Source organism: Pseudoalteromonas sp. T1lg65 (genome assembly GCF_051930985.1).
Lineage (GTDB): Bacteria > Pseudomonadota > Gammaproteobacteria > Enterobacterales > Alteromonadaceae > Pseudoalteromonas.
Genome location: NZ_CP196837.1, coordinates 227843 through 272500, shown reverse-complemented (window position 1 = coordinate 272500; position 44658 = coordinate 227843). Strand labels below are relative to the sequence as shown.

The following is a 44658-nucleotide window of genomic DNA, read 5'->3' as shown; positions in this document are numbered from 1 at the left end:
CAAGCTAGAAATGTTACCGCTCGACTTGCATGTGTTAGGCCTGCCGCCAGCGTTCAATCTGAGCCATGATCAAACTCTTCAATTAAAAGTTTTTTTGTTCTCACTCTATAAAGAGTAAAGAACGGCGCTCATTGAATTCTGATTTTGATACCTTTCGGTATCGAATTGACTGTGCGTTATTATTTTCACTTTTAAAAAAGTGAAATCAAAACAGCTCAAGGCTGAATCTTTTAATAACTTATGGTCACTCAGTTCAATTGAGACTCTAAATTTGTTTGCGTCATCTAGCGAACTAGAATCTGCTGTTAGAACTCAATCTGTACGAGTGCCCACACAGATGATTGCTTCATATTGTTAAAGAACGGTTCCGGTCACCCGGTTTCGAAACACTTTCTTGCTTCGAGGGATGTGCATTTTAAACATTCCCAATTTGTTGTCAATGCTTGTTTTGAATTTCTTTTTCGAAGCTCAACTTCAAGTCTTATTTGACTTAACCAACTCGTTGCTCACTTGCTTTTCAGCGTGCTGCCCCGTGTCAGTGGAAGCGCATTATAGGGAGATTCGATTTCAGTGCAAGCGTTTTTTTAAGAAAAGTTGTAAAAACGGAGCGTTCGAGCAAAAAGCACACAAAACACTGTCTAAGTAACAAATAAATGTCGGAAAATGATCTTATTAGCTACATATGATTGCTGCACACGTCAAGAAACCTGACTTATAAGTAGTTTTATACACCCGAATAAGTATATTTCTATTTGCTAACTATTTGCGTTTAGGTCTGAATGCAGGAATGACAGTTAAAAGGCTATTAAAACAACTTTCCGAAGCTGGTTTTAGTAAAGTGCCAGTCTACACTTTCCTATTGTTGCGAATAAATTGAATCGTAATGCGAGAAAGTATAATGAAAAAAGTCTGGTCGTAGATAAAGAAAAAGCCGAGCTGTTGCTCGGCTTTTTTGTGTCTTTATATAAAGACTAATTACTCTGCAGACTGTGCGTCTTCTTGAACTTCTTCGTTCGCAACAGGGCGATCTAGTAGTTCAATGTAAGCCATTGGCGCGTTGTCACCTGTACGGAAGCCACACTTAAGAATACGAGTGTAACCACCTGGACGATCCGCAAAACGAGGACCAATCTCAGTGAACAATTTACCAACTACTTCTTTATCACGCGTGCGAGCAAACGCTAAACGGCGATTTGCTACGCTGTCAGTCTTAGCCAGTGTGATTAAAGGTTCAATTACACGGCGCAGCTCTTTTGCTTTAGGCAAAGTAGTTTTGATGATTTCGTGCTTCACCAAAGAACCAGCCATGTTGCTAAACATCGCTTTGCGATGGCTGCTGTTACGGTTTAATTGACGACCACTCTTACGATGGCGCATGACCCTATCCTTCTAACTAAACTAATATAGTAACTTAGCTTATTCAGCTAAGCTTGCAGGTGGCCAGTTCTCTAGACGCATGCCTAGAGATAAACCACGAGAAGCTAGTACATCTTTGATCTCAGTTAGAGACTTCTTACCAAGGTTTGGTGTTTTCAGAAGCTCAACTTCGGTACGCTGAACTAAGTCACCGATATATTGAATTTGCTCGGCTTTCAGACAGTTTGCTGAACGTACTGTTAGCTCTAAGTCATCGACTGGACGAAGTAGAATCGGATCAAATTCCGGCTTCTCTTCTTTCTCTTCTGGCTCTGAAACATCTCGTAAATCTACGAATGCATCTAATTGCTCAGCAAGGATTGTTGACGCACGGCGGATAGCCTCTTCAGGATCTAAAGTGCCGTTCGTTTCCATATCAATGATTAGTTTATCTAAGTCTGTACGTTGCTCAACACGAGCTGACTCAACCGAGTACGCAATACGCTCAACTGGGCTGAAAGATGCGTCAAGCATCAAACGACCAATTGGACGCTCATCGTCATCAGAGGATAAACGACTAGACGCCGGTACATAACCGCGACCACGCTCAACACGGATGCGCATGCTGATTTCGCTATTGTCAGCCGTTAGGTGACAAATAACATGCTCAGGGTTGGCGATAGTCACATCTCCGTCGTGCTGGATATCAGCCGCAGTCACAGGGCCTACACCAGACTTAGCCAGGGTAAGGAAAACTTCATCTTTACCTTCTAGGGATACCGCCAGACCTTTCAGGTTTAACAGTATTTCAATGATGTCTTCTTGTACGCCTTCTTTCGCGCTGTACTCGTGCAAAACGCCGTCAATTTCAACTTCTGTCACAGCACAACCAGGCATAGATGAAAGAAGTATACGACGTAGAGCGTTACCTAGTGTGTGGCCGAAACCACGCTCTAGAGGCTCTAAAACAACTTTAGAACGCGTTGAGCTTACAGCGTCGATATCGACTAATCTTGGTTTTAGGAATTCGGTTACAGAACCCTGCATTTTATCCTCTCTTAACTCTTAACTTTACTTCGAGTAAAGTTCGACGATTAGTTGTTCGTTAATGTCCGCAGACAGATCAGAACGCTCAGGTAGACGCTTGAAAGTGCCTTCCATTTTCTTACCGTCAACTTCAATCCAAGTTGGCTTTTCACGTTGCTCAGCCAACTCTAGAGCAGCGATGATACGCGCTTGCTTTTTAGACTTCTCACGAATTACTACTACATCTTCAGGAGTAATTACAAAAGAAGGGATATTAACAACACGACCATTAACCATAATCGCTTTGTGGCTTACTAGCTGACGCGCTTCAGCACGCGTGCTTGCAAAACCCATGCGATATACAACATTGTCTAAACGTTGCTCTAGAAGCTGTAACAAGTTTTCACCTGTGTTACCTTTAAGGCGAGCAGCTTCTTTGTAGTAGTTACGGAATTGCTTTTCTAGTACACCGTAGATACGACGAACTTTTTGCTTTTCACGTAGCTGTAAACCGTAATCAGATAGACGACCTTTACGTGCGCCATGCTGACCAGGTGCTGTTTCTAGTTTACACTTAGAGTCAATTGCTCTTACGCCGCTTTTAAGGAACAGGTCAGTACCTTCACGACGACTCAGCTTGAGCTTAGGGCCCAAATATCTTGCCATGTTCTTTCTCCTAACCTATTGTTATACGCGACGTTTCTTCGGTGGACGACAACCATTATGTGGAATTGGCGTCACGTCAGTGATGTTAGTGATACGGAAACCAGCAGCATTCAATGCACGAACAGCAGACTCACGGCCTGGACCTGGACCTTTAATGAATACTTCTAGGTTCTTAAGACCGTACTCTTGTGCAGCAACACCTGCACGCTCCGCAGCAACCTGTGCAGCGAATGGAGTAGATTTACGAGAACCACGGAAACCTGAACCACCCGCAGTCGCCCAAGAAAGAGCATTACCTTGACGGTCAGTGATGGTCACAATAGTGTTGTTGAATGACGCATGAACGTGAGCCATACCATCAACAACTTGCTTTTTGACCTTTTTACGACGAATTGGTGCTTTAGCCATAACTTACCCCACCTTATTTCTTGATAGGCTTGCGAGGACCCTTACGAGTACGCGCGTTAGTCTTTGTACGCTGACCACGTAGTGGAAGCGAACGACGGTGACGTAAGCCACGGAAACAGCCAAGGTCCATAAGACGCTTGATGTTTAGTGTAACTTCACGACGAAGATCACCTTCAACAGTGTACTTGCCAACTTCTTCACGAAGGATGTCAAGAACTTCGTCATTTAAATCGCCGATTTTAGTAGTTTCAGCGATACCAGTCGCAGCTAAGATCGCCTTAGCGCGAGTTTTACCTACACCATAGATGCTTGTTAAACCGATAACAGCATGCTTATGATCAGGAACGTTAATGCCTGCGATACGGGCCACTAACATATCTCCTATTATATAAACTTGATTATCATCTTGCTGGAAAGCCCGTATAGGATACCCAACCGACATTCAAGTTTTACCAAAGAAACAGGCTAAGTATAGTTACTCAGCCTGCACGACTTAATTTGCTTAGCCTTGCCTTTGCTTGTGCTTTGGCTCACTGCAGATCACACGTACAACACCTGCACGCTTGATTACTTTGCAGTTACGGCAAATTTTCTTAACGGAAGCACGTACTTTCATTACTCAACTCCGTAAACTGACCTTATCGGCCGTAGCCTTTAAGGTTCGCTTTTTTCAGCACAGAATCATATTGATGTGACATCATATGAGTCTGTACTTGTGCCATAAAGTCCATGATCACAACAACGATAATCAAGATTGATGTACCGCCGAAGTAGAATGGCGTTTGCCATGCCATGGTCATAAACTCGGGCACCAGACAGATAAAGGTTATATACAAAGCGCCTGCTAATGTCAGACGTGTCATCACTTTATCAATGTATTTAGATGTCTGCTCACCTGGACGAATGCCTGGAATAAAAGCGCCAGATTTTTTCAGGTTATCTGCTGTCTCACGCGGGTTAAATACCAACGCAGTGTAGAAGAAGCAGAAGAAAATAATCGCTGCTGACAACACCATCGCATATAGCGGTTGACCTGGAGTCAACACAGCTGAGATAGCTTGTAATACGTCAGCGACTGGACCTTCACCTTGGCCGAACCAGCTTGCAATTGTACCAGGGAACAAAATGATACTGCTAGCAAAGATTGGTGGAATAACACCCGCCATGTTCACTTTCAGTGGTAAGTGCGTGCTTTGAGCTGCAAATACCTGTCTACCTTGCTGGCGCTTTGCGTAGTTTACGACGATACGTCGCTGACCACGTTCAAAGAAAACAACAAGATAAGTGACAGCGAATACAATCACTGCAATCAATACTAAAACAAGAACATTCAAGTCACCTTGGCGCGCCATTTCTGCTGTCGAACCGATTGCAGACGGCAAGTTAGCTACAATACCAACAAAAATCAGAACCGAGATACCGTTACCGATACCACGTTCTGTGATTTGTTCGCCCAGCCACATTAGGAACATTGTACCAGTTACCAAACTCACAACAGCGGTGAAATAGAAACCAATACCAGGATTAACAACCAATCCGTCCATCATATTCGGTAAGCCTGAAGCAATACCAAATGACTGGAAAGTAGCTAGCACAAGCGTACCATAACGCGTGTACTGACTGATTTTCTTACGCCCTTGCTCACCTTCTTTCTTAAGCTCTATCATCGCAGGATGTATGTGCGTTAATAGTTGCATAATAATCGAAGCAGAGATATAAGGCATAATCCCCAGTGCGAGTACTGAGGCACGCTCAAGCGCACCACCACTGAACATGTTAAACATTTCAACGATGGTGCCCTTTTGTTGCTCGAAGAATTCGGCAAGTACAGCGGCGTCAATCCCAGGGATCGGCACAAATGAACCTAAACGGTATATTATGATAGCGCCCAATACGAATAGTAAACGACGCTTCAGCTCCGCAAGTCCACTCTGTGCACTTTGCATATCTTGACCTGGTTTAGCCATAGTGTACTTCCTTAGTCTTCTACCTTGCCTCCGGCGGCTTCGATAGCTTCGCGAGCACCTTTAGACACTTTAATGCCTTTAACGGTAACAGCGCGTGAAACTTCGCCAGATTTAACAACTTTTACGAACTGGATGTTCTTTTTAACGATACCAGCTGCCTGTAACGCGTTTAGATCTACCACATCGCCTTCAACTTTAGCGATTTCGAATAGATTTACTTCTTTAGACACAAGAGACTTGCGTGAAGTAAAACCAAACTTTGGTAGACGACGTTGCATAGGCATTTGACCGCCTTCGAAACCAACGCGTACTTTACCACCAGAGCGTGACTTTTGACCTTTGTGACCACGGCCACCAGTCTTACCAAGACCAGAACCGATACCACGGCCAAGACGCTTACCAGCGGTTTTTGAACCTGCAGCAGGTGAAAGTGTATTCAAGTTCATCGAATTACCCCTCAACCTTAACCATGTAAGAAACTTGGTTGATCATACCACGTACTGCTGGAGTATCTTCCAACTCTACAGTGTGGTTGATACGACGTAAACCAAGGCCACGTAATGTAGCTTTATGCTTCGGTAAACGACCGATCGAGCTACGTACTTGAGTTACTTTTACTGTATTTGCCATGGTGTCTTACCCCAAGATTTCGTCAACGCTAAGACCACGCTTTGCAGCAATTTTCTCTGGAGAGTTCATGTTCTCTAGAGCTGCAATTGTTGCGCGAACGATGTTGATCGGGTTAGTTGAACCGTATGCTTTTGATAGTACGTTCTGTACGCCAGTTACTTCTAGTACTGCACGCATCGCACCACCGGCGATGATACCTGTACCTTCAGAAGCTGGTTGCATATAAACTTTTGAACCCGCGTGGCGACCCTTGATTGGGTGCTGTAGCGTGTTACCGTTTAGATCAACTGTAATCATGTTACGACGTGCTTTTTCCATTGCTTTTTGAATAGCAGCAGGAACTTCACGTGCTTTACCGTAACCAAAACCTACTTTACCAGCGCCATCACCAACTACTGTTAGTGCAGTGAAACTAAAGATACGACCACCTTTAACCACTTTAGACACACGGTTCACCGCGATTAGCTTTTCAGCCAAATCAGGCTGTGCTTGCTTTGCTTCTACGTTAGCCATTGTCTACTCCTAGAATTGCAGACCGGCTTCACGCGCAGCATCAGCTAGCGCCTTCACTCGGCCGTGATATTTAAAGCCACTGCGATCAAAAGCAATCTTTTCGATGCCTTTGTCAGCTACGCGCTCAGCGATTGCTTTACCAACTGCTTGAGCCGCTTCGACGTTGCCTGTGCCTTTAACTGTTTCAGCAATTGCTTTTTCAACAGTAGAAGCAGCAGCCAGTACATTACCCTCAGCATTTACTACTTGAGCGTAGATGTGACGTGGCGTGCGGTGGATAACAAGACGCGTTGTGCCTTGTTCGATAATATTTCTACGAGTGCGCTTAGCACGACGTAGACGAGCTGTTTTCTTATCCATCGTCTTACCTTACTTCTTCTTAGCCTCTTTACGACGCACGTGCTCATCAGCGTAACGTACACCTTTACCTTTATAAGGCTCTGGTTCACGGTATGAGCGGATGTTAGCAGCTGTTTGACCAACTAACTGCTTGTCTGCGCCTTTAACAACAATTTCAGTCTGGCTTGGAGCTTCGATAGTGATACCCTCAGGGATCTCGAAGTTCACAGGGTGAGAGAAGCCAAGAGTTAAGTCTAATACTTTACCCTTAACTGCCGCACGGTAACCAACACCAACTAGTTGTAGTTTCTTCTCGTAACCATCGTTAACACCAACAATCATGTTGTTGATTAGCGCACGTGCAGTACCAGCTTGAGCCCAAGCATTAGCAACTTCACGAGGAGCTGTAGTGATAACGTTGTCGTTTAGTGAAACTTCAACCGCATCGTTGATTGTGCGAGTTAATTCACCGTTTTTGCCTTTAACTTTGATGTCCTGGCCGTTAATTGTAACTTCAACACCGGCAGGAACATTGATTGGAGCCTTCGCTATACGAGACATAGTTCCCCTCCGATTAAGCTACAAAGCCAATGATTTCACCACCAACGCCAGCGGTACGCGCAGCGCGGTCTGTCATCAGGCCTTTAGAAGTTGATACGATAGCGATACCAAGACCACCCATTACTTTTGGTAATTCGTCACGTTTCTTATAGATACGTAGACCTGGGCGGCTAACACGCTGGATGTTTTCGATTACAGCTTTGCCTTCGAAGTACTTTAACTCGATAGTCAATTCTGCCTTAACGTCGCCAGATACTGCAAAGTCAGAGATATAACCTTCGTCTTTTAGTACCTTAGCAATAGCTACTTTCAGCTTTGAAGTTGGCATTGAAACAGATACCTTCTTCGCAGACTGACCGTTACGGATACGTGTGAACAAATCCGCAATTGGATCTTGCAAGCTCATTGTCTTACTCCCGTGATTCTATTACCAACTAGCCTTTTTAAGGCCAGGAATTTCACCGCGCATTGCAGCTTCGCGAACTTTGATACGGCTGAAGCCGAATTTGCGAAGGTAACCATGTGGGCGGCCCGTAATGTTACAACGATTACGTTGACGAGAAGGGCTAGAATCGCGAGGTAAAGACTGAAGCTTTAACACTGCATCCCAACGCTCATCATCTGATGCGTTAACATCGCTGATGATAGCTTTTAGCGCAGCACGCTTTTCAGCATACTGAGCTACTAATTTAGCACGTTTTACATCACGCGCTTTCATTGAATTCTTTGCCATAACCCTACCCTTACTTTTTAAATGGGAAGTTGAACGCTTCTAACAACGCACGGCCTTCATCATCTGTTTTCGCAGAAGTAGTGATTGTGATATCCATACCGCGAACACGGTCTACTTTATCATAATCAATTTCTGGGAAGATGATTTGCTCACGTACGCCCATAGAGTAGTTACCGCGACCGTCAAAAGACTTAGCGCTAACACCGCGGAAGTCACGAATACGTGGCATCGCGATAGAGACTAGACGCTCTAGGAAATCCCACATACGCTCGCCGCGTAGGGTTACTTTACAGCCAATTGGGTAACCTTCACGGATCTTAAAGCCAGCAACTGATTTACGAGCTTTAGTCACAAGAGGTTTCTGACCAGAGATAGCTTCTAGGTCTGCTACTGCATTCTCTAGAATCTTCTTGTCAGCTAGGGCTTCGCCCACACCCATGTTAAGTGTGATCTTTTCGATCTGAGGGACTTGCATGACAGAGCTGTAAGCAAACTTCTCTTGAAGTTCTTTTACCACTTTGTCTTTGTACACTTCATGCAGTTTCGCCATCGTCTACTCCAACTATTAGATAGTTTTACCGGTAGACTTGAAGAAACGGACTTTTTTACCGTCTTCAAATCTAAAACCAACACGATCTGCTTTGCCAGTTTCGGCATTGAAAATCGCGATATTAGATACGTCGATAGACGCTTCTTTTTCAACAACACCGCCAGCTTGCTGTAACTGAGGTACAGGCTTCTGGTGTTTCTTGATAATGTTTACGCCTTCAACAAATACTCGGCCAGCTTCAGAAACAACTGAAAGCACTTTACCGCGCTTACCTTTGTCTTTACCGGCTAGTACGATTACTTCGTCATCACGACGGATTTTTGCTGCCATGATCGACTCCTTATAGTACTTCTGGTGCTAGTGAAACGATCTTCATGAACTTTTCAGTACGAAGTTCACGAGTCACAGGGCCGAAGATACGAGTTCCGATCGGCTGATGGTTATCGTTTAGAATAACTGCAGCATTGCTATCGAAACGGATCAAAGAACCGTCTGGACGACGAACGCCTTTTTTGGTGCGCACAACTACCGCGTTTTTAACATCACCTTTCTTCACTTTACCGCGAGGAATCGCTTCTTTAACAGAAACTTTAATGATGTCGCCAACTGACGCGTAGCGACGGTGCGAACCACCTAAGACTTTTATACACTGCACTTTGCGAGCGCCGCTGTTATCAGCAACGTCCAGCTGAGTTTGCATTTGGATCATCTTAATGAGCTCCGGTGTAGTTACAACTCGCCGAGATCTTGTTTAAAATCAAGGCATTTAGGTTAAATTCCGCTCAAAAAACTAGGTTTTAGTCTTTCAAGGGCGGGCAATTGTATCAGCAAAGGCGCGTTAAAGATAGTTCAATTTTTAATTAATTTAGTACGTTAACGTGACGTTCCCATTACAGTTAGAGGATGTTTGGGCAAGCAGTTATGATTTCAACCACTTGCATAAATATTATACAAATTTAATGTCGCAATAGATGGTTACTTATTTCGTTGTTTTCGGATGTAATCACCCACGTTACTCACCGTATCAAGCCAAAAACCGTTTTTTGGGTCTTTTAAATACTCGATAAGCTGCTCGAGCATCTTTTGATCCACCGTATATAAGCCTTTCTCGCCCACATTGTGACCAGCAAGAATGATCCAGCTGTGATTGTGCCGCAACTGCTCTAAGACCGGTTTAAGTTCGTCAAAGCTTATACCATCCATACGAATACTGGTAAGCTGAGCAAAGTCGGTGTATGTAGGGTGATTGCCCGTTTCATCTAACCAAGTACGGCCGCTTGTGAAGTGCTTTGCAATTAAGGGCACATAGCTCTTAACATTTTCTCCGCGTCCAACAAATGTGTTGCCACACGGGTATGCGAAACTTTTTGCCTGTACGCGTAATTTTTCTTTAATATAGTCGTTGGTTTTTAAGATATCTTGCTCTACGTAATCTAAGTCTACTTGCTCTAGCCCTTTGTTCATCTCTCTTAACCAAGCAAAGTTACCGGTACAGAGATGTTCATTAGTATGGTTGCCAATTTCATGGCCTTGAGATACCGCTTTTCTCCAAAGTTCGAGCTTTTCTTCAACTCGAAAAGGCATCACATAAAAAGTACCTTTGACTTGGTATTTGTTTAATAATGGCACCCCGACCTCGACCTGACTCGGCCAAGCATCATCAAAGCTAAGGCTTACAGCGTTGCTAGCCTGGTTCGGATATGTGAAGTTTTCACTGATTTCTGTCGCTAAAATGGTACAAGGCTTGCTTAACAAGCATAAACTGGCCGTTATAATACAAAGTCGGTGATATAATTTTGACATGCTATTTTCCTTAATTTGATTTGCCCCTATAAGCTACTCAAAGCGATGGGCAACACAAAGTGGAAAAATTTCATGTTGTTATTTGCAATGAATAATGTCGCAATAAGTTCTAATCGAAAACGAATAGCGATAGACTGGACAGAACAATCAAAGAGAATGGCTGCTTAGTGTTGAAGTTAGAAGAATACTACCAAGACGTGGTTTTGCTTGCCGAGGGTGGAATGAGCAAAGTCTACCTAGCCACCGACAAAAAACTTGGCCGCCGCGTAGCTGTCAAGATGCTATCCCTTTCTTCACCACAGAACCAGCAAGATGCCTTACATGAAGCTCGATTACTTGCCCGCTTCAATCACCCTCATATCGTGCAGATATATGATGTATTAGAAAGCGACGGGCAAGTTTGCCTAGAGATGGAATATGTTCAGGGTGCAACGCTTCAGCACTATACCAAAACTCACATACTCAGTATTGAGCAAAAGATTGAGTTATTGAGCCATATTGCTGATGGACTTGCCGCCGCCCATCAGCAAAACATTCTCCATTTAGATCTCAAACCCGGCAACATCCTAGTTAATGACCAAGGTGTCGCAAAAATCGCCGACTTTGGCATCTCACAATTAGAAGACACTTCATCATCAGCCGCCAATTGTAGCTATGGCAGTTTAACCGCAATGTCACCAGAGCAGTTAAGAAGCGAGCCACTAGATACGCGGAGTGATTTGTTCTCTTTTGGCTTAATTGCTTATCAATTGCTTGCCGGCACCCATCCATATTCGGGACAAGCTGAAGATCAGTCTGACAAATCTATTGCAGAGCAAATTAAGTACCAACCATTGCAAGCTAGTGCAAAGCGTATTTTGGGTATCCCCGCCACCCTTGCTCAGCTTATAGACCTGCTTTTGCAATTTGATAAAAGTACCAGACCTGCAACTGCGGTAGAAGTTAGCCAACAACTTAAACAGATATTACAGTCTGTGAGTTATGAAAATAGTGAAGCCACTGTTTCATTAGAGGAAATGGAGTTACTAAATAAAGCTCACGAAAAGGCCAAAGCACGCAAAAAATGGTTAAGCGTCTCAGCACTCGTAGCTGTGGCATTTTGCATTATCACTGTGGGATATTGGTATTGGCTTGAGAATAAGCCCAAGATTTATATCGCGGCCTTACCAATAGAGCTAAGAGAGCCGAACACACTCACAGCAGCACAGAAGGAAGTGTTGAGTCTCGCAGTAAATGATGCAATCAAGCAAGTGTTTTATGAAAAGAACAATTACGTGCTGATCTCAGACTCAGAAGTGCGACAAACCAAACTACTTTTGGGAGAAAATTTTTCAGTAAAGGAAATTGCGACAGCCTTAAATGCAGATGAATTAGTCTCAGCTTCATTGAGTTGCAATTTAACGACCTGTGACTTGCATTTTGAGTCCATAGATGGAAAAAGCGCTGCTTTATTGGGAAATGCAAGAAGCGCCAGCTCTAACGAAAATTACTCAGAAATTTTCAATGCTTCTATTTCGTCTCTAACAGCCATCTTTTCGAAAGGGCAAAGAAGAGTAAGTCTACTCGATGATTCAAAGCGCTTCTTGCAGGAGTATGCCGTCATATACGAGCGCTCCGAGTCCGGAGTCGATAGCCCAGAAGAGTTAGTTGACCAAATAGAGAAACTAATTGCTGTTCACGCTGATTTTATCCCTCTGTACACTTTATACCGAAAAGCTGCTACCCGGCATTTTTCCCAATATAAAGACCCTAGAGTATTACTTAGATTAAAAAGCACGCTACTCAATGCGCCTGAAAGCTATAAAACTAGCTCTGCGTATTTAATCGATCTGTTACAAGTATATGGATTGCTAGACGATAGAAAAAACGCCAAATTACTGCTGAATAAGATTGAAGCTTCCAACTTAGATACATACGAAAAGTTGGCATTGGCCGGAACCTATTACAAGAATATAGGACTGAAAGATAAATCCCTTGAATACACTAAACAAGCATATGATTTAAGACCGACATTGGCTAATACACGAAATTTAGCTATTGGTTTGACGCTACAAGGAAAGTACTCAGAAGCAATTCCATTTCTGGAACAGGCACTAAAGCTTGCCCCGAATAACTTCGTGGTGAATAAAACGCTTGCAGACGTATATCTTCTGGAGGGGCTTATTGATCAAGCAATCAAGCTCTACAAAATCCTAATCTCAAATCAATCAAAGTCTGTGACGACATTATCTAATTTGTCTATTGCCCTGTCACTTCAAGGTGAATTAGCTGAAGCCTTACGGTACGCCGAAAAAGCAAGCGCCTTATCGCAAGAAAATGATAAGTTACTACTAAATTATGCTGACTTACTTTATCTAAACGGCAAAACCAACGCCGCAAAAGAAACATACGAAAAAATAGTCTCGAACAATAGAGAAAATACTCCGTCTCTGCATTTTTCTCAGGCACTTGTTCATATTAATGAAGGACAACGAGCGTTAAGCATTATTGAGCAACTCATTCGACAAGAGCCCTCTAATGCTGAAGCTTATTTTGTTAAAACGCTAATCTTAACGAGGCTAGGCGAAAATATGTCTGCCATTTCTGCTTTAGAGCAAAGTCTAGAAAGAGGATGGAAACCTGACTTTTACAGGCTTCCTTGGTTTGTGCCGCTCTGCAAAGAACCCAAACTAAGCGCTTTGCTTGGGAAGCATAATTTTAACTTCATTTGCAATAACGAAGTCACATTACCTTAGCCTGGGCCTGGATCCTCAATGATAACAACCGGATCTTGAGAGAAATAACGTACAGCTGTCGCTACTGGACAGTCATTATCGTTGGCAAGTTTAGCAACGAGTCGAAAACCTACTGTCGCTTGTCCACGAGACACAAGCGTGCATGACTTCGCTGCCTGCGTAGTCACCAAAGTATGTAAGTCTTCCTTTGTTAAAGTATGTTCTGTATTTACCGCTGTGATGGTAACCGTAACGGCGTTATTGTCTGCGGCAATAGCACTGTTCAAATTGTAGTTAAAGTTATCTTCGGCTTTAGTAAACATGGTGCCATCTTCTGCAAGCTTCCACTGATCACGACTATCTGGCGATAAAGAATAAATCAGCACTGCCTGTTCACCATTTTTAAGCTTTAATACTACAACATCTCCGTTGCCGTTTTGCTCAGGAGTAATTTGCCAATCACCCGTTTCGCTTGGAATGACGTTGTAACGGAGAGTATATTTTGGAGGTTGAGGCTCTGGATGCTGATGCGTTAAAGGTTGACTCATTTCTGTTTCCTTCATTTTATTTTTAAGGACCCCCTCATCTAAACACATTGGCGATACCAAGGCGATTACATGGGATTACACTTACATTAATGTATTTAAAACAATAAAAGAACTACTATTTTTCTGTTTTCGCGCCTTCTGAAAATCTGCCCTCACACATAAAAAAGGGCGAATGTTTTACGCCCTCTCCTATCGATCACCCACAGCTAAAGTCTGTTAATAAGCGCTAGCCACCAAACAACCCTTTGAGTTTGTCTTTAACTTTGTCTTTAATCTTATCCTTGGCTTTGTCTTTAGCCGCACCTTTTAGATCGAGACTGGTTTCAACCTTGTGAAATGGGCCTTTGATACGGACAGGCACTTTGAAGCCGGTACTGTCATCTTGGCTCGCTTGCCCTTCAATAGTGTCAACAATGCCAGTGACAACACGATAATCAACCAATGCTTTAGGCAAATCGACAGTGCCATTACCCGATACTCTTAATAACGGGCTTGCCAAAGAGAAGTCATTGTTGGTCCCAACGCCATTGTTGAACACAAAGTTACCACGCATGGCTGAAAAGTCGGTTTTTTGTTCCGGATCGAAATTGGCATTTAACCCTTCAGAGACAGAAGTAAAATCACCTTTAAGCATTTCTTTTCCCTTGCGGACCATTTCAGCGAGATTAGCACCTTTAACGCCGCCATCTTTAAATTCAAATCCTAACTTACCGTTTAATGCACTCACAAAGTGTTTTTGACTCATACCTTGAGTATTCAGTGCCCAACTCAAACTCCCTTTTCCTAGCACTCTGTCAAAACCAATCGCGTCTGTCAGCAGCGGCTCTGCATTGATAGCGGAAAGGGCAAACTCGGTATTAATTGCATAGGGCTTCGCTGCCGCATTCACAACGATATTGCCTTTACCCTGACCTTCATAAGCTTGAAATTTATCCAGTCCCAAAGTTGCTTTACCAGATTTAAGCTTGAGGCTGATTTGGTTTTCACCTAGCTTAATTTCTCTTGCACGTAGGCCTGTTGAATTAATTTTAATATCCGCATTAAGGGTATTTAACACGGACAGATCTATTTCACTATCATCCCAAACAATAGGCTGAGCAGCCTGTTTTTCGTCTGCTGTTTTAGGTTCAGCAACTACAGGGTCTGGTAGGTACGGGTTAAGATCAAGCATGCCCAAATCGACTTTGGCGGTAATATTAGGTTTACTCGCCAATACCACTTTGCTTTGTCCGTTTATAGCCAACTCATCCAACTTTGCCTGCAGCGACTCAAGGTTAAAGGTTTGTCCTTGCAATGTCATCTTGGCGTTAAGGCTAAATGCGTTGAACGCGTTGTCTTTCGCGTTAAGCGCCACGCCTTGCCATTTGGCAAGCTGCTTTATTGAATCACCCGATAACGCTAATTGACCACGTATAGTTTTACCCTGTTCTGCAATTTCCCCTTTGTAGTCAAGCTCAAACAGCGCAGACTTAATAGCCTGCTCTACATTGAAAGTATTCCCTTCAATGGCTTTTGCTGGATTATCTAGTTTCGTTTGTAAGGTGAAAGACTGCTCTTGATACACTAGCTCGCCTTCGATAACCAATGGCTGATATAACGAAGTTAATATTACGCGGATATCCAAGTCACTAAGGGTGTGTTTTGCGTCGGTTTGTCCATCTAAGTAGGTGATTGTGCCTCCATACAACGCCACCTCGCCAAGGCTAATATCTACACCCGTAGGCAAAGTCGTTTTTTCTTCGCTTGGTGTTTCAGGTTCAGAAGTTGCTTCCTTAGTTGTAATCAACTGCCAATTAGCGCGCCCCTGTTTATCGGTTTCGAGCAGTATTTCTGGCCCATTGATCACAAAACGCTCAACCTTGGCATCGCCAAACAAGGCACTCATTAAAGGAATATGCACCTGTAGCTGTTTCATTTTCAGCATCTCAGGCTGACTACCCGATTTCATGTTAGAGAAGCGAACATCATTTAGCTCAATATGTACGCTCGGCAAAATACCGATGGACGAGCCGCCATCTATTGCCAGAGTTCTACCCGTCTTACTTTGTACCTCGGTGATCACCTCATCAATAATGGCTTGTTTGGGAATAATAAATGGCAGTGCAATAACTAAAATAACAAGTAACGCGATAAGCGCACCAAAAATTTTCAATAACCGACTCATAATTATCCTTAGTTATAAATAACCTGTGCTCTTTATCATATACCTTGCAGGTCAATACTTCATGAATAAACACAGAAATATACTGAATTCCATTGCAAGCTCATTGCTAATCGGTATGATCCACGCCCTTGCCAGATTTTAGTGCTGTTAACTATATTTTACTGGTTGGTTTTTAATCGCAATTTGGAGTATCACACCCGCATGAAAAAACTGCTCATCTCACCGTCGAAAATGGCCTTGGGCGAACAAGAAAGTCAGATCTACCAAAACATTCTTAAGCAAGCCACGGAGATCAGCCTGAACCTAATGGCGGTTAAAGTGGAAAATCATCCAGAAGACTTTCTTGGCTGGTGTTATGAACTCCTTGATGTCGCTAAAAATCGTATCAACTTTGACTTATTAGACGACCACCAACTTCCTACGGTCAAAAAGTTACAAGACTTACTGATTTCAGCAATTAGCTTTTTACAGTTAAAAACGCTTCGCATTGCACCTTGGCCGATGATTTGCGCCTTTATTGAAGACAAAGCCGCTTTACTTGCTTTAGATGAGCAATTAGCACTGATCAACTACCTTAAACCTTTGCGTGGCACGCCACTAAAAGAGATGATAAAAGAAGATCGCTTGGCATTTACGGGGAAGCACGCGGCCAGTCTAGACACCAGTGTCTATCGGTTTGATGTAGAGTGGTTTGCCGCCACAAAAAGCGCCAAAGCGTTTCACCAGCTATTAGAAGACTTGCCAGGGGCATTTGACGAAGCGCTCAGCGCTATCCCTCTTGAAGGCGAAGTTTCAGAAGCCGACTATCAGCAGTTTGTGCTGTATTATTTAACCGCGTTTACTGCAAGCCAAGACAAACCAACATTAGCACCGGCTACCCGTTTATTAGCGATGCGCAGACCTGATGTATTTACCCCCATAACGTCAAGCAAGTTAGAACCACTTTGCCAGGCTATGGGGATTGCAAAACTCAATAACCGTGATTTTGAGCGTTATTGGCAAGATATTGTCGAGCCCATTCGTAACATGCCTTGGTACGTTAACGCAACACCTAACAGCGAATTGGAAGAGCAGCTGAGTGAGATAAAGGCATTACTGCCTTGCTTGTTTTATCATGTTGATAAAGACACAGCTGAAAACTCAAATTACTTCAAGCTGTTACACAAGCCAAAGCGTTCAGTATCGAGCTCAGGCTCAAAAAGAACGGTTAGACGCGGCAAAGAATCCGCTGAAACTCTAGTTGATAGAGCACTACAAGATGATGATATCCCGGAGCATATTCGCGCCAAACGCGATTCAATCGTAGCAGAAGTTGAAAAAGGCCGCAGTGTAGACGAAACCATCTCACTTATGCGGACCATTTTCGGTTAAAGTTATTGATATAAATACATCCAGCGAGTTGCGTTATTAATGTGCAACTCGCCTCAATTTGCACCATCAACGTGCATTTTTTATTCCCTTAAGATCATAACACCACTCATTAGAGACTTTTAAATTCCATAAAAAAGATAAACATAGAATAAATAATCCAACTCATTTCAAATTTGGCCTAGCCCTTGCTGACATAACCGCTAACTGCACCTCGCAGCACAACAATGACAACAACTCAGCGATTTATGGGGAAACCGGATGAAGAACAAATGTTTAGCTTTTGTATTAAGTGGCCTATCCGCGTGCTTTTGTATCTCTGCACAAGCAGAAGTCACTGCCAATATTGCCGCCAGTTCTAACTATTTTTGGCGAGGCGTGACCCAAAGCGCCGACGGTGCGGCGGTGTCTGGTGGGCTTGATTACTCAAACGAGTCCGGTTTTTACGCTGGCACTTGGATCTCGAATATCGACTTTGGCGAGGCTACTAGTGCCAGTTATGAACTGGATTTATATGCGGGGTTCGCTACAACGTTTAACGAAGTAGACTTGGACGTTGGATACATCTACTACGCTTATCCAGATGCCACTGGCAACATTGATTTTGGTGAAATCTACGCAGCTGTTGGTTGGAAAAACCTAAGTTTTAAATTAAGCCACTTAACGACTGCACAAAGCGACGCCAGCAGCGAAGAAGACATGCTTTATGCTGAACTTTCCGCCAGCTTTGCTGTTTTTAAAGATGCAGAGCTTGGTTTACACCTCGGTCACTCTAGTGGTGACACCGTGATGGAGTGGATGGGTGAAGACGACAATTACATCGATTATGGCGTGAGTTTATCGACCCAAGGCTTCACCTTTGGTCTGGTAAAAACCGATTTAGACGCTGACGACGATTTAAAGGTCTACGTCAGCTACGGACTGGACTTTTCTTTGTAACAAACAGGAAAGAGGCGACAACTCTTTCGACTTACTTGCTGCAACAACCAAGGGCCGAGAGGCCCTTTTTTGCTTCTCTACAAAACGGTTTCAACACAACTTACTACCCGCTTGGCCTTTGCAACAGCTTCTTCGACAGAGCTTGATCTCGCCAGTGCTACGCCCATTCTGCGTTTACCCACGACTTCTGGTTTGCCAAACAGACGAATATCTGTTTGTGGCTCTGCCAATGCCTTTGCCACGTGATTAAATTGCAGCTGCGTTGACTTACCTTCTACCAAAATAACGCTCGAAGCAGACGGTCCATACAATTCAATGTTGGGGATCGGTAAACCTAAAATAGCCCGAGCATGTAATGCAAACTCGCTCAGTGATTGTGAGATCAAGGTCACCATCCCAGTATCGTGTGGGCGTGGTGACACTTCGCTAAAGTACACCTCATCCCCTTTGATAAATAGCTCAACCCCAAATAGGCCACGTCCACCGAGTGCTTCGGTCACTTGTGCCGCCATTTGTTGGCTGCGCTGTAAAGCGAGTTCAGACATCGCTTGTGGTTGCCAACTTTGTTGATAATCACCGTCTTTTTGTACGTGACCAATAGGCTCACAGAAGCTGGTTCCAGCAACATGACGAACCGTCAGTAAGGTGATTTCGTAGTCAAAATCAACAAAGCCTTCCACAATGACTCGGCCTTGTCCTGCTCGTCCACCTTCTTGGGCGTAGTGCCATGCGCGTTCAATATCTTGCTCTGTTTTGATCACGCTTTGACCCTTGCCCGACGAACTCATAATCGGCTTAACCACACATGGCATGCCGATTTCGGCTACCGCAGCTTGAAAATCTTGGTAACTATCCACAAAACGATAGGGAGAGGTGGCTAAACCTAGTTCTTCAGCTGCCAAACGCCTGATACCTTCACGGTTCATGGTTAACTGGGTTGCTTTTGCCGTCGGTACCACAGTGTAGCCCTGAGATTCCAGCTCCACCAGCTTATCGGTGGCGATGGCTTCAATTTCCGGCACGATATAGTCTGGCTGCTCCTGCTCAATAATTTGCTTTAACTTGTCACCGTCCAGCATAGATAACACATGGCTACGATCGGCCACTTGCATCGCAGGGGCATTTTCATATCTATCAAGTACAATGACTTCGGCGCCAAGTCGTTTAAACTCTATCACCACTTCTTTACCTAACTCTCCGCCACCACAAAGCAGTACTTTGCACGCGGTTGGCGAAAAAGGCGTACCTAACGGCTTAATTTTCATCATAGTTCCTTGGTTTAGGGTTTTTCTCATTTTATTTTATCGCGACTTGCGCGGTGAGCACGTTATTTTCGCCATATTGTAACTGTAATAAATCCTGATCTTGTAATGCCCCCACGCCAGCAGGTGTGCCAGTGAGCACTACATCACCGGGAAGTAAGGTGAAAAACGCGGTGATCTCACGAAGTAGTTGCTCAACAGGAAAAATCATTTGTTCTGGCTGACCATGCTGTTTTAATTCACCATTAAGCCAAAAGCGATATGCTTCAAGCTGAAGCTCATCGCTTTGTACTAATCGATAAAACCCTGTGATTGGGCAACTCCCATCGTAGGCTTTTGCTCGCTCCCAAGGATGTCCCTTGGCTTTTAGTTCCGATTGCAGATCTCTTAGCGTTAAATCAATCGCCACCCCTACCCCACAAAGATGGTGCGTTGGATTAGGCGTGTTGGCTGTAATTGTCTCACCAACCAATAACGCAAGCTCCGCTTCATAATGATGTGTGCCAAGATGCGCTGGGAGTGTGAGGGTGTCAGAAAAAGGCTGCAAACTGGTGTTCGGCTTGATAAAAAGTAAAGGCGTATCAGGTACAGGATTATTTAGCTCTTTTGCGTGCGCCACATAGTTGCGGCCAATACAAACGATTTTGCCTACTGGTAAGCTTATTATTTCACCATTATGCCATTGATGTTGATACATTTACTTTCCTTCACGAGAGTGACTTTAGCAAGACAATATCATAAAAAAGGCCTCTTGCGAGGCCTTAGGAAAGGAGTGTGTTACAGTGACTTGATGTTGTCACCGGTTTCTTTATCTATAAGCTTAATGAAGGGATCTACACCTGCGAATTTAGGTAGTTTATCTACTTCAATTCGAATGATGTTTTCACCAGTTTTGATTTCATGCTTCTGTAAGTAAATCACTGGGTTTTCTTCATGAACTTCATCAGGGTCAGCATTGAACAAACCAATATCGATAAGCTGCGCGAGTGGTTTTTCTTCTTCGTTGCCTAGGCCGTCTGCATATTTTTTAGCAGCTTCGACCGTTAAGGTGACAACATGTTTAGCACCTTCCGCTTGAGCTTTTTCTATCGCTACGTCTTTCAACTTCAGCTCGTATAGCGTGATTGAGTTAAGCTGATCTTCAATAAACACCTGCTCTTGCTCTGTTGCACCTTGTTTTAAATGTGCAATAAAGTCTTGCGTGGTCGGGAAGACATCTGTTCTAAAGCGATATTCGTCCATAAACCTTCTCAAGGCTGCATTAAGGCGTTCTTCACCTAGCATGTCATGTAAAGCCATCATCACAACTGAGCCTTTGCGGTAATGGATATAACTTTGATTTACCGTTGTTGCCAATGGTCTTTCTTCATAAGACTCAGTACCACGACCACGCAGATATCTGTCAAGTTCATACTTTAAGAACTTACGCAGGTTGTTTTCGCCGTAACGCTCTTTAAGCACCATTATCGCCGCATACTGAGACAACATTTCAGACATGATATTCGACCCTTCAACATTTGCACCAATTAACTGATGAGCCCACCATTGGTGTGCAAGTTCATGAGCTGTAACGTAATAAGGCACGTTTACATTATCAGGATCTCGGGTATCAATGATAAAGCCAATATCTTCCGAGTAAGGCACAGTATTAGCAAAGCTTTGTGCAAAACCTTCATAGCGAGGGAATTCAATGATACGCATTTGCTTATGTTGATATGGTCCAAAAGCCTTGGTGAAGTAATCCAGAGAGTCTTTAGTAGACTGCATCATGGTATCCACATTCCATGCGTGGTCTTTGTGATAATACACTTCTAGAGAAACACCTTTATATTGCACCTTCTTCACTTCTAATTCCATGGATAGAATATTGTAGAAGTGCAGCATCGGCGCATCCATTTCGTATACGTAGGTAGTACGACCATTTTTTGTCGTTTTCGATTGAAGATATCCCGGTGTCATCGCAACTTGTGATTCATCAGTCGTCACGGTTGCTGAGAAAGTCACAAAGTTTTCAGCAAATAACGGCTCATGATAGTGCTCTGTTTCATCCAGCTTATTCGCTAGTTTAAGCGGTTCAAGATCACGCTTACGACGCTCTACTTTGTCTCGTATTTGCTTACCTTCGCTATAACCAAGCGATGGGAATAAACTAAAGTTATCAACAAAAGTACCGTTATGAACTAAACGCGTGTCACTACCTCTATCGACAAAACCTAAGGTTTGACGAACTACCGACATAGTTAACTCTCTGCGCTCTCCCGGTAGCATTGGCTCAGACAGTTCAAACCAAGCATGTCGATAGTCTCGGTTTTCTGCTCCTAACTGACCACCAGTCATTTCGACATTCCATTGTTGAGCGTAGTCGGGCTTATTCACTAAGAACTTTTCGATAGGTTGCTGAGTTTTGTTTTCTACTAGCAATACAACTTGCGCTTCAATTTTGCGTTGTTTGGGATAGATTTCAGCGTTCAACTTTACATCTAATGTCGTCGGGATTGGCGCTTCTTTATATCGAGCAAACTCTCTTTCGTATTGCTCAGCTAGGTCGTTACGCTGATCTTCCGTTTGAAAAGTGTTTACAACATTGGTGTTGTAATAGATGTTGCTACCTGCGCCAACAAATAATATTGTGCCCAGCGCAATGACAGCCTTACCTGACAATCCTAGGTTGTAATTCAATAATCCTAAACGCGCTTTTAACGTTTGCCCAGAACCGCGAGGCCATAGTGCATAACTAAGCGCCGCTAATACTAAACTAAAGCCCAACCAATAGACGTTGTACCAATGCGCAGCTGTTAGGAAGTGACCATAGCCATTGATGTCAGAGTATGGCGTTGCTGGTATGCTACCAACTCTAAACATATTATGTTCAAAGCCAAAGTTGGTCATAACCAGTGAAATAATAAAATACAGAACAAATAATCCCATACCCGCATATTTAGTTGGGCTCACCACCTGTAGTAAGAAAGCAAGTGTGCCTTGGAATACGAAGCCCAATACAAACAAATAGGCTAAACGGTAAACATATTGGGATAGTTCAATGCTTGCAACACCTGATATCAACTGATACGAAATGGTAATCAACGAGCCAAATAGACAAAGCAACAGTAGGATGGCAATAAACGCAACGTATTTTGAACCCCAAAATACCCAGTTTTGGACTGGATATGCATCGATGATATCACCCATGCGATTATCTCTGTCATGCCAAACTAACTCTGCACAATAGTAAACCAGTACAATCAGGATCATTAAATCAAAGTTTTCCATGATCCGCTCGACCATAAGAAAGGTCACCGGCCATGTATCTGTGCCATACATATTAAATGAGCCGACCAGACTGGGGATTAATGAAGATACGGATAAAACCAGTAAGACAAGAAATGAGTAACTTTTGACAACATTTTTTACTTCTAGTGTTGTTCTAGCAACAAAGTGAGACCAAGTGTTGATTTGACCTGGCTTTACATCGACTTTGTAACCCAAGGCTTGCTGCTGACTGCCTTTACCTTTCGCTTTACTTTTGGCCTTTTGTTTTTGTGGTAAGTAGTGACTGCGATTAAATGCCACAGCAATGATGCCTAAAGCAGCAACACCAAGCCACAATAAGCGGTTATAAAGCAGCTCGCCATACAGCGAAATCGTCATCGTATTGCGATCAGCAATGGTCCAGTATTCAGATTGTGCTGAAATCGCCGACAATGCGAACATATCTAAATAACTCGCTATATCACGATATTCGACGTCTGAAAACATATTGCGAGAGACAATGTAGCCAACTAGTAACGCCACAGCAACCAAATACATGGCAACCATAGAGCGAAAACGCTGTGCAACCACAGCAAATAAACTGGCCAAGCAAAACAACGAAGGAGCAGCTAGATAAAATAGTGGCGCAAAATAATACTCAAACTTATTTGGGCCTATTTGCTCACTGTCTAGCCACCCCATTAGACCACCGAGTCCTGTACCTATCCAAATACCCAATAGGCAAGTAGAAAAAACCATGAGAGTAACTAAATATGCCCCTAAAAATCCACCGAGCTTATACTGAGCAAGATTTATGGGTTTAGATAAAACTAGTTCGTTAAACTTGGTTTGTTCATCTCGAATAGAGGAGCTACCAACAAAGTTAACAACCAAAAATATGGAAAACACACTCAAGATAGCAACAAACTGCTGAATTTGATGAGGGGAGTTGACGTTCACATTACTGCTTCCGCCAATTTGCACAAAATCTGATACTGAAGCAATGAAGGTGAGCAAAAACATTATCAGTGTTGTCACATAAAAAGACGGCTGTCGCAAATAATAGCGCAGCTCAAAAAGCATCATTTTTAATAACATAGCAACTTCTCCTTACGCTGCTTGCGCACTATTTCTGTGCTGGTGTAAGGTCGAGAAGTAAACGTCTTCTAAGTCCGCTGGAACCGTTATAAATCCTTCCGGCGCGGCATCCGCATACACGTTCAATAACGTTTGGCCCGCAAATAAACGTTTCGAAATAACCGGTAAGCTTTGCTCTAATTCTTGTGCTTCTTCAACGCTCGCCACCGTCTTGCGCCAAATCTTACCTTGTAGTTGTTGCGTTAACTCAATCGGATTACCTTCTAACAAGATTTGACCACTGGCCAGTACCGCCATGTTCGGACATAGCTCCGACACATCCTCTACAATGTGGGTCGACAAAATCACCACTTTGCTTTCGCCTAAGCCCACCAACAAGTTGTGGAAACGATTGCGCTCTTCAGGGTCAAGGCCCGCTGTCGGTTCATCCACAATCAATAAATCTGGGTCGCCTAACAACGCTTGTGCAATACCAAAGCGCTGACGCATACCACCAGAAAAACCACTCACTGCGTTTTTGCGGTGGTCATATAAATTGGTTTGCGCAAGTAATCCTTCTACCACTTCTTTACGTTCTTTTTTATTGTTTAAACCTTTTAAAATGGCCATGTGGTCAAGCAAATCAAATGCACTCACTCGTGGATACACTCCAAAGTCTTGCGGCAAGTAGCCTAAACGCTGACGCAAAGTCTTTGGGTCGCTAAACACGTCTATACCATCAAATTCAATTTTGCCTGCATCTGCTGATTGTAAGGTCGCGATAGTGCGCATTAAGGAAGATTTACCCGCACCATTTGGTCCTAATAAACCAAACATGCCCTTGGGAATGGATAAGTTCACTCCACGCAGCGCGTGAACCCCGTTGTCGTATGTTTTTGAAAGCCCTGTTATTGTCAACATTATTTGTTCCTTTTTATTATCAGTTTGTTCGTTATAGCATCTGAATAAAAGCTGAACAAACTAAGCTGAAAGAGAATTGCAAACAAACGTGAATACTGAAACATTTTGATAAATTTTCATGAATTTACGCAAAATAACTAAAAAGGCCCTGTGCGATTGTTCGCATAGGGCCTTTCGAAACCATCACCTTCTAAATTACAACGATTTAATATTATCTGATGATTTCTTATCGACTAGCTTCACAAATGGATCAACCCCAGCAAAGTTAGGTCGTTCCGATGTGGTTATTTCGATAGTATTTTCTCCATTTTCCAGCTGGTGCTTTTGTAGATAAATGACATTATCTTGCTCATTGAGCTCGCTCGGATCATTGAAGAACAAACCAATATCAATTTGCTGCTGCAATGCTGCTTGTATTTCTGCACCATCTTCACTGGCATACAGTTTATCGGCATAGACCTTTAAGGTAACAAGATAATTACCTTGTTCATCAGGTTCGTTACTGACTTCGAACTCAGTTAAACGCAGATCATAGAAGGTGATCTTCTCAAACTGATCACGAATAAAGGCGACTTTCTGCTCATTGAGCCCTACAGTGAGCCTAGCTACTAGATCACGTGTCGTTGGATAAATGCTTTCACCATCAAAATCCACAATGAAATTTCTAAGCACATCATTGATGTGCTTTTCACCTAGCATGTCATGTAATGCCATCATCACCACAGAACCCTTGCTGTAAAAGGCATACTGTTGATCTCTCAATACAATACCTAAAGGGCGCTCTCCATCACTGTCTTGTGTTCTCCCCTGCAAATACGTATCTAATTCATGCTTCAAGAATTTACGTAGGTTTTGTTCCCCACACTTTTTCTTCAACACCATAATTGCTGCATATTGAGAAAGTGTCTCCGAGATAACTGCAGCCCCTTCGACATCCGCCCCATCAACTTGATGCCCAAACCATTGATGTGCAACTTCATGTGCCGTTACATAGTAAGGATAATTAACATCTGCTTCATCACGCGTGTCGGTGATAAAGCCCATACTTTCTGAATAAGGTACGGTGTTGGCAAAACTCTGCGCAAACGGGTGATAACGGGGAACTTCAACAATACGTAGTTGGCGATATTGATAAGGACCAAATGCCTCAGAGTAGTAATCTATTGAATCCTTTACCGATTCGACCATATGCTCAATATTCCAATGGTGATTCGGGTGATAGTAAACTTCAATATTGATGTTTTTGTAGCGCTCTCTATGCACTTCCAACTCAAATGACAAAATACTGTAGTAGTGCTTCATCGGTGACTGCAATTGATATTCGAATGTTCGGCGCTCTCCCTCCACTGATTCATTAATTAAGTAGCCAGGCACCATAGCAATTTGGTCAGCATCGGTGGTCACTTTAGCACTGAACATGATCTCAGATTCACCAATAGCACTTTTGCGAAGATACAGCGTATCGTCAATTTTGTTTGCTGGTTCCAGTTCCGGCAGTTGACGTTTTCTACGCTCTGACTTGTCGCGTAGTTGGGCTGCGCTAGAATATCCAAATTGAGGAAACAGCGCTAAATTATCAATAAACAAGCCATTTCCCACGATATTTTTATCGTAACCTCTGGCAACAAACCCAGTTATTCCGCGTTTAACCTCGATCGTTGCTTGGCGTGTCTCGCCCACCGCCATCGGCTGCTCAAACTCAAACCAAGCCATGTTAAACCGGGAATCTATCTGTCCCAATTTGCCTCCAGGGATATTGACCGATACCAACTCAGTTTCATAGCTCGCTTTGACTAGAAATCTTTCTATGGCTCTATCACTGGTATTTTTAACTGTCATGGTAAGAGATGCTTCGATCCGCCTTTCTTTTGGATATAAATCGGCATCTAGATGCACGCGAACGGGAGTCGGTACAGGATCTCGCTTATATTGAACGTATTCACGCTCGTATTGTTCAGCAATATCCTGCCAACCATCAACATTCATATACTTGTTGTCGATGGTTGTGACTTTGTAAATAAACGCTCCGGAGCCGACAAAAAGACTCAAACCAACGACAATGGACACAATGCCATTTCGACCTAAATTATGTGGTAATAGCTTAAATCTAGCTCTGAGTGGTATACCGGCACCTCTTGGGAGTAAACCATACGCTAACGTTGCAAAACAAATTGATAGTCCAGCCCAGTAAACTAAAAACCAATATGATCGAGTTAGAAAACTTCCATACAGATTAATATCTGAATATTGCACACTCGGTATATCCGAGAAACGCCAAAGTGGATGATCAAAACCAAAATTCGTCATTACCAAAGAAACGATATAGAAAAGTACAAATAACCCCATTCCCATAAATTTATTAGGGCAAATCGTCTGCAATAAAAAAGCCAAAGCAAGCAAGAAAAGCATTGGGAAAACATAAAAATATGTCAATGTAATGAAATAGACTTTCAATTCAATGTGCTCAATGCCTTTGACAAATTGAAAGCCTATCGTTAGTAAGCTTCCAGCCACGCAGAGTAAAACTAAGACCACTGCGGCTGCAGAATATTTTGCACTCCAAAAAACCCAGTTAGGTGTTGGGTAAGCATCGATAATATCGCTCATCCGAGTGTCGCGATCACGCCAGACCAGTTCTCCGCTGTAATAAACCACGATCAGAATCGCCAATAACGATAAGCTTCCTTGGACCAACTCTACCATGGCATAAGTCAAAGGCCAGCTCGTTGTATCATACGCTCCGCTTGAGCTGAATAAGCTGGTTACTAACAGTGTGAGACTTAAAAAAACGAGAATGACAAAAGAATAAGATTTTAATACTTGGGATACTTCAAATCGTGTACGTGACATGTACTGAGCAAAGGTATTTAAGCCTTGGCTGCGAACCGCAAAATTGAAAGTTAATGCATTTGCTTTATCTAAATCAGCATCCGGCACTTTGGCTTTTTTAGTTCTTTGTATGACTTCTCTAGATGCGGTAAGTAACGTATAAGTTAGAACAGCAAGTGCAACTAACAACCAAAAGATTCTGTTATACAGCAGGCTACCAGTTAACTCTATGACCATTGAGTTCTTCTCTAACGCACTCCAATACTGTGTTTGTAATCCAGCTGTTCTGCTCGCGAATACATCCAGTAAACCAGCAACTTCTCTTGAGCTTAATTGCTTAATCAAATTGCCGGAAATTAAATACGTGATTAGACTGACCACCGCAACAACATAACACGCCATCATGCTGCGCAGCTTTTGCCCTACGGCAAACATAATCGCCGAAAGTGTGAATAAAGTAGGCATAGCCAATAGCAAAAATGGAGTCAAGTAGTAGCTGAGTTTATGTTCTCCAACCATGTCAGCTGGAATTAAATTCAACAACTGACCGATTGAGCTTCCAAGCCAGATCCCAAGCAACAACGTCGAAAAAACGATCACCGTCACCATGTAGCTGCCCAAAAAACTACCTAGGTAATAAGATGGCAGGGAAATTGGGCGACTTAGCACTAGCTCACTCATCTTCGCTAGATCATTTTTCAGTGCTGAGTTTGCGACAAAGTTCACCACTATAAATAATGAAAACAGTGACATAATAGACATCAGCAGCATAATAGAATACGGTGAGTTTATATTGGTGTTATTACCTCCTAAGCTAATGTTATCTGTGACAGATGCCATAAAAGCAATCGTGAATAACAACAAACTCACGATATAGAATGACGGTTGGCGTAAGTAATAACGCAACTCAAAAAACATCATTTTTAATAGCATAGTCTTTTCCTCTACACCGCGACCGCACTGTTTCTATGCTGATGTAATGTCGAGAAATAAACGTCTTCGAGATCTGCGGGTACTGTAACGAAGCCTTCAGGTGCGACATCGGCGTAAACATTTAATAACGTCTGGCCTGCAAACAAACGCTTGGAAATTACCGGTAAGTTTGATTCTAACTCCTGCGCTTCTTCTAAATTGACTACGGTTTTGCGCCAGATTTTTCCCTGCAGTTGCTGAGTTAACTCTACTGGATTGCCTTCTAGTAATATTTGACCACTCGCTAGCACCGCCATGTTAGGACAGAGTTCTGACACATCTTCTACAATGTGGGTCGATAGAATCACCACTTTGCTTTCTCCTAAGCCAACTAACAGGTTGTGGAAGCGGTTTCGCTCTTCAGGGTCTAAGCCTGCTGTTGGCTCATCTACGATGAGCAAATCCGGATCGCCCAACAACGCCTGTGCAATGCCAAAACGCTGACGCATACCACCAGAAAAGCCACTAACGGCATTTCTTCGGTGATCATATAAATTGGTTTGCGCAAGTAATCCTTCTACCACTTCTTTACGTTCTTTTTTATTATTTAAACCTTTTAAAATGGCCATGTGGTCAAGCAAGTCAAATGCACTTACGCGTGGATACACACCAAAGTCTTGTGGTAAGTAGCCTAAGCGTTGACGCAACGCTTTAGGGTCGTTAAATACGTCTATACCATCAAATTCAATTTTGCCCGCATCTGCTGATTGTAAAGTCGCGATGGTACGCATTAAGGAAGATTTACCCGCACCATTTGGTCCTAATAAACCAAACATGCCTTTGGGAATCGATAAGTTCACTCCACGCAGCGCGTGAACCCCGTTGTCGTATGTTTTTGAAAGCCCTGTTATTGTTAACATTATGCGTTCCTTTTATTACCACTAGACACCTTTATAACATTTACAAAAAATTCAAACAATTAAATCCTAAATAGCAATTGCAAACAAACGTAATTGTTGAAACACTTTAGAAAACAAAAATAGGGAAGATACGTATGCAAAAACATGCCAATGTACCGTTATCCGACTTCGTCGAATACTCACAACAAGAAATGCTCACTCGAGCAGAAGATTTTTTAGCGCATTGCAAAAGACGACACAGTATTCGCTCATTTAGCGACAGAGCGGTTCCAAAGGAAATTATTGAAGCTTGCATTAAAGCAGCAGCCAGTGCCCCAAGTGGTGCTAACCACCAGCCATGGTATTTTGTAGCGATAAACAGTGCAGATAAGAAAAAACAAATCCGTGAAGCCGCAGAGCAACTTGAAAACTCGTTTTACGAGGGCAGAGCAGGTGATGAATGGCTAGATGCATTAAAACCTCTCGGTACCGATGCTCAAAAGCCCTACCTTGAACACGCTCCATGGCTAATCGCTGTTTTCAGCCAAAAGCGCGGTGGGATCCATAGTGAAGATAAAAATACCAACTACTACATTCAAGAATCTGTCGGTATCGCGACCGGCTTTTTGATCCAAGCTCTGCACACTGCGGGGCTAGCAACATTGACTCATACACCCAAGCCGATGAGCTTTCTAACCGAACTGTGTGGTCGAGACAAAGACAATGAGCGTCCTTTTATGTTGATTGTAGCTGGTTATCCCGGTGAAGATGCCACCGTGCCTGAACATGCTTTGGTGAAAAAGCCACTTGAAGATATTGCTACGTTTATCTAAGTTGTTTTTAAGCAGCGCGTATGATGACGCGCTGTACTTTTTACTTTCTACACAATTGCATTTATCCAATTAAGTTACTTCATCGCCAACACTTCATCGGCTTGAAGACCTGATAGTACCTGTACCCGATTACCTCTCACTTCTCCCAATCGAATATAGCGTCGCACCAGCTGCCCAGTTTCAACCACTTCTACCATGGTTAATTGACCGTGGCGTTTGACCAAGTTTTCAGGGATCTCTATTTGTGCCTGTGTTGCCATAGGGATTTCAACCACAGCGTACATACCCGGAATAACATCCGAATGAAAGTGCATATCAAGCTTGATAATAAAACTGCGTGCTAGCTGATCGGCCACAGGCACCATTTCCGTCACGACAGCCTGCTGCGTCACGTTCAACGAGGGAATACGAACCATCAACTCGCTACCAATACTGATATGTTTGATTTGCCCCTCGCGTATTGCAGCTTCAACTTGTAATTGCAACGGATTCACCAGTGAGACTATAGGCATTCCGGGGCTCATGGTGCTTCCCGGCTCTTTCAATCGTTCAACCACTTTGCCTGAAATAGGTGCTTTCACTTGGGTATAACCTATCGCTACCTCAGCGCTGCGTAGTGCTTCATCTAGCGCTCTTGCCTGTGCAGTTAACTCATCAACCCTAGCCTGCCACTCGTCGACTTGGTTTATAGCAACCAAGCCTTTTTCATTTAACGCCTGACTGCGCTGCAATTGTTTTTGAGCTTGTACTAACTTGGCATCATTGGCTTTACGCTGTGCATCGACTCGCTGTAGCTCTGCTCGTAATTCGGCAGCATCTAACGTCGCTATAAGTTGCCCGGCCTTTACCGTATCTCCAGCCCGCACAGTAAGCGTTTTCAGCTCTGCCAATATTCGGCTCGACACCATAGTGTTTTCTTTGGCTACAACACTAGCAGGTACGGATTCAGATATTTTTACTGATACCGGCCTTACAATATAGGTTTCCCCGTTATACGGTGCTGATACACTTTTTTCTCCCGGCGCTAACGTGCTGCTAAACACACCTGCAAGCCAAGCAACCATCAGCAATAAACAGATAATTGCCACACTGGAAATGAGTAGACGATTACGAAACATGATTAGACGCCTCCTTAGCGCTTTGGGAGGTGAGCAGCGAATTTTCTGGCTCATCTTTAAATACTAAAAAATAAACAATTGGCACAACAAGCAAAGAAAATAACGTCGAGGCGATAATCCCAAAAATAATAGCAAGTGCGAGGCCACTAAACACGGGATCTAAAATGATCACTAGGTTCCCAAGCAAAGTCGTACCAGCTGTAAGCAATACCGGTCGCATCCTCACTTGCCCAGCCGCCAATAAAGCATCGATAAGCGCCTCACCCTGTGCCCGTGCTTGATTAATAAACTCCACTAGGATCAATGAGTTTCTCACCACAATCCCAGCCAGTGCGATCATGCCAATCATCGCGGTTGCAGTGAACAAGACTGGTTCCGGTGCTCCCGCAATCATCCGCTCGCCAAGCTGATTAAGCAGCCAAAATCCCGGCATGATCCCAACCATGGTTAACGGAATTGCAGACATAATAATCAGAGATAAACTACTTGAAGCGGTTTGAAAGCGTAAAATGATGAATATCGCTGTTAAGGCGAAAGCAAACGCTAAGCCCATATCCCGAAAAACATCTACGGTAATGCGCCACTCCCCCTCTCCTTTAAAGGTATAGAATGTCCCTTCTGGCATTTGCCATGCTGTACCACCACCGTTACTTAAATATGTGCGGTGCATCCATTGAGTTGATCCGTTTTGCGCTCCTTCATCAGCGACGACGTCGGCAATCACTTCAGCAGGGGTCCGTCCATTAAGCTCTGCAAACACGTATATCACTTCTTGTAAGTCTTTGCGGAAAATGGGTCTAGCAACTGTACCGCTTTCTAATGTACCTAGTTCAGCAAGCGGAACTAGTGGTCTAGCCGCCTGATCTAAACCATAATTTTGCGTTGTTTTGGCAAGATCTTGATGACCTCGCACTTGCAGCAAAAGTAGACTTTGCCAATCATTCCTATCTTTATATGACAAGCCCAATGTAATCGGCACCGGCTCTGCTTCTTGTTCTGCGTAGAAGTAACTGGCCCGAGCACTACCATTGGCAATATCTAAAGTTCGGTTTATATCATCCGTTGCAATACCCGATAACGCAGCCTTATGTTTATCAACAACAAACCGCTTAAGCGCTGTTGGCATCACCAGTGAAGTGTCTACTTCAACTACGTGAGCTTCCTTACTTAGCCTTGAAGCTAAAGCCAATGCCGCCTGCTCGTGCTGAGCAACATCAATAAATGGCTTTGCATACACTTCTGCGACCAATGTGCTAAGTACTGGTGGCCCAGGCGGCACTTCCACGACTTTCACTCGTGTTATTGGCACATTCAAGAGCTGAAGTTTTTCACGTAGCCTCAGGACTAAAGCGTGAGATTGATGTTCTCGTTTTGATTTATCCACAAGTAACACTCGCAGCTCCGCAAGGTGACTTGCATGACGGCGGTAGTATCCACGCACCATGCCATTAAAGTCCATGCTAGAAGGTTGACCAACAAATGCGGCAATATCGGTGACTTCGTTCAAAGACCAGACTATTTGTTGCACTTGCCGAGTAAATTTTGCCGTTTGCTCCAAGCTGGTACCTTCAGGCATATCGATAAGCACTTGGATCTCACTTTTGTTATCAAATGGGAGTAACTTGAGGGGAACTACTCTAAATAACGGTAAGCTGATACTGGCGACAAATAGTCCTAACACACCCCAAAGGACCCATTTAGCTTTTCTAGGGTTGGTAAGTAAAGGCAACATTATATGACCATACAAGCCTTGCTGCGGTGTAACTGGTTGTTCTTCTACTTGCCCTTTGAGCAGTTTTTTTGCCAACCAAGGTGTAACAAAAAAAGCAACTAGGGTTGACGCTACGACGCTGACTGGCACATTAAACGCCATCGGCGCCATATAAGGGCCCATCATGCCGGTAATAAATGCCAGCGGGATAAACGCCATAATGATAGTGACCGTTGACATCAGTAATGCCGATTTAATTTCCACCATAGCAGCCACGATATTGCCGTTTTTGTCTTTGCTACGATTGATAAAGCGACTGATGTTATCTATCCCTGTGATAGGGTCATCTACCAATAAGCCCAATGATAAAATTAGCGCAAACAACGTTACCCTGTTGATGGTATAACCAAAGGCGAAATCAAGCGCTAACGTAATGCCGTAACAAATTGGCACGGCAAGCCCAACAACCAACGCTGGACGCCAACCAAGAAAGACCCCAACAAATACCACTACAGTGAATATCGCAAAGGCTAGACTGGAAGTGAGATTATTAACTTTTTCATCCGCAGTTTGGCCGTAATCACGTAATACTTTTATTGAGACTTCTTCTGGCAGCAGCTTTTGCTCGAGCTCAGCCAGCATAGCGAGACTCTGCTGTGCCACGGTTACTGCATTACTGCCTTTTTGTTTTGCAACTCCCAAAGTGACAAGCGGTGCTGCTTGTTGGGTGTCGCTGGTTGCCAGCCATTGGTAATGCTGCGGCTCTTGAGGACCATCAAAAACGTCAGCAACATCTTGCAATCTCACGCTGCGACCATTGATCACATTAACAACCAGCTGCGCTAACTGTGTCTTGCTACGCAGTACATCTCCTGACTCCAACGTAATGGCTTTCGCACCAGCGACTACTTCACCGACCTGTAAAAGCTGATTCGATATTTGAATAGCATTAAGAACATCCATAGGTGTAGTTTGGTGCGCAGCTAGTGCTACGGCATCTAGCTCAACTCTAAGTTCACGCTTTCTGCCTGGAATTATTGTTACTTCACTGGTATTTGGAATGGTTTGCAGTTGAATCGCTAGTTCTTGCGCAAAACGTGTCAACTCATAGTCACCGTAGCGTTTAGCATCTGAACTATACAAACCGAACATCAATATTGGAACGTCGTCTACTTCGACAGGACGGATCTGCCAGTTACTGACAATTCCAGGCATATTATGCTGATTTGCATTAAGTTTGGTGTAAGTATTCACAATGGCTTTTTCTCGATCTTCACCGACATGAAAGCGCAATGTGACAACCGCGCTACCCGTTTGCGAAGTCGAGTAAACATGCTCCACACCAGGAATTTGCATGAGTAGCTTTTCCAATGGCGTGGTAACCAATCTAGCAACTTCTGGCGCTGCCGTGTTTGGCACCTCAACGTAAATATCCAACATGGGCACGACTATCTGCGGCTCTTCTTCACGAGCCGTAAAGTGCAATGCCAATAGGCCGAGTATGACGGAAAACAAAAAAACAAAAACCGGAGTCTTGCTTGTTAAGCTGCTCCGAATAGCTGAGTCTAGATAACGCATTATTTTTGTCACTCACCACAAAAAATACTGTATAGACTTGCCAACAACTTAGCTACACGCTCATCAGATACTCGGTAGTAAATAACGGCTCCTTCTCTTCTGGTTGTAACTATTTCAGCAGAACGAAGACTCGCAAGGTGTTGAGATAAAGCTGATTGCGTCAACGGTATTCTCTCATTTAGCTCTGACACACTGAGCTCTTCCTGTTGTAACGTACATAAAATCATCAAGCGATTTTTGTTTGCCATTAACTTTAGCAGCGCTTCAGCGTGCTGCGCGTTGCTTGCCATTTGCTCTAAATCCATGCGTCCTCCAACAGCATTAATTTGCACAAAGTATAGACAAACACATTAGCAATGTCTAATATTAGAAAAGCCTAATATTGTTGAGAATAAGATTATGACGCTTCACCCTATGCTCAGGCTGATCGCTGGTGTTATGCTGACTTTATCACTGGTGTTAACCTACTACATTCACCCTAACTGGGTTTGGTTTAGCGTTTTTATTGCTGCTAACCTAATACAGTCGGCGTTTACCAATTGGTGCCCGATGATCACCCTACTTAATAAGTTAGGCATAAAAGAATAGTTTTCTAATAGCGACTAACACTCAAAGGAGCAGTCATGCTAATTCCTGTGCAAGATTTACTTAAAACGGTTTCACCCAATCAGCGCTGTATCTCTGCCACACAAGCAAAATTAGAAATTGATCAAAATCATGGGTTGCTGATTGATGTAAGAGAACCAAGTGAGCATGCTCAAGGCTGCGCAACAGGTGCGTATAATGTGCCTAGAGGGTTACTGGAGTTTAAAATGCCTGAGCTTGAAAAAGATCCAGAGCGCCCGCTCTATTTACATTGCGCTGCAGGCGGCAGAGCGTTATTCGCCGCTGAGCAACTAACTCGTTTAGGCTATGTCAATGTGAATGTCATCACCTGTAAAGTTGATGAAGTGTGTAAGGTTTTTTAATCTATCCGTAATGACTCTCGAGATCATCGTCACGACGTGATTCAGAATTGACGGTTATGTGTGCTTATCTCTAAGTACCATTACCGTTACTTTTCTGCGAGATATAGAATCATGCATAGCTCCTTTTTTTACTCCCGTAGAGTCCCTTTTCTTTCATAAACGTGATGCTCTGGTGTCCGATATTTATAAAGGTTTTACCGCAGTCTAAAAACATTTGCGAAGCTGGCCAGCTATATTCGACGATTTTCGACTACTGTTAAACCCTACTTATAAAAAATAAAAGCATTACAATCAACCTATTATAAATTTAAACTGTGTAATGTCATATGACAGTTTGCATACTGACGCAAAGCTGTCGACGCATTACGTTATACTTACAGGCAAGCTGTATGACATTGAACAACAAGAGATAATTAAAATGTCTAAGTCAAATAAAATAGCCAATGCTTCTTACAGAGTGTTCTTCCAAGACGGAGACGACCAAATCGCATGTTATGCAAATATACTCACTGGTAAAGAGTATGTGTGTATTAATGATGAGTGCCTGTCAGAAAAGCGAAACTTGGGCTTTAAGAGCCGCCATGTTTTTACTCATAACGAGCAACAATATGATGTCACTTTCGATGTCATCAACGGCTTTACCTGCGAAACTGAATGCTTGGTGGTAAAAGACAAGTTGATTATTGGCAGAAAGACCAGCTCCCCATTTAATAGCAGACAAGCTTTAACTAAAGTTTTACTAACCTTTTTGGCTGGTGGCTTAGTTGCGGGTGTAGCAATCTTTTTCCTCGGATATTATCTGGGCCGTATGTATGTCAAATACGCGCTTTAATTGGTGAGTTAACGATGCAACTTAATAATTTAACCGTCAAAAAGCTGCGCTCCGAGAAAGGCTGGACTCAACAGCACTTAGCTGATGCATGCGGCCTCAGCCTTAGAACAATTCAACGGGTAGAAAGTGAAGGACAAGCCAGTAAAGAAACCATGATGAGTCTATGCGCCGTCTTTGAAATACGCCAACGCGTGCTGATCAACTTGGAAGGCATGGAGGTAAAACCCAACTTTACTGAAAAACCTATCAGTAAACATATTCTGGTCTTGACTGCCGTTGTATCTGCTGTTTTTGGTGCAACACTCAGCGCTATTTTTATTTATTTAATTATTGGAGGTTAGCTATGTTTGAACAATCTGAATTTAAAAACTGGTGGTCTTCGCTCAAGCAACATGAACGTTCAGCGTTGAAGGTACTGGGGGGATTTTGCTTAGCGGCTGTTACTATCGCCAGTTTATTGAAAATATACAGCGTATTGTGATGCAAGATGAGGAGTATCTCAGACTGAAAGCCAATAAGTTTCAGCCTGAGAAGTAGCTGGCAGCGAACTTATGAAGCGCGATTTGGGATGATTTTAATTTCTACTCGGCGATTTTGCGCCTTGCCTTGCTCAGTATCGTTACTAGCTATAGGCTGAGATTCTCCCATCCCTTCAGCATACAAACGTGCGGGTAAAATTTGCTGTGATAATAAGTATTGCTTAACACTATTTGCACGTTGCTCTGACAAGGTTTGATTGTAGGTAGCAGAGCCTGTTGAGTCCGTATGGCCAACGATACTCAGGTAAGTCCTATCATAGTCTTTCATGACTTTAGCAATCCCTTGTAATGTCGAGTAAAAACTTGGATTGAGAGATGATTTGGCAGAAGCAAAAGTGATATTGGACGGAAGGATTAAACGCATTTCGTCACCTTCACGAATCACTTCAACGCCAGAACCTGCAAGTTCCTCATTCATTGCAGCTTCTTGCTTATCCATATAGTCACCAATTGCAGCGCCTGCAATTGCACCTACCGCTGCACCAATCACCGCACGTTTGTCCTTGTGATTGCCAGTTGCTTTACCCAATACCGCACCTGCTGCAGCGCCGATCGCAGCGCCTTGCTGTGTCTTCGTCATCTCGCAGCCGCTTAATGCTAATAATACCATCGCAGATACTGCTAGTTTGTAGTTGTTCATAACGGGCCTCAATTATTGCAATTTATTATACTGATATTGTTACTATCATGCCTTAACTGCAGCTGAAAATAGCCCAACCTACTAAGAATGCAAGCTTATGCAGCACTAACCCGCATTATTAGCGTCTATTTGTTTTGAAGTAAAAGTTCTAGGGGTGAATTGAGGCGGGCTCAGGGTTTCCAGAAATAGGCGGTAATTGATAACGGCCTAGTAGCGCGTCCAGCTGATGGCTGTCGCCCAGCGATTTCATTCTCTCTTTTAGTATGTTACCTAACTCTGTTTTTGCAAAACTGCGACTAAAAGCCATATAACCATAGATAACCTTGGTATGACGATATTCGACTTTCTTTAATTGGCTGAGTGGTTGTTTCAGAACATTCATTGCCACCTCAGCAGTATCTTCAACAGCCAAAACCAAATCTACACGACTTTTCAGCAGTAAGTCGAATGCTACGCGTTCACTGGGCACTAAGACTTTGTTTAACTCTCGGTCATCATCAAACTGTGGATAAAACGCGGCGCCTCGCATTACAGCAATACGTTTACCGTACAGATCGGTGAAATCTGAGATTTCTATATCACTGTCCTTTCTGGCGTAAAAAACAAAAGATGACGTAAGTGCCATATACGGAGGATTTATATAATCAATTACTTTTTCTCTATGCTCAGTCCTAATCAATCCTCCCATCACATCGACTTCACCTCGGCTGAGCAACCTGACGCATCGAGAAAAAGGACAAGGTACTGGATTAATCACAAATTGCTGCTGAGTTGCACGCAATGCTTGTAGAATATCAAGGATCAACCCTTGGGCATCACCATTATCATCTATGGTACTGTATGGAGGAGCATGATCCACAGCCACATTGATGGTTGTTTTCGCGTCACTGAATGAGCTCAAACAAACACTAATTAAAACAAACCAAAAAACTTTAGACATGCTGCGCTCATCAAAACTATGCGACTCAAAAATTGGTCACAAAAATGAAATAAAAAAATGTCATCATGTAATGTTAACAATAACATAAGGCACGCTATGTTTCTGAGTATTTTTTATCAGTTTTTTTTATTAGGCTGTACAAGCTTTGGCGGACCTGCTGCACACTTAGGCTTTTTTAAAAAACACTTTGTCGATAATCTCAACTGGGTCAGTGCATCCAGATATGCAAACATGATCAGTTTATCCCAGATTTTACCGGGACCGGGGTCAAGCCAAGTTGGGTTTGCCATTGGTCTTGAAAAAGGCGGTATTTTAGGCGGTGTTGCTGCTTTTCTCGGCTTTACACTACCCTCTTTTCTTATCATGGTATTGCTGGCAATGAGTACCGAGCACCTTTCGGGTTCAGCCCTCGGTATTATCTCAGGTCTTAAGTTATTCGCTGTCGTCGTCGTGGCCGATGCAGTGCTTACTATGGCAAAAAGCTTTTGTAAGACAACACCACTAAAAGTTCTCGCCTTTCTAACTACCTTATCGCTATTGGTTGTACCAGCGCTGCAAATGCAGTTACTGGTATTGCTTACTAGTGCTGCTGTCGCGTGTGTATATTCGTTTAGTTCAATACCTGATAATGCAGAAAAGCCCCAAGGTGGCACTGTAAAATGGGGGGTGTTTTTACTTTTCTTAGCACTGTTTGTGATGAGCCTATTTGCATTACCTCATGATTTGTTTGCCAATTACTTTCAAGCTGGTGCATTGGTGTTTGGGGGCGGTCACGTTGTTTTACCTTTATTACAATCCAGCGTTGCAGAAATGGATCAAGAGACATTCTTAACCGCCTATGCCGCAGCACAGGCTATACCAGGTCCGATGTTTACCATTGCCAGCTTCTTAGGCGCTGTGCAAAGCACGCTCCCCTTGCTTGGTGCTGCGGTCGCAACCTTAGGTATTTTTCTTCCCGGACTGTTATTGATGTGGGCGTTCAATCAACATTGGCAGCAACTATTGGCGTTGCCTCGATTTGCTAGCATTAGCGCAGCGTTAAACGCGGCGGTAGTGGGCATATTAGCCGCAGCATTTTATCAACCGATATGGCTTTCTGCTGTGGCATCTTGGTTGGACATTGTGGCTGTTGGGTGTGGATTCATCGTGTTGAAGTGGCTTAAACCCGCGATTTGGCAACTGCTGATCGCCTTCGCCACATTCGGTGTAATCGCAAGTTAGTCAATAAAATGAGTAGTCTCAGGTTTGGACTAACTTTCTTGTCCACACCTGAGATTGATTACTTCAGCGCTGCGACTTTGACTTTATTGGCGCCAAAATAATCACTGACACTCTGATAAGGCCTCAGGCCAAAGTCGGGCATCACGCTTAACATATAATCCATCAAATCCGCTTGTAGATGCTCATAAGCGACCCAGCGCTTATCACGGCTAAAGCAGTAGAACTCAACTGGAATACCATAATGGCTTGGAGCAAGCTCTCTAACCATACAAATGCACTCTTGATTCACACCTTCGTGCTGCGTTAAATAGGCTTCGGCATAACGCCTGAATAGTCCTAAATTCGTGAGATCAGCAGGTAGTGATTGTAACTGCGCAATTAGCGGATAACGTTCCTTAAGCAATAGCAGCCGTCTGTCCTGAAGGCATTCAACACTGGTAAAATCGATATTAATTGCCCTTTTGATACGTCTACCAGCAGACTCCTGCATGGCGCGCCAGTTTTTGAAAGAGTCAGAAATCAGCATGTAAGTGGGTATGGTCGTTACGGTATTATCCCAGTTGCGTACTCGCACCGTATTTAATCCCAGATCAATGACTTCGCCATCGGCACCAAAAGTATCAACTTGGATCCAATCACCCAATGCCACTAGCCGGTTGGCAGCAATTTGAATACTCGCGACTAACCCCAAAATAGTATCTTTGAACACCAAGATAACGACCGCTGCGATAGCACCAAAACCAGACAATATATAGGTCGGGGATTTATCTACCACAATGCTAACAATCAAGATGCTGCTCACAATAAAGATTAGCAGTTTAGATACTTGCACAATTCCTTGTATTGGTACCTCTTTCGCAAATGGCAGCAGGCTATAAATACCGTTGCCAATATTGATAATACTGCTCAGTAAAAAGCCGCCAGTGATAATTAGCAACACATAAGCCATGGTTTCAAGCATGGTAAAGGCCCAAACCGGAGCGATAAATAAGTTTTGCTTGTAAGAGGTAAAAATGAGCAAACACAGCACCAATGCAAAACGACCGCTAAATTTACTCATTTGCGGTGCTAAATGGGCAATACGTCTGGGTGATATTTTAGCTAAAAACTGCTCAACATTGGGTAAAACTAGCTTTCTAATGATCCAATAAAGCAGCAGTAAAAATAGCAGCGATACCCCATTGGTGATCAACGTATTGAGTAGCGCTCCTTGCGGTAGTTCTTGCACTAAAGGCAAAATTACCTCACTCAAGTGACCATATTTCATAGCTGCTCTAGTTCCTTTGTCAATGCTTCTGGCTGCTGTTGTTGATTGCTCCAATATGCGCTTAATTGCTGATCTTTGTTCTGCCAAAGCACATTCATGTAGTTTTGAAACTGTATGCGATATTCCTTGTCAGCCTGATAATTACCCAGTGGAATGTCTTCTATGGCAACAAAATCAACGTTCACAGCAATTTTTTCTAGCTTTCCACTGGCAAATGCCACAACCACATTGTCACCCTCTAGATGGTAAGCTAACGAGGCATTTAACAAGCCATCGAGCTGTTCCGACAGCACTTCTAACGCAAAGGCAACCCCTCCAGCTTTGGGTTTTAGGAGATGTTTAAACTGCGAGCCTTGACGTTTATGTTTTTGTTTGGTGTAGCGAGTACCTTCGACAAAATTAATAACCGTCGTAGGGTGATCTCGAAAATTCTTGCAGCTTTGCTTGGTTCTCTCTACATCCATTCCCTTTAATTTAGGGTTTTTGGCAATCTGCTGCTTGCTAGCGCGCTTCATAAACGGCATACCCATCGCCCAAGCACCAGTGCCAATAAATGGCACATATTTCAATTCATCTTTTAAGAAAAATTTTGGCGCAGGTAGCAGTTCTAACGCACTCAACACCACAATATCTAACCAGCTCAAATGATTAGATATTAGCAAATACCAACCTTGAGACTGCAATTGCTTGGGTAAACGAACTTGGAAGTGATCGCAGCCAATTCGCAAGCCGATATGATTGCCTTTACACCACATACCATAAAAAAAATGCAGTGTAGTCGAGATAAAACGCAGTGGTAACAACAGCTTTATCAAGCCAAATATCAAAACAAATAGACCACATACAAAGGTGTTCAATGCAAGCCAAGCGCAAGCCGAAAGACCTAAAAACCACTTCGGTATTATTTGTTTTAACATCATCAATCCCTCTATTTACTACTCTCAAGCTCGGATATTTGTTTATCTTTACTTTGCCACAATTCATTCAGTTCCGCTTGGAAGCGCACCCTGAAATCTGGATCATTGCTATAGTCACCCACTAAGTTTTCACTCATAGGCATCACATCAACGTGTACATTAATCGCGTTTACTTTACCTGCTGCAAAGTCCAAAAAGGTCGGCACCCCGTCTGGGTAATGAATCGTCACGTTAACGACTTTATTTAATTGCTCTCCCATCGCCTGCATTACGAACGCAATGCCACCTGCTTTAGGTTTTAACAGGTTTTCGTATGGGCTATTTTGCCGTGAATGCTTTTGCAAGGTAAAACGCGTGCCTTCGACGAAATTTACAATACTTACTGGGGTAGTCTTAAACTTTTCGCACGCTTTTCTCGTCGTTTCTATATCTTTTCCGCGTAGCTTCGGGTTTTTCTTTAACTGTGCTTTACTTGTTCGAGTCATGAATGGAAAGTCTAGCGCCCACCAAGCAAGACCTAAAAACGGCACGTAAATCAGTTCTTTTTTAAGGAAAAAATTTAAAAAGGGTATTTTGTTATGCAGCACCCGCTGTAACACCAAGATATCTACCCAACTTTGATGATTGGCTATAACCAAATACCACCCTTGTTGCTCAAGTCCATTTAATCCCGACACCTTGAGCTGATACGGGGCAATCATATTTTGATTTATGGTGTTACAAAACACCCAGTAGCCAGCACACGCCTTTGCTATACGACTAAGTAACTTTTGCAATGGTTGGATTGGGATAAGCTTTAGGATCCCACAAATGAAAATCGGCACAAACCAAAACAACGTATTAATGGCGTACAACACCAAACTAACAACCTGACGAATGACTGACATCCTCTCCCTCAATAACAGAACTAACTTATATATGTGATATCGCCAATCATACCTTGATTTACAAACATAATTAAACCGACCAGTTGGTCGGCTTAACCAAGGTATTGCTAGTCCTCAAAGTAGGTATAACCCTCTAAACCAGCATTTAATTCACGTAAATATTGTGCTTTGGTGTCTTGCGGTAAAGACTGACGTTCTATTTGACGTTGATAGTTATCCGCCAACACCGACTTTTCATAGTGAACAAACTTTAATACGTCCTCAACACTGTCACCTTTAATCGGATTCGTCAGTTGATAGCCATCCTCACTCAGTTCAATATGCACAGAATCTGTGTCACCAAAAAGGTTGTGCAAATCACCAAGGATCTCTTGATAGGCACCAACCATAAACATCGCAATATGATATTGTTCACCATGATGGTATTGAGGGATCGGTAAGCTCGACTCGATACCAACACCTTCAACATAAGCATTAATCTGCCCATCTGAATCACACGTTATATCTTGGATGATGGCTCGCTGAGTTAACGGCTGATCGAGTTTATCGATCGGCATAATTGGAAATAACTGATCTATTCCCCATACATCCGGTAGCGATTGGAATAGTGAAAAGTTTACAAATAGCTTATCGGCCAGTTTTTCGTTCAAGTCGTCCAATACTTCTTGATGCGAACGCGCTTTGCTATCTAGGCAGTCTCTAACTTTGTGCAAGGTGGTAAAATACAAGCGCTCTAGCTCAGCCCACTGTTGCATACCCAACAAACCGTGCACGTATTGGTCATGTGCATCGGCGAAAATATGCGTCGCATCATGATAGACTTCAAGCGCCGTTCTTTGCGTTAATCTACCCAGCGATTGCCAGAGCTCTTGTAATAACAAATGCGAATCTTCGCTAGGCTGCGCTGGTGTTTGTTGATTTGGCGCTTGTTCGATATCAATTACATCGGTAACAAGCACCGCGTGATGCGCGGTTAAAGCTCGACCAGACTCAGTAATAACATCAGGATGCGGTAACTGATTCGCCTCTGCAACTTCATGAAACGCATTGACTACATTTTTTGCATACTCAGCGACGGTGTAGTTCATAGAGCAGCTACTACGAGAGCCTGAACCTTCATAATCCACACCGAGTCCCCCGCCAACATCAACGGTTTTAAGTGGCACCCCCAACTGACACAGCTCAGCGTAATGTCGAGCACATTCTCGCAGTGCCCTTTGAATATCACGAATGTTTGCTATTTGAGAACCGATATGGAAGTGCACCAAACGCATCAGATGTAAACGGTTATGTTTTCTTAGTAACTCGACGGCTTCCAACACCTGACTGGCGGTTAAGCCAAACTTACCCTTTTCACCGCCCGTATTCTGCCACTTACCTTTACCCACAGAGTTCAAGCGAATACGAACACCAATACTCGGTTCGATTCCTAAATCATCAACTTCTTTTAGCAGGCTTTGCAACTCTGACAGCTTTTCAACCACAATATTGACTTGATGTCCCATAGCTTGGCCGATACAAGCAAGGCGTAAGAATTCGCTGTCCTTATAACCATTACAGACAATCGTTATAGGCGTTTGCGCTACACCCAAAATCGCCATCAGCTCTGGTTTAGAACCAGCTTCCAAACCCACTTGACCACTTGGGTGAGCCAGTAATTTACTCACGACTGAGCGCTGTTGGTTAACCTTAATAGGATAAACACAAGTATATTGCCCTTGATAAGCTTTATGTTCGCGAGCTGCATCAAATGCTGCGGTCAGATTATCGACT

The 44658-nt window shown here is 43.3% G+C and carries 45 protein-coding genes and 1 rRNA gene (2 of these 46 only partly in view); 10 read left to right on the top strand and 36 right to left on the bottom strand.

Going from position 1 to position 44658, the window contains the following annotated elements; translation table 11 throughout:
- The 19 genes from ACSLBF_RS01265 to ACSLBF_RS01175 form a co-directional block, all read right to left on the bottom strand.
- Window positions 1-85: ribosomal RNA gene (locus tag ACSLBF_RS01265) — 16S ribosomal RNA — on the bottom strand; it reaches 1448 nt to the left of the window's first position.
- Between the two features lie 890 nt (window positions 86-975).
- Window positions 976-1377 carry a 50S ribosomal protein L17 gene (rplQ, locus tag ACSLBF_RS01260; RefSeq protein ID WP_440054824.1) on the bottom strand — a complete coding sequence of 134 codons (402 nt, stop codon included), beginning with the start codon at window positions 1375-1377 and terminating at the stop codon, window positions 976-978.
- Between the two features lie 39 nt (window positions 1378-1416).
- The gene (locus tag ACSLBF_RS01255) at window positions 1417-2403 is read right to left on the bottom strand and encodes a DNA-directed RNA polymerase subunit alpha (RefSeq protein ID WP_440054823.1); all 987 of its coding nucleotides are present in this window, start codon (window positions 2401-2403) and stop codon (window positions 1417-1419) included.
- A gap of 24 nt (window positions 2404-2427) precedes the next feature.
- The gene (gene rpsD / locus ACSLBF_RS01250; RefSeq protein ID WP_039611418.1) at window positions 2428-3048 is read right to left on the bottom strand and encodes a 30S ribosomal protein S4; all 621 of its coding nucleotides are present in this window, start codon (window positions 3046-3048) and stop codon (window positions 2428-2430) included.
- 21 nt (window positions 3049-3069) lie between these two features.
- Complete coding sequence (rpsK, locus tag ACSLBF_RS01245) at window positions 3070-3456, bottom strand: 30S ribosomal protein S11 (RefSeq protein WP_099643703.1); 387 nt, start codon at window positions 3454-3456, stop codon at window positions 3070-3072.
- Between the two features lie 13 nt (window positions 3457-3469).
- Window positions 3470-3826: a 30S ribosomal protein S13 gene (gene rpsM, locus ACSLBF_RS01240; RefSeq protein ID WP_440056177.1), complete on the bottom strand. Its 357-nt coding sequence runs from the start codon at window positions 3824-3826 to the stop codon at window positions 3470-3472.
- A 132-nt stretch (window positions 3827-3958) separates the two neighbouring features.
- Window positions 3959-4072, bottom strand: coding sequence for a 50S ribosomal protein L36 (gene rpmJ / locus ACSLBF_RS01235; protein ID WP_002959476.1), 114 nt, complete (start codon window positions 4070-4072; stop codon window positions 3959-3961).
- A 22-nt stretch (window positions 4073-4094) separates the two neighbouring features.
- Window positions 4095-5423 carry a preprotein translocase subunit SecY gene (gene secY, locus ACSLBF_RS01230; protein ID WP_440054822.1) on the bottom strand — a complete coding sequence of 443 codons (1329 nt, stop codon included), beginning with the start codon at window positions 5421-5423 and terminating at the stop codon, window positions 4095-4097.
- Window positions 5424-5434: 11 nt separating this feature from the next.
- Complete coding sequence (gene rplO / locus ACSLBF_RS01225; protein WP_440054821.1) at window positions 5435-5869, bottom strand: 50S ribosomal protein L15; 435 nt, start codon at window positions 5867-5869, stop codon at window positions 5435-5437.
- Window positions 5870-5873: 4 nt separating this feature from the next.
- Entirely contained in the window at window positions 5874-6053 is a 180-nt protein-coding gene (rpmD, locus tag ACSLBF_RS01220) for a 50S ribosomal protein L30 (protein ID WP_010378276.1), read from the bottom strand.
- A gap of 6 nt (window positions 6054-6059) precedes the next feature.
- On the bottom strand, window positions 6060-6566 hold the full coding sequence (gene rpsE, locus ACSLBF_RS01215; RefSeq protein ID WP_440054820.1) for a 30S ribosomal protein S5: 507 nt from the start codon (window positions 6564-6566) through the stop codon (window positions 6060-6062).
- Window positions 6567-6575: 9 nt separating this feature from the next.
- Window positions 6576-6926 carry a 50S ribosomal protein L18 gene (gene rplR / locus ACSLBF_RS01210; protein WP_440054819.1) on the bottom strand — a complete coding sequence of 117 codons (351 nt, stop codon included), beginning with the start codon at window positions 6924-6926 and terminating at the stop codon, window positions 6576-6578.
- Between the two features lie 9 nt (window positions 6927-6935).
- Complete coding sequence (rplF, locus tag ACSLBF_RS01205; protein ID WP_099643707.1) at window positions 6936-7466, bottom strand: 50S ribosomal protein L6; 531 nt, start codon at window positions 7464-7466, stop codon at window positions 6936-6938.
- 13 nt (window positions 7467-7479) lie between these two features.
- Window positions 7480-7872, bottom strand: coding sequence for a 30S ribosomal protein S8 (rpsH, locus tag ACSLBF_RS01200; protein WP_440054818.1), 393 nt, complete (start codon window positions 7870-7872; stop codon window positions 7480-7482).
- A 21-nt stretch (window positions 7873-7893) separates the two neighbouring features.
- Window positions 7894-8199 carry a 30S ribosomal protein S14 gene (rpsN, locus tag ACSLBF_RS01195; protein ID WP_440054817.1) on the bottom strand — a complete coding sequence of 102 codons (306 nt, stop codon included), beginning with the start codon at window positions 8197-8199 and terminating at the stop codon, window positions 7894-7896.
- Window positions 8200-8209: 10 nt separating this feature from the next.
- The gene (rplE, locus tag ACSLBF_RS01190; RefSeq protein ID WP_440054816.1) at window positions 8210-8749 is read right to left on the bottom strand and encodes a 50S ribosomal protein L5; all 540 of its coding nucleotides are present in this window, start codon (window positions 8747-8749) and stop codon (window positions 8210-8212) included.
- Window positions 8750-8764: 15 nt separating this feature from the next.
- Entirely contained in the window at window positions 8765-9079 is a 315-nt protein-coding gene (gene rplX / locus ACSLBF_RS01185; protein ID WP_440054815.1) for a 50S ribosomal protein L24, read from the bottom strand.
- Between the two features lie 10 nt (window positions 9080-9089).
- The gene (gene rplN / locus ACSLBF_RS01180; RefSeq protein ID WP_440054814.1) at window positions 9090-9458 is read right to left on the bottom strand and encodes a 50S ribosomal protein L14; all 369 of its coding nucleotides are present in this window, start codon (window positions 9456-9458) and stop codon (window positions 9090-9092) included.
- Window positions 9459-9724: 266 nt separating this feature from the next.
- Window positions 9725-10552, bottom strand: a complete 828-nt coding sequence (locus ACSLBF_RS01175) for a polysaccharide deacetylase family protein (RefSeq protein WP_440054813.1) — start codon at window positions 10550-10552, stop codon at window positions 9725-9727.
- A 167-nt stretch (window positions 10553-10719) separates the two neighbouring features.
- Between ACSLBF_RS01175 and ACSLBF_RS01170 the strand changes: the two genes are divergently transcribed.
- Window positions 10720-13287 (top strand): protein kinase domain-containing protein, encoded by a 2568-nt coding sequence (locus ACSLBF_RS01170; protein ID WP_440054812.1) that lies wholly within the window; start codon window positions 10720-10722, stop codon window positions 13285-13287.
- Here the strand turns inward: ACSLBF_RS01170 and ACSLBF_RS01165 are convergent.
- Both ACSLBF_RS01165 and ACSLBF_RS01160 read right to left on the bottom strand, forming a co-directional pair.
- Window positions 13284-13814 carry a hypothetical protein gene (locus tag ACSLBF_RS01165; RefSeq protein WP_440054811.1) on the bottom strand — a complete coding sequence of 177 codons (531 nt, stop codon included), beginning with the start codon at window positions 13812-13814 and terminating at the stop codon, window positions 13284-13286. The two genes, ACSLBF_RS01170 and ACSLBF_RS01165, sit on opposite strands and share 4 nt — an antisense overlap.
- Before the next feature lie 226 nt (window positions 13815-14040).
- Complete coding sequence (locus tag ACSLBF_RS01160) at window positions 14041-15978, bottom strand: AsmA family protein (protein WP_440054810.1); 1938 nt, start codon at window positions 15976-15978, stop codon at window positions 14041-14043.
- Window positions 15979-16179: 201 nt separating this feature from the next.
- On the opposite strand from ACSLBF_RS01160, the gene ACSLBF_RS01155 reads away from it, so the two are divergent.
- Window positions 16180-17349, top strand: a complete 1170-nt coding sequence (locus ACSLBF_RS01155) for a hypothetical protein (protein WP_440054809.1) — start codon at window positions 16180-16182, stop codon at window positions 17347-17349.
- Window positions 17350-17607: 258 nt separating this feature from the next.
- Entirely contained in the window at window positions 17608-18285 is a 678-nt protein-coding gene (locus ACSLBF_RS01150) for a TorF family putative porin (protein ID WP_440054808.1), read from the top strand.
- Window positions 18286-18362: 77 nt separating this feature from the next.
- Here ACSLBF_RS01150 and purT read toward each other — a convergent pair whose 3' ends face one another.
- The 6 genes from purT to ACSLBF_RS01120 all read right to left on the bottom strand — a co-directional run bounded on the left by purT (window position 18363) and on the right by ACSLBF_RS01120 (window position 29455).
- Complete coding sequence (gene purT / locus ACSLBF_RS01145) at window positions 18363-19550, bottom strand: formate-dependent phosphoribosylglycinamide formyltransferase (RefSeq protein ID WP_440056176.1); 1188 nt, start codon at window positions 19548-19550, stop codon at window positions 18363-18365.
- Window positions 19551-19581: 31 nt separating this feature from the next.
- Entirely contained in the window at window positions 19582-20244 is a 663-nt protein-coding gene (locus ACSLBF_RS01140) for a fumarylacetoacetate hydrolase family protein (RefSeq protein WP_440054807.1), read from the bottom strand.
- A gap of 80 nt (window positions 20245-20324) precedes the next feature.
- Window positions 20325-23894, bottom strand: coding sequence for a M1 family aminopeptidase (locus ACSLBF_RS01135; protein WP_440054806.1), 3570 nt, complete (start codon window positions 23892-23894; stop codon window positions 20325-20327).
- A 12-nt stretch (window positions 23895-23906) separates the two neighbouring features.
- Window positions 23907-24794, bottom strand: a complete 888-nt coding sequence (locus ACSLBF_RS01130) for an ABC transporter ATP-binding protein (protein ID WP_440054805.1) — start codon at window positions 24792-24794, stop codon at window positions 23907-23909.
- A gap of 195 nt (window positions 24795-24989) precedes the next feature.
- Window positions 24990-28556, bottom strand: a complete 3567-nt coding sequence (locus ACSLBF_RS01125; protein WP_440054804.1) for a M1 family aminopeptidase — start codon at window positions 28554-28556, stop codon at window positions 24990-24992.
- A gap of 11 nt (window positions 28557-28567) precedes the next feature.
- On the bottom strand, window positions 28568-29455 hold the full coding sequence (locus tag ACSLBF_RS01120) for an ABC transporter ATP-binding protein (RefSeq protein ID WP_440054803.1): 888 nt from the start codon (window positions 29453-29455) through the stop codon (window positions 28568-28570).
- Window positions 29456-29589: 134 nt separating this feature from the next.
- Between ACSLBF_RS01120 and ACSLBF_RS01115 the strand changes: the two genes are divergently transcribed.
- A complete protein-coding gene (locus ACSLBF_RS01115; protein ID WP_440054802.1) occupies window positions 29590-30267 on the top strand; it encodes a nitroreductase family protein in 678 nt (225 codons plus the stop codon).
- A 74-nt stretch (window positions 30268-30341) separates the two neighbouring features.
- Here ACSLBF_RS01115 and ACSLBF_RS01110 read toward each other — a convergent pair whose 3' ends face one another.
- Genes ACSLBF_RS01110 through ACSLBF_RS01100 form a run of 3 tightly spaced genes read right to left on the bottom strand, consistent with a single transcriptional unit; the run spans window position 30342 to window position 34979 of the window.
- A complete protein-coding gene (locus ACSLBF_RS01110) occupies window positions 30342-31385 on the bottom strand; it encodes an efflux RND transporter periplasmic adaptor subunit (RefSeq protein WP_440054801.1) in 1044 nt (347 codons plus the stop codon).
- Window positions 31375-34674 carry an efflux RND transporter permease subunit gene (locus tag ACSLBF_RS01105; protein WP_440054800.1) on the bottom strand — a complete coding sequence of 1100 codons (3300 nt, stop codon included), beginning with the start codon at window positions 34672-34674 and terminating at the stop codon, window positions 31375-31377. Before ACSLBF_RS01105 ends, ACSLBF_RS01110 begins: the two co-directional genes overlap by 11 nt.
- Before the next feature lie 8 nt (window positions 34675-34682).
- Window positions 34683-34979, bottom strand: a complete 297-nt coding sequence (locus ACSLBF_RS01100; protein WP_440054799.1) for a metalloregulator ArsR/SmtB family transcription factor — start codon at window positions 34977-34979, stop codon at window positions 34683-34685.
- A 94-nt stretch (window positions 34980-35073) separates the two neighbouring features.
- Between ACSLBF_RS01100 and ACSLBF_RS01095 the strand changes: the two genes are divergently transcribed.
- The 5 genes from ACSLBF_RS01095 to ACSLBF_RS01075 all read left to right on the top strand — a co-directional run bounded on the left by ACSLBF_RS01095 (window position 35074) and on the right by ACSLBF_RS01075 (window position 36955).
- Entirely contained in the window at window positions 35074-35262 is a 189-nt protein-coding gene (locus ACSLBF_RS01095) for a YgaP family membrane protein (protein WP_440054798.1), read from the top strand.
- Window positions 35263-35297: 35 nt separating this feature from the next.
- Window positions 35298-35642, top strand: coding sequence for a rhodanese-like domain-containing protein (locus ACSLBF_RS01090; protein WP_440054797.1), 345 nt, complete (start codon window positions 35298-35300; stop codon window positions 35640-35642).
- A gap of 319 nt (window positions 35643-35961) precedes the next feature.
- Entirely contained in the window at window positions 35962-36474 is a 513-nt protein-coding gene (locus ACSLBF_RS01085) for a hypothetical protein (RefSeq protein WP_440054796.1), read from the top strand.
- Window positions 36475-36488: 14 nt separating this feature from the next.
- Window positions 36489-36815, top strand: coding sequence for a helix-turn-helix transcriptional regulator (locus ACSLBF_RS01080; protein ID WP_440054795.1), 327 nt, complete (start codon window positions 36489-36491; stop codon window positions 36813-36815).
- A 2-nt stretch (window positions 36816-36817) separates the two neighbouring features.
- Window positions 36818-36955 carry a hypothetical protein gene (locus ACSLBF_RS01075; protein WP_440054794.1) on the top strand — a complete coding sequence of 46 codons (138 nt, stop codon included), beginning with the start codon at window positions 36818-36820 and terminating at the stop codon, window positions 36953-36955.
- Between the two features lie 68 nt (window positions 36956-37023).
- Here the strand turns inward: ACSLBF_RS01075 and ACSLBF_RS01070 are convergent, their stop codons facing one another.
- Both ACSLBF_RS01070 and ACSLBF_RS01065 read right to left on the bottom strand, forming a co-directional pair.
- The gene (locus ACSLBF_RS01070) at window positions 37024-37653 is read right to left on the bottom strand and encodes an OmpA family protein (RefSeq protein ID WP_440054793.1); all 630 of its coding nucleotides are present in this window, start codon (window positions 37651-37653) and stop codon (window positions 37024-37026) included.
- A gap of 148 nt (window positions 37654-37801) precedes the next feature.
- Window positions 37802-38593 carry a substrate-binding periplasmic protein gene (locus ACSLBF_RS01065; RefSeq protein ID WP_440054792.1) on the bottom strand — a complete coding sequence of 264 codons (792 nt, stop codon included), beginning with the start codon at window positions 38591-38593 and terminating at the stop codon, window positions 37802-37804.
- 96 nt (window positions 38594-38689) lie between these two features.
- Here ACSLBF_RS01065 and chrA point away from each other — a divergent pair, with 96 nt between their 5' ends.
- Complete coding sequence (chrA, locus tag ACSLBF_RS01060; RefSeq protein ID WP_440054791.1) at window positions 38690-39814, top strand: chromate efflux transporter; 1125 nt, start codon at window positions 38690-38692, stop codon at window positions 39812-39814.
- Window positions 39815-39872: 58 nt separating this feature from the next.
- On the opposite strand, the gene ACSLBF_RS01055 is transcribed toward chrA, so the two are convergent.
- The 4 genes from ACSLBF_RS01055 to speA all read right to left on the bottom strand — a co-directional run.
- A complete protein-coding gene (locus ACSLBF_RS01055; RefSeq protein ID WP_440054790.1) occupies window positions 39873-41081 on the bottom strand; it encodes a mechanosensitive ion channel family protein in 1209 nt (402 codons plus the stop codon).
- Entirely contained in the window at window positions 41078-41998 is a 921-nt protein-coding gene (locus ACSLBF_RS01050) for an acetyltransferase (RefSeq protein WP_440056175.1), read from the bottom strand. Before ACSLBF_RS01050 ends, ACSLBF_RS01055 begins: the two co-directional genes overlap by 4 nt.
- An 11-nt stretch (window positions 41999-42009) precedes the next feature.
- The gene (locus ACSLBF_RS01045) at window positions 42010-42885 is read right to left on the bottom strand and encodes an acyltransferase (protein WP_440054789.1); all 876 of its coding nucleotides are present in this window, start codon (window positions 42883-42885) and stop codon (window positions 42010-42012) included.
- Between the two features lie 107 nt (window positions 42886-42992).
- Window positions 42993-44658: the 3' portion of a biosynthetic arginine decarboxylase gene (gene speA / locus ACSLBF_RS01040; RefSeq protein ID WP_440054788.1), read on the bottom strand. Its footprint extends 215 nt past the window's final position; only the last 1666 of its 1881 coding nucleotides appear in the window; its start codon lies off the right edge, out of view; its stop codon occupies window positions 42993-42995.

Coding starts and splice junctions, on each gene's coding strand:
- rplQ (WP_440054824.1), bottom strand. CDS start 1,377: ATGCGCCATCGTAAGAGTGGTCGTCAATTAAACCGTAACAGCAGCCAT.
- ACSLBF_RS01255 (WP_440054823.1), bottom strand. CDS start 2,403: ATGCAGGGTTCTGTAACCGAATTCCTAAAACCAAGATTAGTCGATATC.
- rpsD (WP_039611418.1), bottom strand. CDS start 3,048: ATGGCAAGATATTTGGGCCCTAAGCTCAAGCTGAGTCGTCGTGAAGGT.
- rpsK (WP_099643703.1), bottom strand. CDS start 3,456: ATGGCTAAAGCACCAATTCGTCGTAAAAAGGTCAAAAAGCAAGTTGTT.
- rpmJ (WP_002959476.1), bottom strand. CDS start 4,072: ATGAAAGTACGTGCTTCCGTTAAGAAAATTTGCCGTAACTGCAAAGTA.
- secY (WP_440054822.1), bottom strand. CDS start 5,423: ATGGCTAAACCAGGTCAAGATATGCAAAGTGCACAGAGTGGACTTGCG.
- rplO (WP_440054821.1), bottom strand. CDS start 5,869: ATGAACTTGAATACACTTTCACCTGCTGCAGGTTCAAAAACCGCTGGT.
- rpmD (WP_010378276.1), bottom strand. CDS start 6,053: ATGGCAAATACAGTAAAAGTAACTCAAGTACGTAGCTCGATCGGTCGT.
- rpsE (WP_440054820.1), bottom strand. CDS start 6,566: ATGGCTAACGTAGAAGCAAAGCAAGCACAGCCTGATTTGGCTGAAAAG.
- rplR (WP_440054819.1), bottom strand. CDS start 6,926: ATGGATAAGAAAACAGCTCGTCTACGTCGTGCTAAGCGCACTCGTAGA.
- rplF (WP_099643707.1), bottom strand. CDS start 7,466: ATGTCTCGTATAGCGAAGGCTCCAATCAATGTTCCTGCCGGTGTTGAA.
- rpsH (WP_440054818.1), bottom strand. CDS start 7,872: ATGAGCTTGCAAGATCCAATTGCGGATTTGTTCACACGTATCCGTAAC.
- rpsN (WP_440054817.1), bottom strand. CDS start 8,199: ATGGCAAAGAATTCAATGAAAGCGCGTGATGTAAAACGTGCTAAATTA.
- rplE (WP_440054816.1), bottom strand. CDS start 8,749: ATGGCGAAACTGCATGAAGTGTACAAAGACAAAGTGGTAAAAGAACTT.
- rplX (WP_440054815.1), bottom strand. CDS start 9,079: ATGGCAGCAAAAATCCGTCGTGATGACGAAGTAATCGTACTAGCCGGT.
- rplN (WP_440054814.1), bottom strand. CDS start 9,458: ATGATCCAAATGCAAACTCAGCTGGACGTTGCTGATAACAGCGGCGCT.
- ACSLBF_RS01175 (WP_440054813.1), bottom strand. CDS start 10,552: ATGTCAAAATTATATCACCGACTTTGTATTATAACGGCCAGTTTATGC.
- ACSLBF_RS01165 (WP_440054811.1), bottom strand. CDS start 13,814: ATGAGTCAACCTTTAACGCATCAGCATCCAGAGCCTCAACCTCCAAAA.
- ACSLBF_RS01160 (WP_440054810.1), bottom strand. CDS start 15,978: ATGAGTCGGTTATTGAAAATTTTTGGTGCGCTTATCGCGTTACTTGTT.
- ACSLBF_RS01155 (WP_440054809.1), top strand. CDS start 16,180: ATGAAAAAACTGCTCATCTCACCGTCGAAAATGGCCTTGGGCGAACAA.
- ACSLBF_RS01150 (WP_440054808.1), top strand. CDS start 17,608: ATGAAGAACAAATGTTTAGCTTTTGTATTAAGTGGCCTATCCGCGTGC.
- purT (WP_440056176.1), bottom strand. CDS start 19,550: ATGAAAATTAAGCCGTTAGGTACGCCTTTTTCGCCAACCGCGTGCAAA.
- ACSLBF_RS01140 (WP_440054807.1), bottom strand. CDS start 20,244: ATGTATCAACATCAATGGCATAATGGTGAAATAATAAGCTTACCAGTA.
- ACSLBF_RS01135 (WP_440054806.1), bottom strand. CDS start 23,894: ATGTTATTAAAAATGATGCTTTTTGAGCTGCGCTATTATTTGCGACAG.
- ACSLBF_RS01130 (WP_440054805.1), bottom strand. CDS start 24,794: ATGTTGACAATAACAGGGCTTTCAAAAACATACGACAACGGGGTTCAC.
- ACSLBF_RS01125 (WP_440054804.1), bottom strand. CDS start 28,556: ATGCTATTAAAAATGATGTTTTTTGAGTTGCGTTATTACTTACGCCAA.
- ACSLBF_RS01120 (WP_440054803.1), bottom strand. CDS start 29,455: ATGTTAACAATAACAGGGCTTTCAAAAACATACGACAACGGGGTTCAC.
- ACSLBF_RS01115 (WP_440054802.1), top strand. CDS start 29,590: ATGCAAAAACATGCCAATGTACCGTTATCCGACTTCGTCGAATACTCA.
- ACSLBF_RS01110 (WP_440054801.1), bottom strand. CDS start 31,385: ATGTTTCGTAATCGTCTACTCATTTCCAGTGTGGCAATTATCTGTTTA.
- ACSLBF_RS01105 (WP_440054800.1), bottom strand. CDS start 34,674: ATGCGTTATCTAGACTCAGCTATTCGGAGCAGCTTAACAAGCAAGACT.
- ACSLBF_RS01100 (WP_440054799.1), bottom strand. CDS start 34,979: ATGGATTTAGAGCAAATGGCAAGCAACGCGCAGCACGCTGAAGCGCTG.
- ACSLBF_RS01095 (WP_440054798.1), top strand. CDS start 35,074: ATGACGCTTCACCCTATGCTCAGGCTGATCGCTGGTGTTATGCTGACT.
- ACSLBF_RS01090 (WP_440054797.1), top strand. CDS start 35,298: ATGCTAATTCCTGTGCAAGATTTACTTAAAACGGTTTCACCCAATCAG.
- ACSLBF_RS01085 (WP_440054796.1), top strand. CDS start 35,962: ATGTCATATGACAGTTTGCATACTGACGCAAAGCTGTCGACGCATTAC.
- ACSLBF_RS01080 (WP_440054795.1), top strand. CDS start 36,489: ATGCAACTTAATAATTTAACCGTCAAAAAGCTGCGCTCCGAGAAAGGC.
- ACSLBF_RS01075 (WP_440054794.1), top strand. CDS start 36,818: ATGTTTGAACAATCTGAATTTAAAAACTGGTGGTCTTCGCTCAAGCAA.
- ACSLBF_RS01070 (WP_440054793.1), bottom strand. CDS start 37,653: ATGAACAACTACAAACTAGCAGTATCTGCGATGGTATTATTAGCATTA.
- ACSLBF_RS01065 (WP_440054792.1), bottom strand. CDS start 38,593: ATGTCTAAAGTTTTTTGGTTTGTTTTAATTAGTGTTTGTTTGAGCTCA.
- chrA (WP_440054791.1), top strand. CDS start 38,690: ATGTTTCTGAGTATTTTTTATCAGTTTTTTTTATTAGGCTGTACAAGC.
- ACSLBF_RS01055 (WP_440054790.1), bottom strand. CDS start 41,081: ATGAAATATGGTCACTTGAGTGAGGTAATTTTGCCTTTAGTGCAAGAA.
- ACSLBF_RS01050 (WP_440056175.1), bottom strand. CDS start 41,998: ATGTTAAAACAAATAATACCGAAGTGGTTTTTAGGTCTTTCGGCTTGC.
- ACSLBF_RS01045 (WP_440054789.1), bottom strand. CDS start 42,885: ATGTCAGTCATTCGTCAGGTTGTTAGTTTGGTGTTGTACGCCATTAAT.